Origin of the sequence: Prauserella cavernicola (assembly GCF_016595675.1) — a bacterium.
Lineage (GTDB): Bacteria > Actinomycetota > Actinomycetes > Mycobacteriales > Pseudonocardiaceae > Prauserella_A > Prauserella_A cavernicola.
On sequence record NZ_JAENJH010000013.1, the window covers coordinates 1 to 56037 of the forward strand.

The 56037-nt window shown below is 71.7% G+C and carries 54 protein-coding genes (1 of these 54 only partly in view); 33 read left to right on the forward strand and 21 right to left on the reverse strand.

Annotated features, from left to right (window positions below; all coding sequences use genetic code 11):
- Window positions 1-6 precede the first annotated feature (6 nt).
- From JHE00_RS32240 to JHE00_RS32310, 15 genes are all read left to right on the forward strand, one after another.
- Window positions 7-129 carry an FCD domain-containing protein gene (locus JHE00_RS32240; protein ID WP_307831840.1) on the forward strand — a complete coding sequence of 41 codons (123 nt, stop codon included), beginning with the start codon at window positions 7-9 and terminating at the stop codon, window positions 127-129.
- Between the two features lie 186 nt (window positions 130-315).
- Window positions 316-1653 (forward strand): MFS transporter, encoded by a 1338-nt coding sequence (locus JHE00_RS32245; RefSeq protein WP_200325554.1) that lies wholly within the window; start codon window positions 316-318, stop codon window positions 1651-1653.
- Between the two features lie 46 nt (window positions 1654-1699).
- Window positions 1700-2941 (forward strand): CaiB/BaiF CoA transferase family protein, encoded by a 1242-nt coding sequence (locus JHE00_RS32250; RefSeq protein ID WP_200325556.1) that lies wholly within the window; start codon window positions 1700-1702, stop codon window positions 2939-2941.
- Complete coding sequence (locus JHE00_RS32255; RefSeq protein ID WP_307832209.1) at window positions 2934-3719, forward strand: enoyl-CoA hydratase/isomerase family protein; 786 nt, start codon at window positions 2934-2936, stop codon at window positions 3717-3719. The genes JHE00_RS32250 and JHE00_RS32255 overlap by 8 nt, the downstream gene beginning before the upstream one ends.
- A complete protein-coding gene (locus JHE00_RS32260) occupies window positions 3716-4939 on the forward strand; it encodes an acyl-CoA dehydrogenase family protein (protein WP_200325558.1) in 1224 nt (407 codons plus the stop codon). Before JHE00_RS32255 ends, JHE00_RS32260 begins: the two co-directional genes overlap by 4 nt.
- Window positions 4936-5688: an SDR family NAD(P)-dependent oxidoreductase gene (locus JHE00_RS32265; protein WP_200325560.1), complete on the forward strand. Its 753-nt coding sequence runs from the start codon at window positions 4936-4938 to the stop codon at window positions 5686-5688. Before JHE00_RS32260 ends, JHE00_RS32265 begins: the two co-directional genes overlap by 4 nt.
- Before the next feature lie 50 nt (window positions 5689-5738).
- Window positions 5739-6617 (forward strand): 3-hydroxyacyl-CoA dehydrogenase family protein, encoded by an 879-nt coding sequence (locus JHE00_RS32270; RefSeq protein ID WP_200325562.1) that lies wholly within the window; start codon window positions 5739-5741, stop codon window positions 6615-6617.
- Window positions 6618-6626: 9 nt separating this feature from the next.
- Window positions 6627-7493, forward strand: coding sequence for a 3-hydroxyacyl-CoA dehydrogenase family protein (locus tag JHE00_RS32275; RefSeq protein ID WP_200325564.1), 867 nt, complete (start codon window positions 6627-6629; stop codon window positions 7491-7493).
- The gene (locus JHE00_RS32280) at window positions 7490-8269 is read left to right on the forward strand and encodes an enoyl-CoA hydratase-related protein (RefSeq protein WP_200325566.1); all 780 of its coding nucleotides are present in this window, start codon (window positions 7490-7492) and stop codon (window positions 8267-8269) included. The genes JHE00_RS32275 and JHE00_RS32280 overlap by 4 nt, the downstream gene beginning before the upstream one ends.
- A complete protein-coding gene (locus tag JHE00_RS32285) occupies window positions 8266-9231 on the forward strand; it encodes an acyl-CoA dehydrogenase family protein (RefSeq protein WP_200325568.1) in 966 nt (321 codons plus the stop codon). The genes JHE00_RS32280 and JHE00_RS32285 overlap by 4 nt, the downstream gene beginning before the upstream one ends.
- Window positions 9228-10883, forward strand: a complete 1656-nt coding sequence (locus JHE00_RS32290; protein ID WP_200325570.1) for an AMP-binding protein — start codon at window positions 9228-9230, stop codon at window positions 10881-10883. The genes JHE00_RS32285 and JHE00_RS32290 overlap by 4 nt, the downstream gene beginning before the upstream one ends.
- Before the next feature lie 10 nt (window positions 10884-10893).
- Window positions 10894-12036 carry a CaiB/BaiF CoA transferase family protein gene (locus JHE00_RS32295; protein ID WP_200325572.1) on the forward strand — a complete coding sequence of 381 codons (1143 nt, stop codon included), beginning with the start codon at window positions 10894-10896 and terminating at the stop codon, window positions 12034-12036.
- A 13-nt stretch (window positions 12037-12049) separates the two neighbouring features.
- A complete protein-coding gene (locus tag JHE00_RS35995) occupies window positions 12050-13033 on the forward strand; it encodes an NADPH:quinone oxidoreductase family protein (RefSeq protein WP_200325574.1) in 984 nt (327 codons plus the stop codon).
- Window positions 13030-13473, forward strand: a complete 444-nt coding sequence (locus JHE00_RS32305) for a MaoC/PaaZ C-terminal domain-containing protein (protein ID WP_200325576.1) — start codon at window positions 13030-13032, stop codon at window positions 13471-13473. Before JHE00_RS35995 ends, JHE00_RS32305 begins: the two co-directional genes overlap by 4 nt.
- Before the next feature lie 98 nt (window positions 13474-13571).
- Entirely contained in the window at window positions 13572-14594 is a 1023-nt protein-coding gene (locus JHE00_RS32310; protein ID WP_200325578.1) for an SDR family NAD(P)-dependent oxidoreductase, read from the forward strand.
- 7 nt (window positions 14595-14601) lie between these two features.
- Here the strand turns inward: JHE00_RS32310 and JHE00_RS32315 are convergent, their stop codons facing one another.
- Genes JHE00_RS32315 through JHE00_RS32325 form a run of 3 tightly spaced genes read right to left on the reverse strand, consistent with a single transcriptional unit; the run spans window position 14602 to window position 18581 of the window.
- Window positions 14602-15150 (reverse strand): TetR/AcrR family transcriptional regulator, encoded by a 549-nt coding sequence (locus JHE00_RS32315; protein WP_200325580.1) that lies wholly within the window; start codon window positions 15148-15150, stop codon window positions 14602-14604.
- 43 nt (window positions 15151-15193) lie between these two features.
- Window positions 15194-16792 (reverse strand): NHL repeat-containing protein, encoded by a 1599-nt coding sequence (locus JHE00_RS32320; RefSeq protein WP_230425411.1) that lies wholly within the window; start codon window positions 16790-16792, stop codon window positions 15194-15196.
- Window positions 16782-18581 (reverse strand): flavin-containing monooxygenase, encoded by a 1800-nt coding sequence (locus JHE00_RS32325; RefSeq protein ID WP_200325582.1) that lies wholly within the window; start codon window positions 18579-18581, stop codon window positions 16782-16784. The genes JHE00_RS32320 and JHE00_RS32325 overlap by 11 nt, the downstream gene beginning before the upstream one ends.
- Before the next feature lie 201 nt (window positions 18582-18782).
- On the opposite strand from JHE00_RS32325, the gene JHE00_RS32330 reads away from it, so the two are divergent.
- On the forward strand, window positions 18783-19256 hold the full coding sequence (locus JHE00_RS32330) for a carboxymuconolactone decarboxylase family protein (protein WP_200325584.1): 474 nt from the start codon (window positions 18783-18785) through the stop codon (window positions 19254-19256).
- On the opposite strand, the gene JHE00_RS32335 is transcribed toward JHE00_RS32330, so the two are convergent.
- Together JHE00_RS32335 and JHE00_RS32340 are read right to left on the reverse strand one after the other, a co-directional pair.
- On the reverse strand, window positions 19253-22156 hold the full coding sequence (locus JHE00_RS32335) for a glycosyl hydrolase (RefSeq protein ID WP_200325586.1): 2904 nt from the start codon (window positions 22154-22156) through the stop codon (window positions 19253-19255). The genes JHE00_RS32330 and JHE00_RS32335 overlap by 4 nt on opposite strands.
- A gap of 270 nt (window positions 22157-22426) precedes the next feature.
- Entirely contained in the window at window positions 22427-23161 is a 735-nt protein-coding gene (locus JHE00_RS32340) for a TioE family transcriptional regulator (RefSeq protein WP_200325588.1), read from the reverse strand.
- Between the two features lie 82 nt (window positions 23162-23243).
- Between JHE00_RS32340 and JHE00_RS32345 the strand changes: the two genes are divergently transcribed.
- Together JHE00_RS32345 and JHE00_RS32350 are read left to right on the forward strand one after the other, a co-directional pair.
- The gene (locus JHE00_RS32345) at window positions 23244-24410 is read left to right on the forward strand and encodes an erythromycin esterase family protein (RefSeq protein ID WP_200325590.1); all 1167 of its coding nucleotides are present in this window, start codon (window positions 23244-23246) and stop codon (window positions 24408-24410) included.
- 8 nt (window positions 24411-24418) lie between these two features.
- Window positions 24419-25111: a class I SAM-dependent methyltransferase gene (locus tag JHE00_RS32350; protein ID WP_230425412.1), complete on the forward strand. Its 693-nt coding sequence runs from the start codon at window positions 24419-24421 to the stop codon at window positions 25109-25111.
- Here the strand turns inward: JHE00_RS32350 and JHE00_RS32355 are convergent.
- Window positions 25053-26291: an alpha/beta hydrolase gene (locus JHE00_RS32355; protein ID WP_200325592.1), complete on the reverse strand. Its 1239-nt coding sequence runs from the start codon at window positions 26289-26291 to the stop codon at window positions 25053-25055. The two genes, JHE00_RS32350 and JHE00_RS32355, sit on opposite strands and share 59 nt — an antisense overlap.
- A 184-nt stretch (window positions 26292-26475) precedes the next feature.
- Here JHE00_RS32355 and JHE00_RS32360 point away from each other — a divergent pair, with 184 nt between their 5' ends.
- The 3 genes from JHE00_RS32360 to JHE00_RS32370 are packed head-to-tail and all read left to right on the forward strand — an operon-like array spanning window position 26476 to window position 30355.
- Window positions 26476-27864: an NAD(P)/FAD-dependent oxidoreductase gene (locus JHE00_RS32360; RefSeq protein ID WP_200325594.1), complete on the forward strand. Its 1389-nt coding sequence runs from the start codon at window positions 26476-26478 to the stop codon at window positions 27862-27864.
- Complete coding sequence (locus JHE00_RS32365) at window positions 27861-28610, forward strand: SDR family oxidoreductase (RefSeq protein ID WP_200325596.1); 750 nt, start codon at window positions 27861-27863, stop codon at window positions 28608-28610. Before JHE00_RS32360 ends, JHE00_RS32365 begins: the two co-directional genes overlap by 4 nt.
- Before the next feature lie 14 nt (window positions 28611-28624).
- Window positions 28625-30355 (forward strand): L-aspartate oxidase, encoded by a 1731-nt coding sequence (locus JHE00_RS32370; protein ID WP_200325598.1) that lies wholly within the window; start codon window positions 28625-28627, stop codon window positions 30353-30355.
- A 49-nt stretch (window positions 30356-30404) separates the two neighbouring features.
- Here the strand turns inward: JHE00_RS32370 and JHE00_RS32375 are convergent, their stop codons facing one another.
- The 8 genes from JHE00_RS32375 to paaK form a co-directional block, all read right to left on the reverse strand.
- The gene (locus tag JHE00_RS32375; protein WP_200325746.1) at window positions 30405-31577 is read right to left on the reverse strand and encodes a cytochrome P450; all 1173 of its coding nucleotides are present in this window, start codon (window positions 31575-31577) and stop codon (window positions 30405-30407) included.
- A 78-nt stretch (window positions 31578-31655) separates the two neighbouring features.
- Window positions 31656-31853, reverse strand: a complete 198-nt coding sequence (locus tag JHE00_RS32380; RefSeq protein WP_200325600.1) for a ferredoxin — start codon at window positions 31851-31853, stop codon at window positions 31656-31658.
- Between the two features lie 35 nt (window positions 31854-31888).
- Window positions 31889-32539 carry a TetR/AcrR family transcriptional regulator gene (locus JHE00_RS32385; protein ID WP_200325602.1) on the reverse strand — a complete coding sequence of 217 codons (651 nt, stop codon included), beginning with the start codon at window positions 32537-32539 and terminating at the stop codon, window positions 31889-31891.
- 228 nt (window positions 32540-32767) lie between these two features.
- Window positions 32768-34885: a PQQ-dependent sugar dehydrogenase gene (locus JHE00_RS32390; protein ID WP_230425414.1), complete on the reverse strand. Its 2118-nt coding sequence runs from the start codon at window positions 34883-34885 to the stop codon at window positions 32768-32770.
- Between the two features lie 497 nt (window positions 34886-35382).
- Window positions 35383-36399: a methyltransferase gene (locus JHE00_RS32395; RefSeq protein WP_307832210.1), complete on the reverse strand. Its 1017-nt coding sequence runs from the start codon at window positions 36397-36399 to the stop codon at window positions 35383-35385.
- An 89-nt stretch (window positions 36400-36488) separates the two neighbouring features.
- The gene (locus tag JHE00_RS35390; protein ID WP_230425415.1) at window positions 36489-36785 is read right to left on the reverse strand and encodes a hypothetical protein; all 297 of its coding nucleotides are present in this window, start codon (window positions 36783-36785) and stop codon (window positions 36489-36491) included.
- A gap of 95 nt (window positions 36786-36880) precedes the next feature.
- Entirely contained in the window at window positions 36881-37498 is a 618-nt protein-coding gene (locus JHE00_RS32405) for a TetR/AcrR family transcriptional regulator (protein ID WP_200325610.1), read from the reverse strand.
- Window positions 37499-37520: 22 nt separating this feature from the next.
- Window positions 37521-38867 (reverse strand): phenylacetate--CoA ligase PaaK, encoded by a 1347-nt coding sequence (gene paaK / locus JHE00_RS32410; RefSeq protein WP_200325612.1) that lies wholly within the window; start codon window positions 38865-38867, stop codon window positions 37521-37523.
- Window positions 38868-39042: 175 nt separating this feature from the next.
- Here paaK and paaZ point away from each other — a divergent pair, with 175 nt between their 5' ends.
- From paaZ to paaE, 6 genes are read left to right on the forward strand one after another with little or no spacing between them, the layout of a single operon-like run.
- Complete coding sequence (gene paaZ, locus JHE00_RS32415; protein WP_200325614.1) at window positions 39043-41088, forward strand: phenylacetic acid degradation bifunctional protein PaaZ; 2046 nt, start codon at window positions 39043-39045, stop codon at window positions 41086-41088.
- Window positions 41085-42020, forward strand: coding sequence for a 1,2-phenylacetyl-CoA epoxidase subunit PaaA (gene paaA / locus JHE00_RS32420; protein ID WP_200325616.1), 936 nt, complete (start codon window positions 41085-41087; stop codon window positions 42018-42020). Before paaZ ends, paaA begins: the two co-directional genes overlap by 4 nt.
- Window positions 42017-42301: a 1,2-phenylacetyl-CoA epoxidase subunit PaaB gene (gene paaB / locus JHE00_RS32425; RefSeq protein WP_200325618.1), complete on the forward strand. Its 285-nt coding sequence runs from the start codon at window positions 42017-42019 to the stop codon at window positions 42299-42301. The genes paaA and paaB overlap by 4 nt, the downstream gene beginning before the upstream one ends.
- A 9-nt stretch (window positions 42302-42310) precedes the next feature.
- A complete protein-coding gene (paaC, locus tag JHE00_RS32430) occupies window positions 42311-43192 on the forward strand; it encodes a 1,2-phenylacetyl-CoA epoxidase subunit PaaC (RefSeq protein WP_200325620.1) in 882 nt (293 codons plus the stop codon).
- A 5-nt stretch (window positions 43193-43197) separates the two neighbouring features.
- Window positions 43198-43698: a 1,2-phenylacetyl-CoA epoxidase subunit PaaD gene (gene paaD / locus JHE00_RS32435; protein WP_307832211.1), complete on the forward strand. Its 501-nt coding sequence runs from the start codon at window positions 43198-43200 to the stop codon at window positions 43696-43698.
- A 1-nt stretch (window position 43699) separates the two neighbouring features.
- Window positions 43700-44782, forward strand: coding sequence for a 1,2-phenylacetyl-CoA epoxidase subunit PaaE (gene paaE, locus JHE00_RS32440; protein WP_200325624.1), 1083 nt, complete (start codon window positions 43700-43702; stop codon window positions 44780-44782).
- Window positions 44783-44806: 24 nt separating this feature from the next.
- Here the strand turns inward: paaE and JHE00_RS32445 are convergent, their stop codons facing one another.
- Complete coding sequence (locus JHE00_RS32445; RefSeq protein WP_200325748.1) at window positions 44807-45247, reverse strand: Lrp/AsnC family transcriptional regulator; 441 nt, start codon at window positions 45245-45247, stop codon at window positions 44807-44809.
- Between the two features lie 155 nt (window positions 45248-45402).
- Here JHE00_RS32445 and JHE00_RS32450 point away from each other — a divergent pair, with 155 nt between their 5' ends.
- The 4 genes from JHE00_RS32450 (at window position 45403) to JHE00_RS32465 (ending at window position 49765) form a co-directional block, all read left to right on the forward strand.
- Window positions 45403-46470 (forward strand): thiamine pyrophosphate-dependent dehydrogenase E1 component subunit alpha, encoded by a 1068-nt coding sequence (locus JHE00_RS32450; protein ID WP_200325626.1) that lies wholly within the window; start codon window positions 45403-45405, stop codon window positions 46468-46470.
- Window positions 46467-47453 carry an alpha-ketoacid dehydrogenase subunit beta gene (locus JHE00_RS36260; RefSeq protein ID WP_200325628.1) on the forward strand — a complete coding sequence of 329 codons (987 nt, stop codon included), beginning with the start codon at window positions 46467-46469 and terminating at the stop codon, window positions 47451-47453. Before JHE00_RS32450 ends, JHE00_RS36260 begins: the two co-directional genes overlap by 4 nt.
- Window positions 47450-48700 carry a dihydrolipoamide acetyltransferase family protein gene (locus tag JHE00_RS32460; protein ID WP_200325630.1) on the forward strand — a complete coding sequence of 417 codons (1251 nt, stop codon included), beginning with the start codon at window positions 47450-47452 and terminating at the stop codon, window positions 48698-48700. The genes JHE00_RS36260 and JHE00_RS32460 overlap by 4 nt, the downstream gene beginning before the upstream one ends.
- A 120-nt stretch (window positions 48701-48820) precedes the next feature.
- Window positions 48821-49765, forward strand: a complete 945-nt coding sequence (locus JHE00_RS32465) for an anti-sigma factor RsbA family regulatory protein (RefSeq protein WP_200325632.1) — start codon at window positions 48821-48823, stop codon at window positions 49763-49765.
- 19 nt (window positions 49766-49784) lie between these two features.
- On the opposite strand, the gene JHE00_RS32470 is transcribed toward JHE00_RS32465, so the two are convergent.
- Window positions 49785-49925 carry a hypothetical protein gene (locus JHE00_RS32470; RefSeq protein ID WP_200325634.1) on the reverse strand — a complete coding sequence of 47 codons (141 nt, stop codon included), beginning with the start codon at window positions 49923-49925 and terminating at the stop codon, window positions 49785-49787.
- Between the two features lie 250 nt (window positions 49926-50175).
- On the opposite strand from JHE00_RS32470, the gene folP reads away from it, so the two are divergent.
- Window positions 50176-51012, forward strand: coding sequence for a dihydropteroate synthase (gene folP / locus JHE00_RS32475; protein WP_200325636.1), 837 nt, complete (start codon window positions 50176-50178; stop codon window positions 51010-51012).
- Window positions 51013-51200: 188 nt separating this feature from the next.
- Complete coding sequence (locus tag JHE00_RS32480; RefSeq protein ID WP_200325638.1) at window positions 51201-51623, forward strand: hypothetical protein; 423 nt, start codon at window positions 51201-51203, stop codon at window positions 51621-51623.
- On the opposite strand, the gene JHE00_RS32485 is transcribed toward JHE00_RS32480, so the two are convergent.
- From JHE00_RS32485 to JHE00_RS32505, 5 genes are all read right to left on the reverse strand, one after another.
- A complete protein-coding gene (locus JHE00_RS32485; RefSeq protein WP_200325640.1) occupies window positions 51620-52477 on the reverse strand; it encodes a glycoside hydrolase family 16 protein in 858 nt (285 codons plus the stop codon). The genes JHE00_RS32480 and JHE00_RS32485 overlap by 4 nt on opposite strands.
- 88 nt (window positions 52478-52565) lie before the next feature.
- Window positions 52566-53225 carry a winged helix-turn-helix domain-containing protein gene (locus tag JHE00_RS32490; RefSeq protein ID WP_200325642.1) on the reverse strand — a complete coding sequence of 220 codons (660 nt, stop codon included), beginning with the start codon at window positions 53223-53225 and terminating at the stop codon, window positions 52566-52568.
- A gap of 57 nt (window positions 53226-53282) precedes the next feature.
- The gene (locus JHE00_RS32495; protein ID WP_200325644.1) at window positions 53283-53960 is read right to left on the reverse strand and encodes a helix-turn-helix transcriptional regulator; all 678 of its coding nucleotides are present in this window, start codon (window positions 53958-53960) and stop codon (window positions 53283-53285) included.
- Window positions 53957-55000: a hypothetical protein gene (locus JHE00_RS32500; protein ID WP_200325646.1), complete on the reverse strand. Its 1044-nt coding sequence runs from the start codon at window positions 54998-55000 to the stop codon at window positions 53957-53959. Before JHE00_RS32500 ends, JHE00_RS32495 begins: the two co-directional genes overlap by 4 nt.
- Window positions 54997-56037, reverse strand: partial view of an AfsR/SARP family transcriptional regulator gene (locus JHE00_RS32505; protein WP_200325648.1) — the 3' portion only. It continues 585 nt past the right edge of the window; only the last 1041 of its 1626 coding nucleotides appear in the window; the start codon falls outside the window, past its right edge — the gene reads right to left on this strand; the stop codon is at window positions 54997-54999. Before JHE00_RS32505 ends, JHE00_RS32500 begins: the two co-directional genes overlap by 4 nt.

A 56037-nucleotide genomic window follows, 5' to 3' on the forward strand; every position in this document is an offset into this window, starting at 1 on the left:
GCGACGGTGCGTCAGCACAAGGCCATCGTGGATGCCATCGCCGAGCGTGATCCTGATGCCGCCGAGGACGCGATCGTCAAGCACCTGACCTATCTGCGCAAGCACCTCGCCGCACACAACCAACGCTGACCTGCGGTAACCCCAGCCCGTCGTGCCTCGCGCGGCGGGCTTCGAGTGCTGCGCGGAGCCGGTCAGGGGTCGGTGTGTCTTTTAAATGTTGGACCTTGAACAAGTGGACCTTCTGTCCTACGGTTGCCCCCATCGCAAAGACGCGTCGTCCCGGGCGCATGGGCGACCTGACCAGGAGTGAGCACCATGGCTAATCAGCCCCCGGCCCCTCCGGCGTCGATCCGGAAGATCGCATTCGCGAGCTTCATCGGCACCGTGATCGAGTTCTTCGACTTCTTCATCTTCGGTACCGCGGCGGCCCTGATCTTCAACAAGATCTTCTTCCCGGCGCTCGACCCGCTCGCCGGCACGCTCGCCTCGTTCGCCACCTTCGGCGTCGCCTTTGCCGCCCGCCCGCTCGGCGGCGTGCTGTTCGGCCACTTCGGCGACCGGCTGGGGCGCAAGACGATGCTCGTGCTGAGCCTGGTGCTCATGGGCGTGGGAACCGCGATGGTCGGCCTGCTCCCGACGTATGCGCAGATCGGCATCTGGGCGCCGCTGCTGCTGGTGCTCTCCCGGCTGCTGCAGGGTGTGGCGATCGGCGGTGAGTGGAGCGGCGCCGTGCTGATGGCCGTCGAGCACGCCCCGCCCGGCAAGCGCGCGTTCTACGGCAGCTGGCCGCAGTGCGGCGTTCCCGCGGGTCTGGTCCTCGCCACGGCGGCGTTCTTCCTGGTGGAGCAGCTGCCGGAGGAAGCGATGATGACCTGGGGCTGGCGCATCCCGTTCCTCGCCAGCGTGGTGCTCGTGCTGCTCGGCCTCTACATCCGCATGAAGATCTCGGAGTCCCCGGCGTTCAAGTCCGTGCAGGACAAGGGGGAGCAGTCGAAGTTCCCCGCCATCGAGGTGCTGCGCACGTCGTGGAAGGCCGTGCTCATCGCGGTGTTCTCCATGGCGGCGGCCAACATCCCCTTCTACATGGCCACGGTCTTCGCGCTGAGCTACGGCTCGCAGCACGACGGCGTCACCAGGGACACGGTGCTGCTGGCGGTCTGCATCGCCTCGTTCGTCCAGATCTTCACGATCCCCGCCACGGCGATGCTCGCCGACCACTACGGGCGCAGGCCGGTGCTGCTGGCCGGGTGCGTGGTGACGGCGCTCATGGGCTTTCCGTTCTTCTGGTTGCTGGACACGGGAAGTACGCTCGGCATCGTGGCCGCGATGGTGATCGCGCTGCCGATCGCGCACTCGCTGACGTACTCCACGCTCGCGAGCTTCCTGCCCGAATTGTTCGAGACCCGCCTGCGCTACAGCGGATCCGCGATCGGCTACCAGGTCGGCGGCATGCTCATGAGCGGTCCGGTGCCCTTCATCTCCGCCGCGTTGTTCTCGTGGGCCGGCAGCCCGTGGCCGCTGTCGCTCTACATCGTCCTCGGCGGGGTGCTGACGTTCGTCGCGGTCTACGTCGCGAAGGAGTCCTACCGGGACGACATCGACGACGCCAGCCGCGAGCCGGGCGCGTCCGAGCGGGAGTCCGCTTCCGCCTGAGCACCTTGACGCGAAGACTAATGTCCAACAATATGAGGACGTGGTAATGAACGACCAGGATGAGCAGGCGCCCGCCGGTGGGCCGCTCGCGGGACTGAAGGTCATCGACATGACGACCTCCTACGCAGGCCCGACGGCGTCGATGTACCTCGCCGACCTGGGCGCGGACGTGATCAAGGTCGAGCGGCCGGGCGCCGGTGACGACGCCCGGTCGTGGGGTCCGCCGTTCGTGCAGGACGCCTCCGCGTGGTTCGCCTCGGCGAACCGCAACAAGCGCTCGGTCGTGATCAACCTGCGGGACCCGAAGGGGCTCGAGACGCTGCGCAGACTCATCGGCTCGGCGGACGTGTTCATGGAGAACCTCAACCCCGGCAAGCTCGAGTCGCTCGGCATCGACCACCGCACGGTGCGGGCCGAGTTCCCGAGGCTCATCTACTGCGCGATGTCGGGCTTCGGCCTCGACGGGCCCGACCACGCGCTGCCCGGCTACGACCTCGCCGCGCAGGCCCGCTCGGGGATCATGTCCGTGACGGGCGCGAGGGGCGGCTCGCCGCAGCGCGTGTCGTCGGCGCTGTCCGACGTGGTCACGGGCATGTGCGCGGCGCTCGCGGTGAGCGCCGCCGTGGTGCGGCAGCGCGAGCACGGCGAGGGCGAGCTCATCGACGTGTCGCTGCTGGACTCCGATCTGGCCGTGATGGCGCCGCGCATCGCCTCGTACCTGGCAGGCGAGCGCGAGCCCGCACCCAGCGGCGGCACCGACTCGGTGCTCGCCGTGTACCAGTCGTTTCCCACCGCCGACCGGGATCTCGCGATCGCGATCGGCAACGACCCGATGTGGCGGCGGTTCTGCGACGTCATCGGACTGCCGGAGCTCGGCGCCGATCCCGACCTCGCCGACAACGCGGGCCGGCGCGAGCACCGGGAACGGCTCGTTACCGCGGTCACCGCCACACTGACCGAGCGCCCGGCCGCCGAGTGGCAGAAGATCTTCGGTGAGGCCGGAATCCCCTGCTCGCTCGTCCAGCGACTGTCCGAAGTGGTCGCCGACCCGCAGGTGGTGGCCAGGGGAGCGCTGCTTCCCGTGCCGGGAACGGAGGGCGCGATGCACAGCGTGCACAGCCCGTTCCGCTTCGCGTCCATGCCGGAGCCACGCAACGTGCGCTTTCCCGCACTGGGCGCGCACACGAGGGAGGTGCTGGGCGAGTGCGGACTCACCGGCACCGACATCGACGAGTTGCTGGCCGGTGGGGCCGTGCAAGATGGGACCGAGGTGAGTGTCGGTGAGTGACGACTTCGTGGTCGTGGAGCGCGACGGCGCGGTGGCGACCGTGCGTATCGACCGCCCCGCCGTGCACAACGCGCTCAACGCGCGGCTGGTGCGGCGGCTGGGCGCCGAGATCGGTGCGCTCGCCGCCGACGGCACCAGGGCGATCGTGCTGACGGGCACGGGGGAGAAGGCGTTCAGCGCGGGCGCCGACCTCGACGAGCTCGCCACGCTCGACGCCGAGACGGCACACACCGTGATGCGCGCCGGACAGGCCGTGTTCCGCGAGATCGAACGGAGCCCCGTCCCGGTCATCGCCGCGGTCAACGGACTCGCGCTCGGCGGCGGGTTCGAGCTGGTGCTCGCCTGCTCGTTCGCCGTGGTCTCGCACAAGGCCTCGCTCGGACTGCCCGAGGCGGGACTGGGGCTGATCCCCGGCTACGGCGGCACACAGCGGCTCGCCCGCGTCGCCGGTCCCGCGGTGGCCAGGCACGTGATGCTCACGGGCAGCCGGATCGACGCCGAACGCGCCTACCAGCTCGGCCTCGCCGTGCTGCCGCCCACCGAGCCGGCTGAGCTGCTGCCCACCGCGCTGGAGCTGGCCGGGACCATCGCGACCAAGGGCCCGCGGGCCTGCCGCGCGATCCTCGACGTCGTCGACCGCGGCCTGGACGTGCCGCTCGACGCGGGCCTGGCGCTGGAGACCGGGCTCGCCGCGCTCGCCATCGGCGGCGGCGAGTCGAGCGAGGGCGTCGCAGCGTTCAAGGACAAACGCGCACCGAGGTTCGGGGAGCGGGCATGAACACCGCACCACTCGACATCGACTCCGACCCGTTGGCCTACCTCGCCCACCACGAGAGCCTCGACGAGTCCGCCGCCGACGCGCTGCTCGACGAGCGCGAATTGCGCGTGCGGGCGCAGGTCCGTGACGTCGTGGCCCACGAGGTCGCGCCGCGAGCGGCCACAGTGGACCGGACGCACGAGTTCGTGCACGAGAGCTACCAGGCGCTCGCCTCGGCCGGGCTCGCCGGGCTCGTCTTTCCCGAGCGGCTCGGCGGCACCGGGGACACCAACGTCGCCTACGCAGCGGCGATGGAGGAGATCACCGCGGGCTGCGCGGCGACGAGCCTCGTCTACATGACCCAGATGCACGCCGCCTACCCGATCCTGATCGCCGGGTCGGAGGAGCTGGCCCAGCACTACATCCCCGGCCTGCTCGACGGGAGCTCCTACGGCGCGCTCGGCATCACCGAGCCGGGCGCCGGCAGTGACGTGGCCGGGCTGAGCTCGGTCGCCGCACCCGCCGATGACGGCTATGCGCTGCGCGGCTCGAAGACGTTCATCACCACGGGCGATCGCGCCGACGTCATCATCTGCTTCGCCAGCGTCGACCGGTCGCTGGGCCGCAAGGGCATCACGGCGTTCGTGCTCAACGGCGCCTGGGACGGTCTGGAGCGGGGCAGGCCGTTCGACAAGCTCGGCATGCATGGCTCCAGCACGGCGGAGCTGTTCTTCGACGGCGTGCGCATCCCTGCCGGCCACCGGCTCGGCGACGAGGGCGGCGGCTGGCAGGTCGTGATGAACTCCGTCATCAAGTCCCGCATCAGCGCGGCGGCCCAGGGCATCGGCCTGGCGCGCGCGGCGTACGGGCGCGCGCTGCGGGCGCTGACTCGCGTCCACGGCCCCACACTGCCCGCCGAGGCGGCGTTCGCGCTGGCCACACTGCGCGGCCGGATCCTGCAGGGCAGGCTGCTGCTGTTCGGTGTCGCCCGCGAGGTCGACCGCTCCAGCGCACCCGACGCCGGTCAGATCGGCATCATGAAGCAGACCTGCACCGACCTCGGCTTCGACGCCGCGCTCGAGGCGATGCGCATCCTCGGTCCGTACGGCGACCTCGCCGACCTCGGGGTCGAGCGCTGCCTGCGCGACGCGAAGGTCACCCAGATCTACGACGGCACCAACGAGGTGCAGCGGTTGCTGATCGCGCGCGACACCGCACGGAAGGTAGGAGAGCAGCAATGACCTCGTTGCAGGGCACAGTCGCCATCGTCACCGGAGCGGGCAGAGGGCTCGGCAGGGCGATGGCCGAGGCGCTGGCCGAGGCCGGCGCGAAGGTGGCCGTCGCGGCCCGCACGGCGGAGCAGCTGGACGAGTTCGTCGCCGAGCAACAGCGGGCGGGACGCGAGGCGCTGGCGTGCCCCACCGACATCACCGACCCCGAGGCCGTGGAGCGCATGGTCGCGGCGACCGTGGAGCGCTTCGGCCGCGTCGACATCCTGGTGAACAACTCGGGCATCGTCGCCACCACGGCGCTGCTCGACCAGGAGCCGGACGAGTGGGACCGCGTGATCGCCACCAACCTGCGCGGCGTGTATCTCGCGACGCGCGCGGTGGGCAGGCACCTGGTGGCCCAGAAGTCCGGCAAGGTCGTCAACATCGCGTCCAACTTCGCGCTGCAGGGCGTGTCCCACCACGCGGCCTACTCGGCGTCCAAGGCCGGGGTGATCGCCTTCACCAGGTCGATGGCGATCGAATGGGCCCGCCACGGTGTGCAGGTCAACGCCATCGCGCCCGGCTACTTCGCCACCGACCTCAACTCAGGGCTGCGCGCCGACGGCGACGCGACCGACAAGGTGCTGCGCGCGATCCCCGCGCGGCGCATGGGAGAACCCGCCGAGATCAAGCCCTGGCTGCTGTTGCTCGCGGGCCCGGAGTCCGACTTCATGACCGGCGAGCACATCGTGCTCGACGGCGGCCAGACCGTCCGATAAGGACACCGCGGAGACTGCGGACACCGCGGACAGAGAACGGAGACAACGACGTGACTTCGCACGACCGCACCGTCGCGGTGCTCGGCGCCGGGACCATGGGATCCGGCATCGCCACCGTGGCCGTCAGGGCCGGTTACCGGACCCTCATCCACGACCTCGACGACGAGCGCGTCGCTCGCGGCGTGCAGACCGTGCGCGGCTTCCTCGCCAAGAGCGCCAAGCTCGGCAAGCTCACCGAGGACGAGGCGGCCGCCGCCTCGGCGCGCATCGAGGGCACCACCGCGCTGACCGATCTCGCGGGCGCGGGCGTGGTGATCGAGGCGATCTTCGAGAACCTGGACGCCAAGCGGGAGCTCTTCCGTGAGCTCGACGGGATCGTCGGCAAGGACACCCTCTTCCACACCAACACCTCCACGCTGTCGGTCACCGGCATCGCGGCGGGCTCGTCGCTGCCCGAGCGGGTCGTGGGCACCCACTACTGCAACCCCGCGCCGCTGATGAAGCTCGTCGAGGTGGCCGGCGGCAGGCACACCGCGAGCTGGGCCCACCGGGCGACGCTCGAGTTCCTCGCCTCGGTCGGCAAGACCACGGTGGTCACCAAGGACCGGCCCGGCTTCATCGTCAACCGCTTCCTCATCCCGTGGGAGAACAGCTGCATCCAGGCGCTGGAGAACGGGCTGGGCACCAAGGAGTCGATCGACGCCGCCGTCACCGGCGCACTCGGCCACCCCATGGGCCCGTTCAAGCTCCTCGACGTGGTCGGCATGGACATCCACCAGCAGGTGGCCACACGGCTCTACGAGCAGCTGCGCGACCCGAAGTTCTTCCCGCCGCCGATGGTCGACCGCATGGTCTCGGCGGGCGATCTCGGCCGCAAGACCGGGCGCGGCTTCTACACCTACGACGACAACCGCCTGTTCGGTTCCTAAGGAGTGCTCATGTCCGACATCCACAACGTCGCGGTACTGGGCTTCGGCACGATGGGCGCCGGGATCGTGCAGGTCGTGGCCGCCTCCGGCCGCCCGGTCACCGTGCTGGATACCGACCAGGACCGCGCCGACGCCGGCCTGGCCCGGCTGCGTGCGTTCCTCGACGGCGGCGTGCGGCGCGGCAAGCTCACCGAGGCCGGCCGCGACGAGCTGCTCGACCGCGTCCGCCCGGTCACCGACCTCGCCGCGCTCGCGAGCTGTGACCTGGTGATCGAGGCCGTCACCGAACGCGCCGACGTCAAGCGGGACCTGCTCGCCAGGGTCGCCGCCGTCGTCGCCGGCGACGCGCTGATCGTCACCAACACCTCCGCACTGTCGGTGACCGACCTCGCGGGCTCGGTGCCGAACCCCGGCCGCGTCGCCGGGCTGCACTTCTTCAATCCCGCGCCGCTGATGAAGGTGGTCGAGGTCGTCCGCGCGCTGCAGAGCGAGCCGGGCGTGGCGGAGCGGCTCAGCGCGTTCGTCGAGGACCTCGGCAAGGACCCCGTGGTGGTCAAGGACCGCCCCGGTTTCCTCGTCAACCACCTGCTCCTGCCGTATCTCAACGACGTGATCGCCGAGTACGACGCGGAGCTGGCCAGCGCCGAGGACATCGACACGGCGATGCGGCTCGGCCTCGGCTACAAGCTCGGCCCGCTGGAGCTGCTCGACCTGATCGGGCTCGACGTCCACGAGCACGCCACGCGCAGCGCCTACGACGCGACGCTCGACCCGCGCTTCGCGCCGCCGCCGCTGCTGCGGCAGATGGTGGCCGCGGGCTACCACGGCGACAAGAACGGCCAGGGATTCCGCACAGAGAAGGGGAACGCTCAGTGACGAGCTACACCGACATCACCGTCGAGCGTGACGGCCCGGTGGCCACGATCGCGATCAACCGGCCGGAGGCCGGCAACAAGTTCCGCCACGAGACGTGCCTGGAGCTCTCCGACGCGCTGCAGCGGTTCCGGCTCGACCCGGCGCTGCGGGCCGCCGTGCTCACCGGCACCGGCGACAAGTTCTTCTGCATCGGCGGCGAGCACGACGAGACCACCTCGCTCGACCAGTCGCAGGTCCTGCCGATCATCGACGTGTACCAGGCGATCGACACCATCCCGAAGCCCATCGTGGCCGCGGTGAACGGGTTCGCCGTCGGCGGCGGCAACGTGCTGCACACGGTCTGCGACCTCACGATCGCCGCCGAGAACGCCGTCTTCCGGCAGGTCGGCCCGATGGTCGGCAGCTTCGACGCCGGTTACGGCAGCTGGTACCTCGAGGACACGATCGGCCGCAAGCGCGCCAAGGAGATGTGGTATCTCAACCGCAAGTACTCCGCCACGGAGGCGCTCGGCATGGGACTGGTCAACGAGGTCGTGCCCGCCGAGGAGCTGCGGACGCGCGCCGCTGAGGTCGCGCGCACCCTGACCACCCGCAGCCCGCTGGCGCTCGGCGGGCTCAAGGCCGCGTTCTCCGGCAAGCACAACGGGGTCTCCGGCCAGGCCAGGATGGCGCATGACCAGTTGCTCAGCGTCTACCTCACCACGCAGGAGGCGCACGAGGTGAGCGCGTCGTTCGGTGAGCGTCGCGAGCCCGATCCCGACAGGTTCTGGAAGTGAGCCGCAACGCGCCCGACTTCGCCGGGGAGCAGGCCGACCTGGTGGCCATGCTCGACGGCGTGCTGTCCGATGTGGACTCCGCGCGCGACGACGAGCGGCCCGCCGAGGTGGCGGCGCTGCGTTCCCAGCTCGCCGGGCTGGGAGTGTGGACGCTCGGCGTCGCCGAGCGGCTCGGCGGCGGGGGAGCGGACGTGGCGCTCGCGGCCACGGTGTTCGCCCGGCTCGGCCGCGCGCACGCCGCGCTCGGCTGGGCGGCCGTGCAGGCCCACGCCGCGGCGGAGCTGCTGGGCGAGCATCCGGAGGTGCGCGAGCGCGTGCACGCCGGGGACGTCGCCGTGGCGGTGACCGAGAACGGGCGCGTCGACGCCGCGGGTGAGACGCCGCACGTCATCGTGCTCTCCGACGACGGTGCCGTGCTGTACTCGCCCGAGTCACTGAGCTACCGGCCGCTGCGCCGCACCGGGCTCGACGGCGCGCTGACCAGGTTCGCCGAACCGGCGGGCGAGGGCGTGGCACTGAGCGGGGACGTTGCCGCGGCCAGGGTGCGATTGCGGCTCGGCGCCGCGGCCGTGGCCGCCGGGATCGCCGACGCCGCGGCCGAGGCGGCACTGGACTACAGCGCCGGGCGCACGCAGTTCGGCGGAGCGCTCACCGCGTTGCCCACGGTCAGGGAGTCGCTGTTCGCCTCGGCGAGCACGGCCGCCGGACTGCTGCGCCAGCTCCAGCAGGACGCCCCCGCCACGCCGTGGCAGGCCGCCGCCGTGCTCGACACGGCCTGCGAGTCGGCGATCGACGCCGCCGCGCGGGCGCTGCAGTCCCACGGTGGCTACGGCTACCTCACCGAGTACCCGGTCGAGCGCCTGCTGCGCGACGCGGTGTCGCTGCGCGCGGCGTGCGACGTCGCCGCCGCGCGCCGCTCGGGCGCACTCGACCTCGCGAGTTCCGCGAAAGGATCAGCATGAGTTCCTCCCTCGCCGAGCTGCTCGGCCACCAGCACACCCCGCTCACCGACGCCGACGCCGACGCGTTTCGCGCGACGGGGATGTGGCAGAACCGCACCGTCCGCTCCGTGCTGTCCGAGGTCGCCGCCGAGCACCCCGACCGCACCGCGCTGGTCGGGTACCGCACGAACGGTCCCGTGGTGCGCCAGACCTACCGGGAGTTCGACGCGGCCGCCCACCACGCGGCGTCGGCGCTCGCGAGCCTCGGTGTCGGCAAGGGCGACGCGGTGGTGCTGATGCTGCCGAACTGGATCGAGTACGCCGCGCTGGTGTACGGCATCAACGAGCTCGGCGCGATCTACGCGGGTGTTCCCGTGGCCTACGGCGAGCGCCAGGCCGCGGCGATCCTGCGCCGGAGCAAGGCGAAGGTGCTGGTGATCCCGCGCTCGTGGCGCAGCACCGGCCACCTGGAGCTCTCGCGGACCCTGCGCGCGGAGCTGCCCGAGCTGGAGACCGTGGTCGTGCTCGACGACGACCCCGAGGGGCTGCGCGAGGGTGAGGTGCTGTGGTCGTCGCTGGCCGATGTGCCCGTGCGCGAGTTCCCGCGGCCGGATCCCGGTGAGCTCTGCTACCTGGGCTTCACGTCGGGTACGACGGGCGAGCCGAAGGGCGCGATGCACACGCACGACACGCTGCTCTACGGGGCGATGGCGATCGCCGAGCACCTGGGGCCGAAAGCCTACGGTGACCCGATGGTGCAGCTCGTCGCCTCGCCCGCCGGGCACCACACGGGCTTCATGTGGGGTGTGCTGTTCACCGTGCACCTCGCGGGCACCGGCGTGCACGTCGATCGCTGGGACCCGGTCTGGGGTGTCGACGTGATCCGCCAGGAGCGGATCACCGCGTTCTTCGGCGCACCGACGTTCCTGCAGGACATGATGCGCACGGACCTGGTCGACGATCCCGACTGTCCGCTGGAGTGCCTGGTGATCGCGGGCTCGTCGGTGCCGAGGACGCTGCCCGCCAGGGCGGGCACGGCGTTCGGCGCCTACATCGCCTCGGCATGGGGTCTCACCGAGTGCGGCATCATGAGCTCGGCCACGCCGAAGGAGTCCGACGACGTCCAGCTCACCGACGGCTCGATCTTCGCGGGCTCGGCGGTGCGGGTGGTGGACGCCGAGGGCAACGACGTCCCGGCCGGCGTCACGGGTGATCTGCTGATGAAGGGGCCGGGCGTGGTGCTCGGCTACTACGACCGTCCTGATGCGACGGACGAAGCGTTCCTGCCGGGGCTGTGGTTCAAGACCGGCGACACGGCGAGCGTCGACGAGCACGGCTGGCTGTCGTTGCGCGGGCGGAGCAAGGACATCATCATCCGCGGCGGTGAGAACATCCCGGTGACCGACGTGGAGACCGTGCTGTTCGACCACCCCGACGTGCTCAACGCGGCGGTGGTGGCCTACCCGGACGAGCGTCTCGGCGAGCGCGCGTGCGCCGTGCTGGCGCTGCGGCCCGGCGCGACGCTGAACCTGGAGTCGCTGTGCGAGTACCTGCTCGCCCAGGGCCTGTCGAAGCACTACCTGCCGGAACGGCTCGTGCTGCTCGACGAGCTGCCGGTGACCCAGAGCGGCAAGATCCAGAAGTTCAAGCTGCGCCAGCTGGTCGCGCGCTGAAAGGCAGGACATGACCTCCACCGTTGACCAGCGGCCGCTCGCGGGCGTGCGCGTACTCGACCTCTCGACGCTGCTGCCGGGGCCGCTCGGCACCCTGATGCTGGCCGAAGCCGGCGCCGACGTGATCAAGATCGAACGTCCCGGTGCGGGCGACGAGATGCGCTCGTACCAGCCGAGGCTGGGCGACACGAGCGCCAACTACGCCGTGCTCAACCGCGGCAAACGGGCCTACGCCGCGAACCTCAAGGACCCGGCCGACCGCGACCGCGTGCTGGCGCTGGCCGCCGAGGCCGACATCGTGATGGAGCAGTTCCGGCCGGGCGTGGCCGACCGGCTCGGGCTCGGCTACGAGCAGGTCCGCGCGGTGAACCCCGGTGTCGTGTACTGCTCGATCACCGGCTACGGCCAGCACGGGCCCCAGGCGGCGAAGGCGGGTCACGACCTGAACTACCTGGCGGAGACCGGGCTGCTCGGCGTGGTCACCGACCGCGAGGGCTCGCCGCAGCTGCCGGTGACGGTGCTCGCCGACATCGCGGGCGGCACCTACCCGGCGGTGGTCAACATCCTGCTCGCGCTGCGCCGGCGCGACATCACGGGCGAGGGCTGCCTGCTCGACGTCTCGATGGCGCACAACCTCCAGGTGCTCGCCTACGGCTACATCGCGGCCCACCAGGGCAGCGGCCGGTGGCCGAGGCCGAGCGCCGAGCAGCTCACCGGAGGCAGTCCGCGCTACCACATCTACTCCACATCGGACGGACGTCATGTCGCGGTGGCCGCGCTGGAGCAGAAGTTCTGGGAACGGCTCGCGCGGCTGATCGAACTGCCCGAGACCTACATCGCCGACGAGGGCAGGGAAGCCGACGTGATCGCGGCGGTCGCCGAGCGCATCGGCGCCCACTCCGCCGAGCACTGGAGCACCGTGCTCGACGGCGAGGACGTCTGCACCGTCGTGGTGGCGACGTTCGACGAGGCCGTCGAGGCCGGGCTGCTGGAGCCCGACCGGCCCGAGCGGATCACCGGGCCGGGCGTCGATGTCGGCACCCTGCGCAGTCCCGTCGACCCGGCGCTGCGCGGTGAGCCCGGCGGCGTCGCCTACCCCGGACTGGAGCCGCTGCCCGCCGACACCGGGCGTCTCTGGTCCACCCCGGCCTAGAAAGGAACCATTCGTGCGCGCAGTCCAGGTCCAGGAGTTCGGCCCGCCCAGCGGTCTCGTCGTCGCCGAGGTGCCCGACCCGGAGCCCGGTCCCGGCGAGGTCGTGATCGCGGTCGCGGCGGCCGGCGTCAACTTCCCCGACATCCTCGTGGTGGAGGGCACCTACCAGAACCTGCCGGAGCGGCCGTTCAGCCCGGGCAAAGAGGCGGCGGGCACCGTGCTCGCCGTCGGCGAGGGCGTCGAGCGGCTGGCCGTGGGGCAGCGGGTGCTCACCCTCGTCGAGCACGGCGCCTTCACCGAGCAGCTCCTCGTGCCTGAGGAACTGGTGGTGGCGCTGCCGGACGAGATCACGTTCGAACAGGCCGCCGCGTTCGGTCTGGTCTACAGCACCGCCTACTTCGGACTCGTGCGCAGGGCGCGGCTGAGCGAGGGGGAGTGGGTGCTCGTGACCGGCGCGGGCGGCGGTGTCGGCTCGGCGGGCGTGCAACTCGCGAAAGCGCTGGGCGCCACCGTGATCGCGCTCGCCCGCGACGAGGAACGCGCTCGGCTGGCGCGCGAGCAGGGCGCCGACGTGGCACTGACCTCCGACGCCTCGACACTGCGCGACGACCTGCTGCGCGTCACCGGCGGCCACGGCGTGGACGTGACGCTGGAGATGGTGGGCGGTGACGTGCTCACCCAGGTCGTGCGCGCCACGGCCTGGGAGGGCCGCGTGGTGATCGTCGGCTTCGCCTCCGGAGGGCAGAACCCGATCAAGCCCGGTCACCTGCTGGTCAAGAACATCTCCGTGGTCGGCCTGCAGAGCAGCGACTACCGCGACCGCACCCCGGAACTGATGCGCTCGACGATGGAGGAGATGCTCCAGCTCTTCGTCGAGGGCAGGATCACGATCCCGGTGGACAGCACGTTCCCGCTCGGCAAGACCGGCGACGCGCTGCAGGCCGTGAAGGACGGCGGCATCAAGGGCAAGGTCGTGATCGTGCCGGAGCGCGCATGAGCCTGACCTACGACGACCTGCGCGTCGGGCTTACGTTCGACAGCCCCTCGCGGACGATCACGGAGTCCGACGTGGTGTCGTTCGCGGGCCTGACCGGCGACTTCTTCCCGCTGCACACCAGCGAGGAGTACGCGAAGGGCACCGAGTACGGCACCCGTGTCGCCCACGGCCTGCTCGGGCTGAGCTACGCCCACGGCCTGATGTGGGCGCGCACGGGCGCCCTCGACGACTGCATCGTGGCGTTCCTCGGCATCGGCGACTGGCGGTTCACCGGCGCGATCCATCTCGGCGACACCATCCATGTGCGGTACTCGGTGGCGGAACTGCGGCCGAGCCGCTCGCGGCGGGACCGCGCGGTCGTGGTGTTCGCGGTGGAGGTGCTCAACCAGCGCGACGAGGTGGTGCAGCAGGGCACGAAGTCGCTGCTGCTGTCGCGCTGAGCGGTCCACTGCCCGGACGCCGGGCCTCGCGGCCAGGAGAGGCAGTGCGCGAGATCGAGTAAACTAAGTTTACTTTTCGATCTCCAGGAGGGCACTCCATGACCGACACCCCGAGGCCGCTCACCGCGGCGAGCACCGTCGGCGACTGGCTGGCGCGTCCCGAGGGCGCCGCCGCGTTGCGTGAGCTGCTCGCCGCCAGCGGGTTCGACGAGACCGTGCTCGCTCCCGTGAGCAACCTGCCCCTGCAACAGCTGGTGGACCTGAGCCAGGGCCGCCTGCCGCAGAGCGTCGTCGACGACCTCGTGGCCTCCGTCAACGGCGGGGTCGTCCCCGCCGACGACGCCGAACGGGCCGAGGGCTGGCGCGAGCGCGTGGTGGCGGGCCGGTTCGAGGGCAGGACGATCGTGGTGACCGGCGCCGCGTCCGGCATCGGCAGGGCCGTCGCCTCGCGAGTGGTGCGCGAGGGCGGCCGGGTGATCGCCGCCGACCTGGCCGAGGACCGGCTGACGGAGCTGGTCGCCGGGCTGGGCGAGGACTCCGTGGTGCCCATCGCCGCCGACATCGTGCGCGCCGAGGACGTCGAGCGCATCGTCGCGGCGGCGGGCCCGCGCATCGACGGACTGGCCAACGTCGCCGGGATCGTCGACGACTTCTCGCCGCTGCACGAGACCTCCGACGAGGTCTGGCGGCGCGTGTTCGCCGTCAACGTCGACGGGACGTTCCGGCTCACCCGCGCCGTGCTGCCCGTGATGCTCGCCGGTGGCGGCGGTTCGATCGTCAACGTCGCGTCGGAGGCCGCCCTGCGGGGCAACGCCGCGGGTGTGGCCTACACCGCCTCGAAGCACGCCGTCGTCGGCATCACGCGCAACACCGCGTTCATGTACGGCCCGCGGGGCATCCGTGTCAATGCCGTCGCTCCCGGCGGCGTGGCCACCGGACTGGGCGCCGACGCCAGGACCTCGGAGTTCGGCAGGGACCGCACCGGCGACTTCCTGCGCCTGATCCCGGCGATCGCCACCGCCGAGCAGATCGCCGCCTCGATCACGTTCCTGCTCAGCGACGACGGCGTGAACATCTCCGGCGCCGTGCTGCCCTCCGACGGCGGCTGGTCGGTGCAGTGAGCCCGGCTCAGCCGTGCGGGGTCAGGATCTCCTGCAACAGGGCGCCGTAGCGCACCACCAGTTCGCGGTGGTCGGCGGCCAGGTGCGTGTCGCCGACCACCCACAGCGCGTAGAGCAGCCCGCCGACCACCGCCGCCGCCAGTCGCGCTCGCAGATCGGCGTCGGGGCCGGACAGGCGGGCGCGCACCGGCGCGACGAACGCGGTGTGGTGCACCTCGTCCAGCCTGGCGGCGATGTTCGGTTCGTTGCTGCCGCGCACCAGTGCGAGGTAGACGCCCTTGATGTCGTCCTCCGTGGACAGCAGCACCTCGACGAACCGTTCGCCGAAGGACTCCAGCGGCACGTCCAGCAGTGGTTCGTCGTCGAGGCTCAGGTGCATCGTCTCGAGGAACAGCAGTTCCTTGGTGCCGAAGTGGCGGATGACCAGTGCCGGGTTGGTCTCGGCCAGCGCGGCGATGTCGCGCACCGAGGTCCGCGCGAACCCGCGCTCCCGGAACAGCTGCGAGGCGGCCCAGTGGATCTCGTCTCGCGTCGATCTCCCGGACGGCCTGACCATGCCGCCATCCTAGGCCGCCACCGCAGGTCGAGGCGCGAGGCGCTCAGTCCGGATCGACGCGCAGCACACTGCCCTCGCCGGTGGCGGAGACGTAGAGCGCGCCCTCCGGGCCCACCGCGACCCCCGCGAACTGCCGTGGCACGCCCGGCAGGCCGTGACTGAACAACGCGGGCGGCTCTCGGGTGGCCCCCGCCGGAAGTCCCAGCGCGAGGTCGTCCACCGCGATCCCGCGCTCGCCGGTGTCCGGGTCGATCGCCAGCACCCGCCGCCGTCCGCTCTCCACCACCAGCAGCTCGCCGTCGCGGATCGTGAGGCCCTGCGGTGCGTCCAGTCCGTCCACGACGGACACCGGGGTGCCGTCGTCGATCCGCAGCACGGCCCCGAGGTCCTCGTCGCTGACGTACCAGCGCTGCCGGGTGTCTACTGCGACATCGACCGGGCGGCTGAGCCCGTTGGCGACCACTCGCACGTCCTCGGCGGTGCCGCCGCCGAGCGCCACGACGCGCCCTGCTCCGGACTCGGCCACCAGCAGCGTGCCGTCGGGGCGCACCGCGAGACCGCACGGCGCGGCCAGCCCACGCGCCCGGACCGTGACCTCGCCGCTGCGCGGGTCGTAGGTCGACACGTCGCCGTACTGGGACGTGACGTGCACCAGCTCCCCGTCGGCCACGACACCGTGGCTGAACAGGAACAGCTCCCGCGTGCTCACCGCGTCGCCGTCGACACTGGCGAGGCGGTAGTGGTCGGCGGTGAACACGGTGCCGGCGCGGTCGACGGCGACGCCGTAGGGCCCGCCGAGCCCCTGCGGCACGACCTGGCGGGTGCGGCCGTCCTCGTGCAGCTCGGCGATCCCGCCGCTGGCGAAGCTGGACACGAACATGCGGTTGTCGTCGTCGAACGCGGCGTTGTCGAGGCCCACCACGCCGCTTTCCACCACCGAGCGCCGTCCGCTGTCGAGCTCGATGCGCGTCACGAACCCGGCGGCGCCCCGCGACAGCACGAGCAGCACGCCGCCCCTGTCGAACCGCACCGCGACCGGTTCGTGCACCTCGCCGGCCACCAGTTCGGGCTCGCCGCCGTCGGGCGAGACCCGGAAGACCTGTCCCGTCAGCATGTGCGGGTAGTAGAGGAACCCGTCAGGGCCCAGCTGCATCGCGTTGCCCATCGCGAGCCCGTCCGCGAGCACCACGGGCTTGGCGTCCTGGTCCCGCGGGAACAGTTCCAGCACGCGGCCGTCCATGCGCATCTCGTTGACGAACAGCCGCTCGCCCGCGCACGCGATGCCGTTGGGCAGCGCCACATCGCCGGAGACGAGCGTGTACTCGCCGCCGGGATCGCGCCGCCACACCCGGCCGGGCACGAGGTCGGTGATGTACATCGACCCGTCGGGGCCGAACGCCAGGTCGTCTGGCGAGGCGACCGGCCCGTCGGCGGGCACCACGACCTCGACGTCGCCCGAGGCCACGTCCACGGCGCTGATCTGCCCGGCCAGGAACTGCGCCACGTAGAGCCTGCCGTCGGGGCCGAACGCCACGCCGTTGGAGCCCCACAGGCGGCTCGGCGGGGTCAGCCGGGTCACGCCGTCGCCGCCGCGCGGCCGGACGGGACCGAACCGGCTGGGCCGGACGGGATCAGTCGGCATCGGCGAACACCTCGTCCATGCCGCCGTCCTCGCGCCACCGGCGCAGCAGTTCGTGGAACACCACGGGCCCGTCACCGAACGACTGCCGACGACGTCTCGGCCCGCCCTCGTTGTTGTAGTAGCCCGGCGTGCACTCGTCGAGGAACGTCTCCAGGTCGGGCGACTTCTGTTCGATCGTGCGGACCCAGGCCGCCTCGGCCTCGACGCTCGGCTCGACCCGCGTGGCCCCGCGCTTGCGGGCCTCGGTGACCACACCGGCGACGTGGATCGCCTGCTCGTCGAGGATGTGCACGAAGTTGACGGAGCTGGCGTTCTGCAGCGGGCCGAGGTGGAACAGGTTCGGGAAACCGTTGCTGTAGAAGCCGTGCAGGGTCTTCGGGCCCTCGCGCCACGACGCCAGCAGCGGCAGCCCGTCGCGTCCGCGCACCGGCACGCGCCCGGTGAGCACGTCGGACTTCCCGACATCGAAACCGGTGGCGAAGATGATGCAGTCCACGGGGTACTCCTGCTCGCCGACCACCACCGACGTCTCGGTGACGCGCTCGATGCCGCCGTGGTCGGCGGTGTCGACCAGCGTGACGCCGGGCCGGTTGAACGCCTGCAGGTACGAGTCGCTGAACGTCGGCCGCTTGCACGGGTAGCGGTACCAGGGCTTGAGCAGCTCCGCCGTCTCCGGGTCGTCCACGACGTCGTCCACGCGGGTGCGCAGCGCGTTCATCTTGTGGAAGTCCGCGATCTCCTCGAGACGTTCCCGTTCCTCGGCTGGCACGTCGTCGTAGGCGTTGGTCGGCACGAGGCTGTGCAGCAGCCGCGCGCTGCCCGTCCAGGCGTCGGACACGAGGTCGGTGTCCACCTCGCTGCCCGTGAGCACCGCGAGGAAGTTCTCCCTGCGCCGCCACTGCCAGCCCGGCTCCAGGGACGCGGCCCACTCCGGGTCGGTGCGCCGGTTGTCCCGGACATCCACAGTGGACGGTGTGCGCTGGAAGACGTAGAGCTGCTCGGCGGCCTCGGCCAGGTGCGGCACCACCTGGATCGCGGTGGCGCCCGTGCCCACGAGCGCCACGCGCTTGCCGGCCAGCCCGGTGAGTCCGCCCTCCGCGGATCCGCCCGTGTAGTCGTAGTCCCAGCGGCTGGTGTGGAACGTGTGCCCGGCGAAGGTCTCGATGCCGGGGATGCCCGGTAGCTTGGGCCGGTCGAGTGTGCCGCTGGAGACCACCACGTAGCGCGCGCGGATGCGGTCGCCGCGGTCGGTGTGCACGACCCATTCCCGCTCGTCCCACGTCAGTTCGGTGACGCCGGTCTGGAAGCACGCGTCGCGGTAGAGGTCGTAGTGCCTGCCGATCGCGCGGGCGTGCTCGCGGATCTCCTCGCCGGGCGAGTACCGCCACTCGGGCACGTAGCCGACCTCTTCGAGCAGGGGCAGGTAGACGTAGGACTCGATGTCGCAGTGGATGCCGGGGTAGCGGTTCCAGTACCAGGTGCCGCCGAAGTCGCCGCCCTTCTCGATCACCCGGATGCTCTCGACGCCTGCCTCGCGCAGGCGCGCGCCGGTGAGCAGCCCGCCGAACCCGCCGCCCACGACCACCACCTCGACGCGGTCGCTCAGCGGCTCCCTGTCGAACTCCGGGTCGGCGTGCGGATCGTCGGCGTAGTAACCGAAAGCGCCCTCGGGAGCCCGGTACTGCGCGGCGCCCTCGGGCCGGACGCGACGGTCGCGTTCCGCGCGGTACCGCGCGCGCAGTGCGTCGGGGTCGAAGTCGGGGACGGGCGGAGGTTCCGGTGTCGACATGGGCACCCTTCTACGCTCACTTAAATCAACTGATTGATTTAACCGTAGCAGTGCGCGGTGAGAGGATCACCAACAGAGTCCGACAGATGTCGGCTTAAGGCCGTGACCACGGTCACATCCAACGCTGTCGCATTCGCGGCGGCTGCTCCGTCAGGGCTGTGTAGACCACGTAGACCGTGCACGACGACGGAGGAGATCGACATGGAAGCCCGGTTGAACCTGTTCGGCAACAAGATCGCGGGCAAGTACCTGCGCCACCTCAACGCCGCGAACGCGGCGGTGTCGGAGTCGGGGCTGCCCGTAGCGACACAGGAACTGGTCAAGGTGCGCGCCAGCCAGATCAACGGCTGCGGTTTCTGCACCGACATGCACACCAAGGAGGCCGTGCACGCCGGTGAGACCCCGCAGCGGCTGTACCTGGTCGCCGCCTGGCGCGAGGCCACGGTCTTCACCGAGGCCGAGCGCGCCGCGCTCGAGCTGACCGAGCAGGGCACCCGCATCGCCGACGCCGCCGGTGGCGTCAGCGACGAGGCCTGGGAACTGGCCGCCAAGCACTACGACGAGGACCAGCTCGCCGCGCTCGTGGCCCTGATCGCCTCGATCAACGCCTACAACCGGCTGAACGTGCTGATCCAGCAGCCCGCGGGCGACTACCGGGTCGGCCAGTTCGGCTAGCGGCCCCGGGACTCGACGAGCCGCACCGGGCCGAGCAGACCCGACGGCATCGGCTCCCACTGCTCGGGCGGGGTGGTGCGCCAGCGCAGGTAGTAGTTCGCCTGCAGCTCACCCCGCCGGGCGAGGTCCCGCACGCGGTTGGCCGCGAGGTTGGTGACGTCGAGCTCGAGGACGTTGCGGCCCGCCCGCAACAGGTCTCCCACCGGCAGCCGGAACGGCAGCGCCCATGCCGTGCCGAGGTCGTGGCCGTTGAGCCGCACCCGGGCGCACTCCCTGACATCGCCCAGGTCGAGCTCCCAGGTGCGGTGAGCGTCCGCAGTGGACAGTTCGAACGACGTGCCGTAGCTTCCGGTGCCGGAGAAGTTCGTCTCGGCCTCGCCCAGGTCGGTCCACGACACCAGCTCGGTCAGCGTGCGCTCGGCGGGCAGCGCGGGTCCGCCCTCGCGGAACCGCAGGGTCCACGGCCCCTCGATCGCCCGCTGCCTGCCGCTGGGCGCGAACACGGGGCTCACCGGGTCGGCGAGCCTGCGCCGCGCGAACGTCCGCAGGATCAGCGACTCGCCGGGATCCAGTGCGACCCGCACGTGCAGGCGGCCTCGCGACCATCGCGTCCTGGCTCGACCGTGGGTGTCGCGCAGCGCGTCGAGCGCGCCGACCGACACCGCGGGCGTGCCGAGCGGGAACCAATCGTCGACGCGCTCGGCCGTGGCGTTGACGAGGAAGTAGTGCCTGCCCTCGTCGTGGGTCCGGCGCAGCACGCGCAGTCCGGAGTCCGCGATCGGCTCGCGGCGCGCGTCTGTGGTGTTCAGCGCGTCGTCGACCGAGACGCCCGCCTCGGTCACCACGATCCGGCCGCGGCCGACGCGGTAGGAGCCCCGCCCGGACGGCCTGCGCCGCAGCGCGTCGGTCAGCTCGGTGAGCCGCGCGCGCCGCGCGTCCAGGTCGGCCAGGCCGGGAACGTCGGACGGAAGTTCTCCGGCGAACACCACCGTGGCCCCGTCGGCGGCGAGGTCGTGCAGCCGCTCCAGGGTCTCCACCGGCATCAGCCGCGTGCCGGGCACCAGCACCACGGCGTAGTGGCCGTGGTCGTTGCGCACCCCCGAGCGCGAGCCGCGGAAACCGGCGAGCTGGCGGTCGGACACCCAGTCGAACTGCCAGCCGCGGCGCTCCAGTTCCCGCGCCACGGCACCGGCGCCGCTCGGGTGGTCGTACATCCACTCGGTGCCCTGCCACGTGAAGTCCGGGGTCAGCTCGGGGTCCTCGGCCCCGTCGCCGAGTCCGCCGTCGGTCTCGGCCCACAGATCGTGCTGCGAGAAGTAGACGAGCACGTCGTTGTCGTGCTCGCCGCTCTGCAGCACGGACTGGCAGCGGGTGAGGTAGCCGGTGAGCTCGGGAAGATCGCCCCACAACGGGTTGGCGGGCTGCAGTTCCGTGGCCGCGTAGAAGGCCAGGCCCGGCCACGGCGCGTCCTCGGGGGAGTAGGCGGTGCCGTGGAAGACGACGTGGTTGATGCCCGCTGTGAAGAGCAGGTCCAGCGTCGGCTTGGCCTGCGACAGCGAGACGTGGAAGTGCTCGTCGCGCCACGTGAGGCTCTCGGCGCCGACGAGCCGTTTGCCCAGTACGTGCGCGGGCGACGACGCGCACCGCCACACCAGCGACACCGGCGGCTCGGCCGGGCCCGCGCCCTCGCGCAGGCCGGGAATCGGCAGGATCTGACCACCGAGGAACTCGGTCTCGGGGATGTCGGCGGCGCCGTAGACGTCGAGCAGGTGCGCGGGGGAGCCGTGCGCCTGGTTGCGGGTCTGCCAGCCTCGTGCCTCGCTCCACTCGGTCCAGGGCTGGGCGAAGCGTTCCAGGAACAGGTCCGAGAACGTCTCGCGGACGTCGGAGAGCACCCGCGAGCGGGTGTCCTCGGTGCCCGCGTCGCCGAAGACCTCGGGCAGGTGCGGCACCAGGTCGTAGCCGCGCAGCCGCGCGAACTCGGCGACCGCGTCGCGCGTCCAGTCGGTGCGTTCCAGCTCGAACGAGTCGTGGAACAGCGCGCGGATGCCGCGCGGGCCCTCGCCGAGCGCGGTGCCGAAGTTCTCCAGGTGGTGCTGGATCGACTCGGCGTCGAAGTAGTTGGCCATGAGCCCCTTGCCGCCGGGGCCTGCCCGCTCGACGCGTTTGAGCACGAGGCCGCTGAACACCGCGGTCAGCTGCCAGTGCCCGGCCGGGGCCGTCCAGTCGAGCGTGCCGTCCGCGCCGACGCGCGCGGTGAGGTCGACAGTGTCGCCGCCGGTCTTCTCCGTCGCGACGAGTGCCACGAGCGGGGGTTCGGGCAGCGGGTCCATCGGCGGTCGCAGGTCGGGCCGCGACAGCAGTTCCTCGTCGAGCAGGTCCGGGTGCGGTGGCTGCGTGGTCCGGACCGGAGCCGGAAGTCGTTGCCCCTCACCGAGTTCCCAGAACTCCGTGAGCGCGCGGCCGGCGCTGAGTTCCGGCGAGATCCACGGCCCGCCGAACGTCCAGCCGGAGCCGGTGGTCAGGTCCACGCCCAGTCCGTGCTCGCCGGCGTGGCGGGTGGTGGCGTCGAGCGCGGCGAGCCAGTCGTCGCCGAGGTAGGTGAGCACGCGGTCCTCGTAGCCCTGTGCCTCGTAGATCGGCTGGATCTCGACGCCACCGAAGCCGACATCGGCGAACTGCCGCAGGTGCCGCGCGAGCCCGTCCTCGGTGACCGCGCTGCCCAGCCACCACCAGCGGGTCCACGGCCGCGTCTCGGCGGTGAACGGCGACCAGCCAAGCGCGCCCCGGGGCGCCGTCGCGGCGACCGGCCGGGTGGCGGCGGTTCCCGTGCCCACCCTGGCCACGGCGACGGACACCGCCAGCGCGGCCGAACCACGGAGCACATCACGTCGGCGCATCTGCACACTCCTCATCGAGTCCGAGATCGAACGTCCGAGCGCGACGAGGTTCCACTGTGGCCGCTCTCGGACAGAGATAATCCTTGGGGCGCGGGGCTAGTCGACGGTGGAGAGACGTCGATCCGGAAAGGACACGGGTGAGGCCACTGCGCCTGTCCCTTCGTCGCCGTCGACCGTGAAGCGACTTTTTGAATCGTTTCACTCAGGTTGGCAACCATGTTTGCCCGAGCGCGAGTGCGCTGTCAAGCCTGGAGTGCGCGCGCCACCGGGTCAGCGCAACGCCGGACCGCGCCGCGGCAGAGGGTGGCCGAGCAGGGCCAGGTACTCGCCGACGCGGGTGGCGGCGTGCAACATCGCCAGGCCCTGTGCGGTCAGTTTCGCTTGCCAGCTCCCCAAAGCGTCCGCCAGCGCCTCGGTGCCGCCCGCGGTGCGGATCTGCTCGACGACGCCGGCGATGTGCTCCAGCAGGTACCCGCCGCGGCGCAGCAGGTGCGCGAGCTCGGCGTCGCGGACGTCGACCGCGTGATAGCGGCGGTAGCCTGCCTGGTCGCGCTCGGGAGTGAGCACGCCGTGGCTCTCCCAGTTGCGCAGTGTCGCCGGGGTGACGCGCAGCCTGCGGGCGAGCTCGCCGACGCTCAACGGCCCTCCCGCCGGTTCCGCCGCGGTGCGGGGCTGTTCGGTCAGGTGGCCGACGGCCAGACGGACCGCGTCGAGCGTCTCGCGGTCGCGCAGCAGCTGGCTGTGCCCGCGGTCGATGACCGTGAGCACCTCGTCGAGCGCGCCACCGTTGAGCGCGGTCATGATCTCGCCGCCCACCGCGTAGCCGTAGGCGGGCAGCAGCGCGAGGTAGGCGCGCAGCGCGGCCACGTGCACCTCGGTGTACATCCGGTAGCCGCTCGCGGTGCGCTCGGCCGCGGGCAGGAACCCGTCGCGCTCGTAGTTGCGCACCGCCTGGGTCGAGATGCCGTGCTCGCGGGCGAGGTCGGTCGGTCGCAAGGTCTTCACCGGTTTGAGACTTTACCGCACGTCTACTGACGTGTTCTCGGAGCAAGTTTCAACGTGGATGTCAACGATACGATCGAGCCACATGAGTCAGGACCTGCGACACCTCTCGGCCACCCCGGGCGACCTGCTCGCCTTCGGGGAACCCGCCCACGCGGAACCCGCCTTCGGCTGGATCCGCAACGAGCTCTTCCTCGGACTCGCCGGGTGCGGCTTCCGTTCGATCGTGCTGGAGACCGATCGCGTCGCCGCATTCATGGTGGACGACTACGTCCGCCACGGCCAGGGTGATCTGGACACGGTGCTGCGCCACGGTTTCTCCCACGGCTTCGGACAGGCGGAGAGCAACCGGCAGCTCGTCTGCCGGATGCGCGAGTACAACCGGTGCCGCCCGGCCGGGCGGCGGCTGGCCTTCCACGGCTTCGATGCCCCGACGGACCTGGCGAGCGCGCCCAGCCCGCTGCGCTACCTCGAGCACGCCCGCGCCTACCTCGGCGAGGAGCTGGACCTCGCTGCCCTCGCCGGCGACGACGAGCGGTGGAGCCGCCAGGAGGCGGTGCCGAACGCGGCGGACTCGGTCGGCGCCACACCCGAGGCGTCGAGGTTGCGCGTGCTCGCCGACGACCTGCTCACCGCGCTGCACACCCGCGCGCCGGAGCTGATCGCGGCGACCTCCCGCGCCGACTGGTTGCGGGCCAGGACCCACCTGAACGCCGGGATCGGGTTGCTGCGCTACCACCGGACCTCGGCCGAGCCGGGGGAGCAGGGCGCGCGGCTGTCGCGCCAGTCGGCCGTTCGGGACGCGCTCATGGCCCGGAACCTGCTCGAGCTCGCCGAGTTCGAGGCGCGCCGGGGGCCGGCACTGGTGTTCGCGCACAACCTGCACCTGCAGCGCAACCGCAGCTCCTGGCGGCTCGGGGATCTCGACGTCTCCTGGAACGGCGCGGGTTCGATCGTCGCGCCACTGCTGGGGCAGCGCTACACGTTCGTCGCGGGCAGCCTCGGCCGCAGCGACGCGCTGGGCCTCGGCGAGCCGGCCGCCGACACCTACGAGGGCAGGCTCCAGCACCGCGACGGCGGCTGGAACCTCGTGGCGGAGACCGCCGTCGGCCCCGCGCGCACCCGCACCGACCTCGACCCCGGCCAGGGCTATGTCCCGCTCGACGACGCGACCGTCGCCGGAGCCGACGCGCTGCTGCACGTGCCCGACGGAGCCGCCGTCGCGGCGCGCGAGCGTGTCACGATGAGGTGAGGGAGGCGATGACGATGACGCACCCGGCCGGAGAACCGTTCGCGGCCCGCCCGCCGACCAGTCACGAGCGGATGACGGGCCTGCACTGGGACGCCTCGTATCGCGATGGCCCCGCGCCGTGGGACATCGGCGCTCCGCAGCCCGCCTTCGTGCGTCTCGCGCCCGGGCTCACGGGTCCGGTGCTCGACGCGGGGTGCGGCACCGGAGAGAACGCGCTGCTCGTCGCCTCGCGGGGACTGACCGTGCTGGGCGTCGACGTCGCCGAGACGGCGCTGGCGATGGCCCGGGAGAAGGCGCGAGCCCGCGGCGTCGACGCCGAGTTCGCCGTCGCGGACGCGCTGCGCCTGGACCTCCTGGGCCGCCGGTTCGCGACGGTGCTGGACTGCGGGCTGCTGCACACTTTCGACGGCGTCGAGCGGCCCCGCTACGCGGCGAGCCTGGCGTCGGTGACCGGCCCCGGTGCGACGGTGTACGTGCTGTGCTTCAGCGACGCGGGCCCGGGCACCGGCCCGCACCCCGTGCGCGAGGACGACGTGCGGGCCGCGTTCGGCACCGGGGACTGGCACGTCGCCGCCGTCGAACGCGAGCGGATCCGCACCCGGTTCCACGACGAGGACGGCGCCCCGGCCTGGCTCGCGACGATCACCCGGACCCAGGCGGGGTTCTGGGCAGCACGCGGTCGAGGACCAGCCGGGCGCTGATCAGCGGGTCGAGCATCCGCTGCCTGCCGTGCCGGGACATCGTGGAGATGCGGCCGGCGAGCTCCGGCAGCCGGGTGTGGGACCCGTGCCGGATCGCGTCCGCCGCGAGCAGGGTCGCGAGCGGGTGGCCGTCCAGCGCGCTGTGCCCGAGGTCGTCGATCGGCAGCAGCACCGCGTCCGGGACGAGCTCCACCACCTGCTCGGCCACACTGCGCGGCGTGCGCAGGTCCCGTTCGCCCGAGACGGCCACGGTCGGCCAGGTGAAGTGGGGCAGTGCGGCGGGCAGGTCGACGGCGTCGCCCTCGTAGAGCGGGAAGTCGCCCTGCCGCGCGGCCCGCGACCGGCTCAGGTCCAGGGGCCCGCCGTCGGAGGCGGTGCCGTGACCCAGTTCGCGGTAGGCGATGGCGCCCACGAGATCGAACTCCATCACGTAGGGCACGGGCGTGGTCAGTTCGGACTCGCCGCTCTGGGCGATCCAGCGCCAGGTGCGCCCGCCCCGGCCGTCGCGCACCGCGCCGAGCAGCCGGTCCAGTAGCGCGAGCCCGCCGAACTCGTAGGTCACCTGGACGACCCGCGCCGCCTCGCCGGCTGGCACCAGCCCGTTCTCGACCAGGAACCGCACCGTGCGCGCGGACTCCCGGGTGCGCTCGTCGTCGCCGTCCCAGAACAGCCTGCGGATGGTGGCCGTGGCCACGGCTTCCGTGCTCGCTCCCAGCGTCGGTGAGTCGAGCACCATCCCGGCCACGTGCTCGGGATGCCGGGCACCGAAGGCGGCCGCCAGGTACGAGCCGTACGAACTGCCGTGGACGATCGCCTGGCGCACGCCGCAGTCGTCCAGCACGGCGGCCATGTCGTCGAGGACGGCGTCGACGGACAGCTCGGCCCACGGAAGGTCCACACCGGACACGTCGCGCCGGGAGAAGCCCACGCCGCGGTGCTCCATCATCAGCACGTCCAGCCCGCGGGCGGTGGCGAGGTCGCGGAACTGCTCGTAGGGCAGCACCGACGCGAGGCCGGGGCCACCGGGCAGCACGAACACCGGTGGTCCGTCGCCGCTGCCGGTGCGCACGTAGGTCAGGTCGAACGCGCCGTGGCCGAGTGGCCTCCGGATGCGGTGCAGGTCGCCCCGCGCGGCCCGCTTCTGCGCGGCGAGGTGAAACCCCGCGTACTGATCCCCCACAGGTTCCTCGCTCCCGTCGACGGCCGCACCGCGACGGTACCACGGGCGAGCGTCGTCCATTGTGGACTAATGGGGCCGCTGGCCCCTGCCCGCTCGACGTGTGACCCAGAAGACTGCACGAGCTGTCACATTCCTGGTCGCCGCGTAGTCCTCACAGTGTGGGCACCAGAACGGGAGAGACGCCATGAAGCGGATCCTGATCGTCGGCGGTGGGTACGCGGGGTTCTACGCCGCGTGGAAACTGGAGCGGCGGCTCCGGCCGGGTGAGGCCGAGCTGACCGTCGTCGACCCCCGCCCCTACCTGACCTACCAGCCCTTTCTGCCAGAGGTTGTCGCGGGCTCCGTCGAGGCCAGGCACGCCGCGGTGTCGCATCGCAGGCACCTGCGCCGCACCCGGCTCGTCTCCGGCTGGGTGACGGTGATCGACCACGAGCACCGCAGGGTCACGGTGCAACCGGCCGAGGGCACCGAGTTCGAGCTCGGCTACGACGTCATCGTGGTCACCGCGGGCGCGGTGACCCGCAAGTTCCCGGTGCCCGGCATCGCCGAGGAGGCGATCGGCCTCAAACACGTCGAGGAGGCCGTGGCGATCCGCGACCGGTTGCTGACCGCGTTCGACCGGGCGGCCGTGCTGCCACCAGGGCCGATGCGGCAGCGGCTGCTCACCGTCACGGTCGTCGGCGGCGGGTTCTCGGGCGTCGAGGGCTTCGGCGAGGCACTCTCGCTCGCCCACGCCCTGGTGCGCCGCTACCCCGAGATCCGGCGAGACGAGGTGCGCTTCCACCTCGTGGAGGCGGGCGAGCGGATCCTGCCCGAGGTCACCGACCGGCCGGGCCGCTGGGTGGTCGAGTCGCTGCGGTGCCGCGGCGCCCGCGTGCACCTGCGCACCACGGTCACCTCCGCCGTCGACGGGCACGTCGTGCTCTCGACCGGCGAGGAGTTCGACTCGGAGCTCATCGTGTGGACCGCGGGCAACGCGGCCAACCCCGTCGTCGACAAGCACACGGACCTGCCCGTCGACGAGCACGGCCACATCGTGGTGCGCCCCGACCTGCGCGTGGGCACCGAGGCCGAGCCCGTCGCCGACGCCTGGGCCGCGGGCGACGACGCCGCCGTGCCCGACCTCGTCGCGCCCGCGGCCGGCACCCGGACGGTGCCCAACGCGCAGCACGCGTTCCGCCAGGGCAAGCTGCTCGCTCGCAACATCGTGGCCAGCCTGCGCGGGCGCGAACCCGAGCCGTACGTACACCGCAGCCTCGGCGCCATCGCCACGCTCGGCATCGGGCACGGAATCTTCCAGTACCGGCGGATCGTGATCACGGGGGTGCTCGCGTGGCTGATGCACCGCGGCTATCACGTGCTCGCCGTGCCGACCTGGGAACGCAAGGTCCGCGTGCTCGTCGTCTGGCTCACCGCCGGGCTCTTCGGCCGCGACGTCGTGTCGCTGGCCTCGGTGGAGCACCCGCGCGACGCGTTCGTCTCCGGTGGCGCCCCGCGACCGGCCGCACCACCCGTTCCACCCATCCCACCCGCTCCAACCAGCAGACCCAGTACGGAAGGGGACCAGCCATGAGGATCGTCGTCATCGGTGGCACCGGCCTGATCGGCTCGCAGGTCGTCACGTGGCTGCGCGAGCACGGCCACGACGTGGTGCCCGCCTCACCGGGAACCGGCGTGAACACCGTCACCGGTGACGGCGTGCGGGAGGCCCTGCGCGGTACACAGGTGGTGGTGGACGTGTCGAACTCGCCGTCCTTCGCCGCGGACGAGGTCATGGCGTTCTTCCGCACCTCCACCACCACGCTGATCGAGGCCGCGAAGGAGGCCGGTGTGGGCCACTACGTCGCGTTGTCGGTGGTGGGCACCGACCGCCTGCCCGAGTCCGGCTACTTCCGCGCGAAGGTGGCGCAGGAACGACTGATCACCGACTCCGGCCTGCCCTACTCTCTGGTGCACGCCACCCAGTTCTTCGAGTTCGCGGGCGGCATCGCCGATACGTCCACACAGGACAGCGCCGTGCGGCTGCCCGGTGCCGGGGTGCGGCCGGTCGCCTCCGCCGAGGTCGCCGCGACCGTCGCCCGCGTCGCGGCCGGGCCGCCGCTCGACGGCACGCTCGAGGTGGCCGGGCCCGAGGAGCTCGGGCTCGACGAGTGGATCCGCACCGTGCTCGCCGCGCGCTCCGACCCGCGCGAGGTCGTCACCGATCCGGCCGCCGGGTACTTCGGCGCGCCCGTGCGACGGGACAGCCTGCTGCCCGCACCCGGCGCCGAGATCGCGAGCACCCGCCTCGCCGACTGGCTTGCACTCGACGTACGTTGACCGAAGGAGTACCGATGACCCATCCCGAGAAGCAGCTCGCCACCTCCGTGCTCGTGATCGGCACGGGCGGAGCCGGGTTGCGGGCCGCCATCGAGCTGGCCGAACGCGGCGTGGACACGCTCGTGCTCGGCAAGCGGCCCCGTTCCGACGCCCACACCACGCTCGCCGCGGGCGGCATCAACGCGGCACTGTCCACGATGGACGTCGAGGACAGCTGGCAGCAGCACGCCGCCGACACCATCAAGGAGAGCTATCTGCTCGCCCATCCCGACATCGTGCGGACCGTGGCCGAGCAGGGCGCGCGCGGCATCGGCGACCTCGAGCGCTGGGGGATGCCCTTCGCGCGGGAGGACGACGGCCGCATCTCGCAGCGCTTCTTCGGTGCGCACACCTACCGGCGCACCGCGTTCGCGGGCGACTACACCGGGCTGGAGATCCAGCGGACGCTGGTGAACAGGGCCGCGCAGCTCAAGGTCCCTGTGCTCGACACGTGTTACGTCACCAGGATCCTCGTGCGCGACAACGTGGTCTTCGGCGCCTATGGCTTCGACCTCGAGACCGGGCAGCGCTACGTGATCCACGCCGACGCGGTGGTGCTGGCCGCGGGCGGGCACACCCGCATCTGGCGGCGCACGTCGTCGCGGCGAGACGAGAACACCGGCGACTCGTTCCGGCTCGCCGTGCTCGCGGGCGGGCGCATCCGCGACCCCGAGCTGGTGCAGTTCCACCCGTCGGGCCTGATCGAGCCCGAGAACGCGGCGGGCACGCTCGTGTCCGAGGCCGCCAGGGGAGAGGGCGGAATCCTGCGCAACGCCGACGGGGAGCGGTTCATGGCCCGCTACGACCCCGAACGGCTCGAACTGTCCACCCGAGACCGTGTCGCGCTCGCCGCCTTCACCGAGATCAAGGAGGGCAGGGGAACCCCGCGCGGCGGCGTCTGGCTCGACGTGTCGCACCTGCCGCGCGAGACGATCATGAGCAGGCTGCCGCGGGTCTACCAGACGCTGCTGGAACTGCAGATGCTCGACATCACCCGCGAGCCGATCGAGATCGCGCCCACCGCGCACTACTCGATGGGCGGCGTGTGGGTGCGGCCCGAGGACCACGGCACCGGTGTCGACGGCCTCTACGCCATCGGCGAGGCCTCCAGCGGGCTGCACGGCGCCAACCGCCTCGGCGGCAACTCGCTGATCGAGCTGCTGGTGTACGGCAGGATCGTCGGCGAGGACGCGGCGCGCTACTCGGCGGAGCTGCCCGCCCAGCGCCGGTCGCGGGAGGCGCTGGCCGAGGCCCGTGCGGAGGTGGACGAGCTGCTCGCCGCCGATGGCCCGGAGAACGTGCGCGCCCTGCAACGGGCCGTGCGCGACACGATGACCGAGCACGCGGGCGTGGTGCGCGACGAGACCGGACTGCGCAAGGGGCTGGCCGAGCTCGACGAGCTCGAGGAACGCATCACCCAGGTCGGCGTGCACCCCGACCTGGCGGGCTACGGCGACCTGGCACACGCCTTCGACCTCAAGGCCTCCGCGCTCGCGGCCCGCGCCACGCTCGAGGCGGCGCTGGCGCGCACGGAGACCCGGGGCTGCCACAACCGCGCCGACTTCCCGGAACTCGACCCGGCACAGCGCGTGAACCTCGTGTGGGCGGGCCCCGGCCGGATCGAACGGGAGGAGCTGCCCCCGGTGCCCGACGAGATCACCGCGCTCATGCGGGAGGTCTCGTCGGAGGGCAAGCTCGTCGAGTAGCAGGGCGGGCCCGGTGCGCCTCGGCATGGAGGCGCACCGGGCGCTCAGCTCACCACGTCACCGGCAGTTCGTACACGCCGTAGACCGCGCCGTCGTGCTTGAACGGGATCTCATCCAGCTCCGTCGCCGCGCGCAGGGTCGGGATCCGGCGGTAGAGCGTGCTGTAGACGACCTGCAGCTCCAGCCGGGCCAGTGACTGGCCGAGGCACTGGTGCACGCCGAAGCCGAACGCGATGTGCCGCCTGGCGTCGCGGCCGACGTCGAGCCGGTCCGGGTCGGCGAAGACCTCCGGGTCCCGGTTGCCGATGTCGTTGGCCAGGATGATGCCCTCGCCCGCCTTGATCGTCTCGCCCGCGATCTCGATGTCCTCGGTGGCGACGCGGCGGCGGCCGTTGTGGGTGATGTTGAGGTAGCGCAGCAGCTCCTCGACCGCCGTGCTCACCAGCTTCTCGTCGTCGGTGTCGCGCAGGCGGGCCAGCTGCTCGGGGTGCTCCAGCAGTGCGAGGGTGCCGAGCGCGATCATGTTCGCCGTGGTCTCGTGCCCGGCGACGAGCAGCAGCACGCCCATCTGTGCCGCCTCCGCCCGGGTCAGCTCGCCCGCCTCGACGCGGGAGGCCAGCCCGGAGAGCAGGTCGTCGCCCGGCTCGGTGAGCTTGGCTCCCACCAGCTCGTCCAGGTAGGCGGCGAGCGCGCCGATCGCGGCCTGGCGCTGTTCGACAGCGGTGGTCTGCCGGATCATGACCTTGCTGTTGTCCTGGAAGAAGTCGTGGTCGGAGTAGGGGACCCCGAGCAGCTCGCAGATCACCAGCGACGGCACCGGCAGCGCGAACGCCTCCACGAGGTCCACCGGCTTCGGCCCGGCGAGCATCTCGTCGATGAGGTCGTCGACGATCTTCTGGATGGCGGGCCGCATCGCGGCGACCCGCCGGACCGCGAACGGCGCGGTGACCATGCGCCGCAGCCGGGCGTGCTCCGGATCGTCCATCAGGATGAAGCTGATCTTCGAGCCCTCGCCGGTGACCGGCGCCGGGCTGGGGTAGCCGGGCCTGCGGATGTCCGAGCTCACCCGGGGATCGGCCATCAGCGCCCGTTGTTCGGCGTAGCGGGTCACCAGCCACGGTGTCCTGCCGTCCCATAGCCGGACCCGGGCCAGCGGACCCTCCTCCTGCTTGGCCTTGGCCTCGGGTGGTGGGTCGAACGGGCAGCGCGCCGCCCTGGGCATGGGGAACTCGGGTGCGTCGGCCTCGGCGCTGTGCGTGGTGGTCACGGTCGGCTCCAATCGGGACGGTCTACAACGGACTCAGGCGTCGCCGAGCGTGATCGCGCCGGCGGGGCAGAGGTCGGCCGCCTCCCGCACCGTCGCCCGCAGTCCGTCCGTCGGCTCCGCGTCCAGCAGGACGACGATGCCGTCGTCCTCGCGCTGGTCGAAGACCTCGGGCGCCACCATTGCGCAGGACCCCGCGCCGCAGCACCTGTCCTCGTCGACAACGACCTTCATCCTCGGTTCTCCTTCGTTCGTGGTGGGTCCGCGCGTCAGTCGCGGGAGACGACGGGGGCGTGCCAGAGCCCCACGATCGCGTCGATGAGGCCGTCGGCGGCCTCGTGCCAGCTCGCCCGGGGGGTGGGCGTGCCGTCGGCGATGGCACGTTCGCGCTCGGCGACGAGGTGCACCATCAGCTGCCTGGCCATGTCGCCGCGCTCCATGCGCACCTCGACCGGCAGTTCGGGAAGGCAGCGGTTGAGCCCGTCCAGTGTTCGCACCAGGGGCGGGGAGGTCAGCGACTCGGCCGCCATGGTCTCGCGCAGCGTCGGGTCGGTCATCACCTGCGCGCCGAAGCGGGCGAACCACGTGGGCGGGCCCAGGTCGGCGAGGTGCTCGGTGGAGGGACGCACGAGACAGGCCACCCAGTCGCGGGTGTCCGTGGAGTCGCCGCTCTCGTCGACCAGTCGTGCACGGATACGTTCGATCTCGTCGCTGTGCCTGCGCACGATGGCGCGCACCAGGTCGGCCTTGGTGCCGAAGTGGTAGTTCACCGCGGCGTTGTTGCCCTGACCCGCGGCCTCGCTGATCTGGCGGTTGGACACGGCGAACACCCCGTGCTCGGCGAACAGCCGCTCCGCCGCGGTGAGGATCGCCTCGCGGGTGGCGCTGACCCGGTCGGCGCGCGCCGTTCCGCCCGGCACGCTCACCACCTCGCCGGGACCGTGCGTGGTCCGTCCGGCACGGCGAACGGACTGCTCGGCACCGTCGCGGTGCGGGTCTCGCTCACCGTGGGTCCTCCTCCGGATCGGCCTCGACTCGGTGGTCAGTTAACCGACGATCCGGGGAGTAAGTCAAGTGATTGATTTAAATTGTGCCGGGTCGTGCGCCCGTGGCGTCCCGGGACCGGCCCGGGACGCCACGGGTCGCTGTTAGTGCGTCGGTTGCAGTACGACCTGGGCCGATCCGGTGAGCGGCGGTGCTCCGTCGCCGCCCGGGTCGGTGTAGGTCGCGTTGAACACGCCGGTCAGGTTGTCGGTCTCGGGATCGTGGCCCTCCGGCACAGTTGTGACGAACGACCCGGTGCAGCCGGTCGCCGTCGTGATCGGGTGGCCGTGGTCGTCGTGCCCGAGGATGTAGGTCACCTGCACCCGCGAGCAGTCGACGGCCTGGTCGTCGGTCACCGCGACCTCGTACCGCACGACGTCACCGAACGAGAAGGGCTGGCCCTGCACGGGACTGACGAACGTGACGACGGGTTCTTCGTTGCCCACCACGATGTCCACCTCGGCCGAGGCGCTGCGGCCACGGTGCTTGCCGCCGATGTCGGTCACCTTCAGCGTCGCGGTGTAGACGCCGTTCTCCCGGTAGGTGTGGCGCGGGTTCTGTTGCCGGGAGTCGATGTCGCCGTCGGAGTCGAAGTCCCATTCGTAGCGCAGCCGGTCACTGTCGGGGTCCTGTGTTCCCGCGCTGGAGAAGTTGACGGTGAGCGGTGACTGTCCATTGTCGACGTCGGCCGTCACGACGGGAACGGGCGTGTGGTTGCCGTTCCTGCCGATGTGGTCGATGCGCGCCAGCTGCGCCTCGGGGTTCTCGGCGAAGTAGCCCTTGCCGTACTCCAGCACGTAGAGCGCGCCGTCGGGGCCGAACTCCATGTCGATCGGACCGGACACCGGGATCGAGGGAATTACGTCCTCGATGGAGGTCAGCTCACGGCCACGGTCGAGACGGAATCCCTTGATGTAGTCGCGGGTCCACTCGTAGAACAGCGGCATGCCTTCGTAGTACTTCGGCCAGGCCACCGGTGCGCGGCCCCGTTCGGTGCGCGGGTCGTGGTCGTAGGAGGGCCCGGCCATCGGGCCGATGCCGCCCGTGGAGCCGAGCTCCGGGAACTGCTCCGACTCGGTGTAGGTGTAGAACACGTCGGGCTGCTCGACCGGTGGGAGCTCGGTGAGGCCCGTGTTGTGCGGTGACTCGTTCACCGGCTCCGCGCAGTCGAACGGCTCGCCCGACTGCTCGGTGGCGAAGTCGTAGTCGACATAGGGCAGGTCCGGTGTGACGCAGTAGGGCCAGCCGTAGTTGCCGGCTTCCCTGGTCGCGAACCAGCGGCCCTGACCTTCGGGTCCCCGCTCGGGGTCGGCCACGTTGGCGTCCGGTGAGTAGTCGGCGACGTAGAGCTCGCCGGAGTCGCTGACCTCGATCCGGAACGGGTTGCGCAGCCCCATCAGATAGATCTCCGGCCGGGTCGACACCGTGCCGGGCTTGAAGAGGTTGCCGGCGGGGATGGTGTAGGACCCGTCCTTCTGCACACGGATCCGCAGCACCTTGCCGCGCAGGTCGTTGGTGTTGGCCGACGTGCGCTGGGCGTCGAAAGCGGGGTTGCGGTCACCCCGTTCGTCGATCGGCGTGTAGCCGTCGGACTCGAACGGGTTGGTGTCGTCGCCCGTCGAGAGATAGAGATTTCCCTTGCCGTCGAAGACGATGTCACCGCCCACGTGGCAGCAGATCCCGCGGTCCTCGTCGACCTCCAGGATCTCCTGCTCCGTGGACAGGTCGAGTTCGTTGCCCTTGAGCTGGAACCGCGACAGGCGCTGGATTCCCTCGAACGGCGCGAAATCCTCCGGGGTTCCCGTGAACGGTGCGTCGCCCTCGTTGACGTCAGGGGTGGCCGGGTCGTCCACCGGCGTGTCCATCGGTGGCGCGTAGTACAGATAGATCCAGCGGTTGCTCTTGCCGTTGAAGCCGGGGTCCACCGCGACGCTCTGGAGCCCTTCCTCGTCGTGGGTGTAGACGTCCAGTTCCGCCGCGAGCGTGTTCAGCCTGGTGTCGGGGTCGTGCAGCCAGAGTTCGCCGGCGCGCGTGGTGTGCAGGACCCGGCCGTCCGGCAGTACCGCCAGGTCGACCGGTTCGCCGGGGGAGTCGTTGAGGGTCACCTTCTGGAAGGCGGAATCGGGCGGTGGCGCGGGTTTCCGCGCCGACGCCGATGTCGCCGTGGATGTCGCGGGGGTGAGGGCGAGGACAACTCCCGCCGCGGCAACCAGTGCCACCATGCGTGGTATTCGCATGGTCACCTACCTCTCGTCACTGTGTCGGTGGAGATGGGGAGGATTCGATCCAGGAGACGAGACCTGGGCACCGGCCCAGGTCTCGATGCGCGAAGACCGGGGTCGGCCACCTCGGGATCCGGACACAGGCAGGTGGGAAGAGCGTGCTGAAGAAGGTTCCGCGCTGGGGAAATCGGTCGCGCCGGCGCGGACCTGAGCGGATGCTCACGCGGTGACCCCTACCTTCTTCGACTCGGTAGTGCTCAAAGCGGGGTCGCCGCGAGCGCCCCACGCCGGGTGTCTTCGCAGTGTCGAACAGTAAGGGCACTTGTGATCGCAGTCAACAAAAAGATGTCCGTGTTGAACACAAGATCGTTTGTGTCACACGGATTCGAGGACGTGCGCGAGGCCGGGGGCGCGACGGAGAGACGTCGGCGTGGCCCCCGGGCCGCGTGGTGCGCGAACGACGTCGCGCACCACGCGGAGCAAGGCCGCTGGGCCGATCAGACGGCGACGGCTTCGACGGCGAAGTAGGGCTCGGCGAGCGCGGTCGTGGTCGAACGGCGCAGACCCGCCGCGGCGAAGATCCGGTCCAGATCGGCGAGTTCGCGTTCGTGGCCCTCGGTCATGCTCAGCATGTTCAGGTCCATCAGCGCCGCGGAACCGGGCGTGGCCGGGGGCCCGATCACCATGTCGACGATGACGATGCGGCCGGAGGGCTTCATCGCGGCGCGGCAGCGTTCGAGCACCGTGACGCAGGCGTCGTCGTCCCAGTCGTGCAGGATGAACTTCAACAGGTACAGATCCCCTTCGGGCACCGAGGTGAAGAAGTCGCCGGACTCGGCGCTGCACCGCTGCGCGAGTCCGCGGTCCGCGATCGTCTGCTTCGCGGCGTCCATGACGTGGGGGAGGTCGAAGACGACTCCGGTGGTGCCCTGGTGCCGCTCGAGCATCTCCAGTACGAACGTGCCGGTGGCGCCGCCGACGTCGACGACGACATCGCCGGGGGTGGTGGGGATCGAGGAGATGGCCTCGCGGACCACCGGCGCGGTGAGCTCGGCGGCGCCCTGGGAGAAGAGGTCGGCCTCCCCGGGGTTCTCGGCGAAATACTCCCAGATCGGCTTGCCGTGAGCGGCTTTCGACTGCTCGTGCCCGGCGCGCACGGCGTCGGGCAGGCGCTCCCACTGCTTCCAGTGGCCGGGGCTGTTCCAGGCGATCGCGAGGCTGCGCAGTGAGTCCGGCGCGTCGGCGCGGAGCCGGTCGAGCAGTGGTGTCGACGAGAAGTTCTCGGTGTCGTCGGAAAAGGCGGCGAGACCCGTGTAGACAGCGCACCGCATGAGCCGCCTGGTCGCCTCAGGATGGGTGCCCGCCGCGTCGGCGATCTCCTTCGCTGATCGTGGTTGGTCGTGCAGGAGATCAGGAATGCGCAGCTCCGCCAGTGTTCGTGCCATCTGACTGACGAAGTGCCCGCTGATCACCGACACCATTGCTTGCTGGTCATGAGTCGTATATCCGCTCATGATCAGAAACCTAATCAGGGTCGGAGAGGTCCCGCAAAGTGTGCCGTCGGCGGCACGGTGGGGAAATTCTCAGTACTGGTCAGTGTTCGTCAGTGCTCGTCGTAGTGGTCGCCGTGCGTGGCGTGACGGTGACCGTCGTGCACGTAGTCGACGTGGTCGCCGTGCGGCACCGCCACGTGCCCGCAGCCGTCACCGTGTGCGTGGTCGTGCCCGTCGTGGCTGTGGTGCCCGGACGGCTCGCACTCGTCGAAGTGCCCGTCGTGCGCACGGTGCATATGGCCATTGTGGACATAATCGACGTGGTCGCCGTGCGGGACGGTGACGTGGCCGCACCCGTCGCCGTGCAGGTGGTCGTGGCCCGCGTGCTCGGTGTGCGCGGTGGTCATCGTGCTCTCCTGTCGGTCGAGAAGGGCTGACAGTCGAGACATTAGGCGTTGCGCATGGACCCCGCATCGCCGTCACCCGATGCGGGCTGTCGGTGTCACTGCTGGTCGCGCACCCGCAGGCCGTCGAACGCGACGGTGGCGACCATGTCGGCCAGCTCGGGCCCGCGGAGTCCGCCGCGCGGGCGGTACCACTCGATCAGTGAGTTGACCATGCCGAACAGCAGACGGGCCGCGGTGGCCGGATCGACGTCGGTGCGCAGGTCGCCGTCGGCGATCGCCTTGCCCACCAGGTCGGTGACGATGTGGTCGAACTCGCGCCTGCGGGCCAGCGCGTCGCGCTCGACCTTGGTGTTGCCGCGCACACGCAGCAGCAGCGTGACGAACGGCAGCCGGTCGACCAGCACGAGCACACTGCCGCGCACGAGGTGCTCCAGCCGGTCGATCGCCCTGCCCTCGACGTTCTCGAGCTTGCCGACCTCGGCGAACAGGCCGTCGAGCGCCCGGTTCACGGCCAGCCGCAGCAGCTCCTGCTTGCTGGGCACGTGGTGGTAGATCGCGGACTTGGTGATGCCGAGCTTGCGGGAGAGGTCCTCCATGCTCGTGCCGTCGTAGCCCCGGTCGTTGAACAGCTTGACCGCCACCGTCAGCAAGGACTCCAGGTCGTAGCCAGGTCTGCCGCGCCGGGCGGGTCTGGCTCGCGGTGTGTCGGTCATGGTCCGATTGTCCCAGCTCTGCTCAGTCGGACGGGCGCTGGTCGATCACCCGGCGCAGCTTGCCGACCGAGCGCTCCAGCGTCTCGGGGTCCACCACGTCCACGCCCACGGTGACGCCGACCCCGTCCTTGATCCTCGCGGCGATCTCGGTCGCGGCGCCCGCCCGCCGGTCCGCCGCGGTGTCCGCCTGCGCCTCCACCACGACCGTCAGCTCGTCCCTGCGGTCCCGGCGCGTGAGCCGCAGCTGGAAGTGCGGCGAGAGTCCGGCCGTGCCCACCACGATCTCCTCGATCTGCGTGGGGAACACGTTGACCCCGCGCAGGATGATCAGGTCGTCGCTGCGGCCCGTCACCTTGTCCATGCGGCGGAACGCGGGCCGCGCGGTGCCGGGCCGCAGTGTGGTGAGGTCGCGCGTGCGGTAGCGGATGATCGGCAGCGCCTGCTTGGTGAGCGAGGTGAACAGCAGCTCGCCGTACTCGCCGTCGGGCAGCGCCGAGCCGTCGAGCGGATCGACGACCTCGGGGTAGAAGTGGTCCTCCCACACGTGCAGCCCGTCCTTGGTCTCCGCGCACTCCTGTGCCACGCCGGGACCCATCACTTCGGACAGCCCGTAGATGTCCACGGCGTCGAGGTTCGCGCGCTGCTCGATCTCGGTGCGCAGCTGCTCGGTCCACGGCTCGGCGCCGAAGATACCGACGCGCAGTGAGCTGGTGCGCGGGTCGATGCCCTGGCGCTCGAACTCGTCGAGCAGCGTGAGCATGTACGACGGCGTCACCATGATGACCTCGGGACGGAAGTCGGTGATGAGCTGCACCTGCCGCGCGGTCATGCCGCCGGAGGCGGGAATCACCGTGCAGCCGAGCTTCTCGACGCCGTAGTGCGCGCCGAGCCCGCCCGTGAACAGCCCGTAGCCGTAGGCGACGTGCACCTTGTGTCCCGGTCGCCCGCCCGCGGCGAAGATCGAGCGCGCCATCACCGTGGCCCAGGTGTCGATGTCGTCCTCGGTGTAGCCGACCACGGTGGGCTTGCCGGTGGTGCCGCTGGACGCGTGGATGCGCCGCACCCGTTCCTGCGGGACGGCGAACATCCCGAACGGGTAGTTCTGGCGCAGGTCGTCCTTGGTGGTGGCGGGGAACTTCGCGAGGTCGGACAGTTCCCGGCAGTCGTCGGGGTGGACGCCGGCCGCGTCGAACTTCGCGCGGTAGCTCGGCACGTTCTCGTAGGCGTGGCGCAGCGTCCATCGCAGCCGCTCGAGCTGGAGCGCGCGCAGTTCGTCGGTGCTGAGCCGCTCGGCCGCGGAGAGCTCGTCGGTCGCCGGGGCGCCCGCGCGCCGTCCGGCCCCCGGGGCGTCGCCGTACGTGGTCGTCATGCTGGGACTCCTCCGCGCCGCTGCGGTGCTTACTGACCGAATGGACGGTTATTCGGGCGAACTTAGTAAATCCAGCACCCGGCACAGTGTCAAGAGTGCACGGCCGCTTTCGCTCGCGCTGTGAGCACGCTACCATGATTTCCTGAACGTTCGGTTGGTAAATCGAGGAGGCTCGATGGGTGGGAACGCGACGGCGCTGTTGCGCAGCTACGTGAGCGGCGGCTGGCACACGCCGTCAGGGGACGGGGCGCCGCTGCACGACGCGGTCACGGGCGAGGTCGTCGCCAGGGTCTCCTCGGAGGGCATCGACAAGGCGGCCGCGCTGGAGCACGGCCGCACCGTCGGAGGTCCCGCACTGCGCGAGCTGACGTTCCACCAGCGCGCCGCGCTGCTCAAAGCCCTCGGCGGGCATCTGCGCGAGCACCGCGACGAGCTGTACGCGCTGTCCGCACGCACGGGTGCCACGCTCGGCGACTCGAAGTTCGACGTCGACGGCGGCATCGGTGTGCTGCTGACCTATGCGAGCAAGGGTCGCCGCGAACTGCCCAACGACACGGTCTACGTCGACGGCCCCGTTGAACCCCTCGGCAGGGGCGGCACGTTCGTCGGCCGGCACATCGCCACCCCGCTGCGCGGCGTGGCGGTGCAGATCAACGCCTTCAACTTCCCGGTCTGGGGACCGCTGGAGAAGTTCGCTCCCGCGTTCCTGGCCGGCGTGCCGAGCCTGGTCAAGCCCGCGAGCCAGACCGCCTACCTCACCGAGAAGCTCGTCGAGCTGATGCTCGGCTCAGGGCTGCTGCCCGAGGGCACGCTGCAGCTGCTGTGCGGCGGCGCGGGCGACCTGCTCGACCACGTGGGCGGGCAGGACCTGGTGTCGTTCACCGGCTCGGCCTCCACCGCGCAGCGACTGCGCGCCCACCCGGCGATCGTGCGCAACTCCGTGCGCTTCAACGCCGAGGCCGACTCGCTGAACTGCTCGATCCTCGGCCCCGACGCGACGCCGGGGACGGCGGAGTTCGACCTCTACGTCAAGCAGCTGGTCACCGAGATGACCGTCAAGGCGGGCCAGAAGTGCACCGCGATCCGGCGCGCTTTCGTGCCCGCCGAGCTGCTGGACGACGTCACCGAGGCGGTCAGCGCCCGCCTGGCGAAGACCACCGTCGGCAACCCCGCGAGCGAGGGCGTGCGCATGGGCGCGCTCGCGAGCCTGGAGCAGCGTGAGGAGGTCCGCCGCTCGCTCAAGGCGCTGAACGAGGCGGGCCGGATCGTTTTCGGCGACCCCGAGCGCGTGGACGTCGTCGACGCCGACGCCGAACGGGGCGCGTTCCTGTCGCCGATCCTGTTGCGTGCCGACGATCCCGACCGCGCCGAGCCGCACGAGGTGGAGGCGTTCGGGCCCGTGTCGACGCTGCTGCCCTACACCTCGGCCGAGCAGGTCGTGGCGCTCGCCGCGCGCGGTCAGGGCAGCCTCGCCGGCTCGGTCGTCACCGGCGACCCGGAGTTCGCGCGCGAGGTCGTGCTCGGCGCCGCGCCGTGGCACGGCAGGCTCCTGGTACTCGACGCCGACAACGCCAAGGAGTCCACCGGGCACGGCTCGCCGCTGCCCGCGCTGGTGCACGGCGGCCCCGGTCGCGCGGGCGGCGGCGAGGAGCTGGGCGGCATCCGCAGCGTGCTGCACCACCTGCAGCGCACCGCGGTGCAGGCGAGCCCGACGGTGCTCAGCGCCGTCACCGGGCAGTTCGTTCCCGGCGCGCCACGGCGCGAGGGCACGCACCCGTTCCGCAAGCCGCTGGCCGAGCTGCGCGTCGGCGACACCGTGGTGGCGGGCCCGCGCACGGTCACGCCCGAGGACATCGCCCACTTCGCCGAGTTCACCGGCGACACGTTCTACGCCCACACCGACGAGCAGGCGGCCGCGGCCAACCCGCTCTTCGGCGGCATCGTGGCCCACGGCTACCTGGTCGTGTCGTTCGCGGCCGGCCTGTTCGTCTCGCCCGAGCCCGGGCCGGTGCTCGCCAACTACGGCCTGGAGAACCTGCGGTTCCTCACGCCGGTCAAGCCCGGCGACGCGCTGAGCGTGACCCTGACGTGCAAGCAGATCACCCCGCGCGAGAACGCCGACTACGGCGAGGTGCGCTGGGACACCGACGTCACCAACGCCGACGGCGACTCGGTGGCGCGCTACGACGTGCTCACCCTGGTGTCCAAGGAGGCGAAGTGAGTCTGGAACTGCAGTTCGAGGAGACGATCGCGCACGACCAGCGCCTCGAGCCGAGGGACTGGGTGCCCGACGCCTACCGCTCCACGATGGTGCGGATGATCGCGCAGCACGCGCACTCCGAGATCATCGGGATGCAGCCGGAGGGCAACTGGATCACGCGCGCGCCGTCGTTGCGGCGCAAGGCGATCCTGCTCGCCAAGGTGCAGGACGAGGCGGGGCACGGGCTGTACCTGTACTCGGCGGCCGAGACGCTGGGCGCCGACCGGGCTGAGCTCACCGAGAAGCTTGTCACCGGGCGGCAGAAGTACTCGTCGATCTTCAACTACCCGACGCTGACCTTCGCCGACGTCGGAGTGATCGGCTGGCTCGTCGACGGCGCCGCGATCTGCAACCAGGTGCCGTTGTGCCGCAGCTCCTACGGTCCCTACGCGCGGGCGATGATCCGCATCTGCAAGGAGGAGTCCTTCCACCAGCGGCAGGGCTACGAACTGCTGATGACGATGATGCGCGGCACCGAGCAGCAGCGCGCGATGGTGCAGGAATCCGTGGACCGCTGGTGGTGGCCGTCGCTGATGATGTTCGGCCCGCCCGACGCCGACTCGTCGCACACCGCGCAGTCGATGGAGTGGAAGATCAAGCGCCACACCAATGACGAGCTGCGGCAGCGCTTCGTGGACATGAGCGTGCCACAGGCCGACGCGCTGGGCGTGACCCTGCCCGACCCGGACCTGCGGTGGAACGCCGAACGTGAGCACCACGACTTCGGCGAGATCGACTGGGCCGAGTTCAAACAGGTGGTGTCCGGCAACGGGCCGTGCAACGCCCAGCGCGTCGCGCACCGCAAGGCCGCCCACGACGAGGGCGCCTGGGTGCGGGAGGCCGCCGCGGCGCACGCGCGCAAGAACGACGAGAGGCGGGGGAGCGCGGCATGAGAAGCGAGTGGCCGCTCTACGAGGTGTTCGTGCGGGGCAAGCGCGGACTCAATCACGTGCACGTCGGGTCGCTGCACGCGGCCGACGACGAGATGGCGCTGCACCACGCACGTGATCTCTACACGCGGCGCAACGAGGGCGTGAGCATCTGGGTGGTCAGGGCCGCCGACATCACCGCGTCGAGCCCGGACGAGAAGGACCCGTTCTTCGCGCCGAGTGGAGACAAGGTGTATCGCCACCCCACGTTCTACGACATCCCCGACGACGTTCCGCACATCTAAGGACCGCCCGTGTCTTTCGACAACGCCTACGAGGCGATCACCGAGGAGAACGACTCCCGCTGGGCCTTCGGCACCGGCTTCACCGATCCGCTCGAGGGAGTCGACACCACCGTTCCGTCCGGTGTGGACGGTGCCGATCTGGCCGCGTACTGCCTCATGCTCGGCGACGACGCGCTGATCCTGTCGCACCGGTTGCAGGAGTGGTGCACCCATGCCCCCGAGCTGGAGGACGAGGTCGCGATCGCCAACATCGGCCTCGACCTGCTGGGGCAGGCGCGGCTGCTGCTCGCCCGCGCGGGCAGGGCCGAGGACGCGGGCCGCGACGAGGACGCGCTGGCGTTCCTCCGCGCCGAGCACGAGTTCCGCAACGTGCGGCTGGCCGAGCTGCCCCGTGGCGACTTCGGCGAGCTGATCGCGCGGCTGCTGGTGTGCTCCACGTGGCGCCTCGCGCTGGTCCAGCGGCTCACCGGCTCGCGAGACCCGGTGCTCGCGGCCATCGCGGCCAAGGGCGTCAAGGAGCTGACCTACCACCGCGACTACGCCGCCCAGTGGGCCGTGCGCCTCGGCGACGGCACGGAGTTCTCCCGCGAGCGGATGACGGCCGGCCTGGCCGCGGTGTGGCCCTACGTGGCCGAGTTGTTCACCCCGCACGCCGTGGAGCTGCGGCTCGCCGAGGCCGGAGTCGCCGTGGACCCGTCGGTGCTGCGCGCGGAGTTCGACGACGTGCTCGGCCAGGTGCTGCGTGCCGCGACCCTCGACGCGCCCGAGGTGCCCGGGATTCCCGGCGTGGCGGGCAGGGCCGGTCGCGACGGCGTGCACACCGAGTCGATGGGATTCCTGCTGGCCGAGCTGCAGAGCGTGGCCAGGGCGAACCCGGGGGCGACGTGGTGAGCGCCGTGGCGAGCGACGAGGTGAGCGCGCACGCCGTCGCCGCCACCGTGACCGACCCGGAGCTGCCGATGCTCACCCTCGCCGACCTCGGAGTGCTGCGCGAGGTGTCCGAACAGGACGGACGCGTGGTCGTGGCGATCACGCCGACCTACTCGGGCTGCCCCGCGATGGACACCATGCGCGACGACCTCGTGCACGCACTCTCGGGCGCCGGATACGCCGAGGTGGAGGTGCGCACCGTCCTGCGGCCCGCGTGGTCGAGTGACTGGATCACCGACGACGGGCGCCGCAAGCTCGCCGAGGCCGGGATCTCCCCGCCCGGCGCTGCGCCGCGGCACACCGGGCCCGTGCCGCTGACGCTGGGCCCGCCCGCGCGGAGCGTGCGCTGCCCGCGTTGCGGCACGGGCGACACGGAGCTGCTCTCGGAGTTCGGCTCCACCGCGTGCAAGGCGCTGCACCGCTGCCGCTCGTGCCACGAACCGTTCGACCACGTCAAGGAGATCTGAGTTGACCGCGAGCACGACGTCCCGGCTGCGCGGGGAGTTCCACGCGCTCACCGTCGCCGAGGTGACCCCGCTGTGCGACGACGCCGTGGCCATCACCTTCGACGTCCCGCCGGAGCTGGCCGAGCGCTACGCCTTCCGCGCGGGCCAGTCGCTGACCCTGCGACGGCGCGAGGGCGAGCGGGAGGAACGCCGCTCGTACTCGATCTGCGCGGCCGAGGGCACGGCGCCGAGGATCGGCGTGCGGGAGGTGCCCGGCGGTCTGTTCTCCAGCTGGCTGGTCCGCGACGTCCGGCCGGGCGAGAGCATCGAGGTGGGCACCCCGGCCGGCACCTTCACGCCGGAACCCGCGGTGCCGGCCCATCACGTGCTGATCGCGGCGGGCTCCGGGATCACGCCGGTGCTCTCGATCGTCGCGACGGTGCTGCGCGAGCCCGGCGCGACCGTGACCCTGCTCTACGGCAACCGGCGTACGGACACCGTGATGTTCGCCGACGAGCTCGCGGACCTCAAGGACCGCTATCCGTCCCGGCTCGAGCTGGTGCACGTGCTCTCGCGCGAGCCGAGGGAGGCGGAGCTGTTCTCCGGGCGGCTCGACGCCGAGAAGCTGACGGCGCTGCGGCCGCTGCTCGGCGACCTCGACCGCGTGGATCACTGGTGGCTGTGCGGCCCGTTCGACCTGGTCACCACGGCGCGGGAGGAACTGAGCCGGGCCGGGGTGGCGGCCGAGCGGATCCACCAGGAGCTGTTCTTCGTCGACGCCACGCCACCCGCACCGGTGCGCCACGAGGACGCGCCCGTCACCGGCCCGACCAGCGAGGTGACGATCGTGCTGGACGGCAGGTCCACCACCGTCGCGCTGGAGCAGGACCGTTCCGTGCTCGACGGCGCGCAGCGGGCCAGGCCCGACCTGCCGTTCGCGTGCAAGGGCGGCGTGTGCGGCACGTGCCGCGCCAAGGTGACCGACGGCAAGGTGGACATGCGCCGCAACTACGCGCTCGAGAAGTCCGAAGTGGACGCCGGTTTCGTGTTGACGTGCCAGTCTCTTCCCGTGTCCGAGAGCCTCACCGTCGACTACGACGTCTGAGCGAGACGACATCGGCGGCGGTGCTCAGCCGCCGTTGCCGATGTCGTCGAAGATCAGCAGCGTCCGCGTGGCGAGCACGCCCGGGATGCTCTGCAACTGTTCGAGCACCACGCGCCGCAGGTGCTCGTTGTCGGTGGTGCGCACCAGCAGCATCACGTCGAACTCGCCGCCCACCAGTGCCATGTGCCTGACCTCGGGAATGCTGCGCAGGTGCTCGGTGAGGTCGCGCCACGAGTTCTGGCGCACGTTGAGCGTGACGTAGGCAGACGTCGACAGGCCCGCGCGCGCCGGGTCGATCACGGCCGTGAATCCCGTGATGACACCGGTCTTCTTCAGTCGCTCCAGCCGGTTGTAGGCGTTGGCCCTCGAGATGTTGAGCCGCTCGGCCAGCGCCCGCACGGCGATCCGCCCGTCCTGGGTGAGCTCCCGCAGGATCGCTGTGTCCACAGTGTCCAGTGCGGCCATCCGTCCAGTCTCGGGGGCCGCAGCGTCGATCGGGTTGGACATCTGGCGTTCCTTCGCTCGAAACTCGGCTGTCCGTCTCGGATTCAGTGCTGATGCTATGCAGAAGTTACCAGCATCGCGACGATTGTGGCGTTCTGTCTTCTGCGGAGGTGTCCATGAGTGAGCTGCGGTTGGTGCGGTTGATCGAACCCGACGGCAGCGCGTCCGGCGACGACCGGTACGCGCTGCCCGCGCCCGGTGAGCTGCTGGAGCACTACCGCGCGCTGGTCCGGGGCCGCAGGTTCAACGAGCAGGCGAGTGCGCTGGTGCGGCAGGGACGGCTCGCGGTCTACCCGTCCTCACACGGGCAGGAGGCCTGCCAGGTGGCGGCCGCGGCGGTGCTGCGCGACGGCGACTGGCTCTTCCCGACCTACCGCGACTCGGTGGCCGCGGTGGAGCGCGGCGTCGATCCCGTCGAGGTGATGCTGCTGCTGAGCGGCGACTGGCACTGCGGGTACGACCCGATGCGCCACCACGTCGCTCCGCAGGCGACGCCGCTGGCCACCCAGCTCCCGCACGCCGTCGGCGTGGCGCACGCCGCGCGGCTCAAGGGCGAGGACACCGTCGTGCTGGCGCTGTGCGGCGACGGCGCCACGAGCGAGGGTGACTTCCACGAGGCGCTGAACTTCGCGGCCGTGTTCCGCGCGCCCGTGGTGTTTCTGGTGCAGAACAACAAGTACGCGATCTCGGTGCCGTTGGCCCGGCAGTCGGTGGCGAGCTCGCTCGCGGCCAAGGGCGAGGGCTACGGCATGCCCTCGGCGCTGGTCGACGGCAACGATGTCGCCGCGCTGACGGCCGTGCTCGGCGAGGCCGTGCGCCGCGCCGCGGGCGGCGACGGGCCGACGCTGATGGAGGCCGACACCTACCGCATGGACGCCCACACCAACGCCGACGACGCGAGCCGCTACCGCGACGACGCCGAGGTCACCGAGTGGGCGCGGCGCGACCCGCTGGTGCGGCTGCGCGCCCACCTTCGGGCGGCGGGCGTGCTCGACGACGAGGAGGAACGCGCGATCGCCGAGTCCGCCGAACAGACCGCCGCCTACCTGCGCACGGGACTGTCCGCCGATTCCGAGCCCGACCCCGCCGAGCTGTTCGCCCACGTCTACGCGGGCCCGGCGCCGCACCTGGCCGCGCAGGCCGAGCTGCTGGCCGCCGAACTCACCGCCGAGGTGCACTCATGACCGCGACCAAACTGACCATGGCGCAGGCGCTCAACACCGCGCTGCGCGACGCGATGACCGCCGACGAGTCGGTGGTGGTCTTCGGCGAGGACGTCGGCCCGCTGGGTGGCGTCTTCCGCGTCACCGACGGGCTCACCGAGACCTTCGGCGAGCAGCGCTGCTTCGACACCCCGCTGGCCGAGTCGGGCATCGCGGGACTGGCCATCGGCATGGCGATGAACGGCTTCCGGCCCGTGATCGAGATGCAGTTCGACGCGTTCGCCTACCCGGCGTTCGAGCAGATCACCAGCCACCTGGCGAAGATGGCCAACCGCACGCGCGGCAGGGTGCGGCTGCCCGTCGTGGTGCGCGTGCCCTACGCCGGCGGCATCGGCGGCGTCGAGCACCACTGCGACTCCTCGGAGGCCTACTACGCGCACACCCCCGGCCTGACCGTGGTGGCGCCCGCGACCAACGCCGACGCCTACGGCCTGCTGCGCGCCGCGATCGAGCACCCGGACCCGGTGATCTTCCTCGAGCCCAAGCGGCACTACTTCACGCGCGAGGAGGTGGACACGGCCACGCCGGTGCCGCCGATCGGCCAGGCGGTGGTGCGGCGCGAGGGCCGCGACGCCACGCTCGTCGCCTACGGGCCCTCGGTGCCCGTCGCGCTCGCCGCCGCGGAGCTGGCCGCCACCGAGGGCAGGGACCTCGGGGTGGTCGACCTCCGCTCGATCGTGCCGTTCGACGAGGAGACCGTGCTCGCGCAGGTGCGCCGCACGGGCCGCGCGGTGGTGGTGGCCGAGGCGCAGGGCTTCGCGTCGGTGGCCTCGGAGATCGCCGCGCGCATCGGCGAGCGCTGTTTCCACCACCTGGAGGCGCCCGTGCGCCGGGTCACCGGCTTCGACATCCCGTACCCGCCGCCGAAGCTGGAACGCCACCACCTGCCCTCACCGGACCGGATCCTCGACGCCGTCGACGCACTGCAGTGGGACGAGACATGAGCGAGCTGACCTTCACCCTGCCCGACCTCGGCGAGGGGCTCACCGAGGCCCAGCTCGTGCGCTGGCTGGTGGCCGAGGGCGAGCTGATCGCCATCGACGCGCCGGTCGCCGAGGTGGAGACCGCCAAGGCCATGGTCGAGGTGCCCTCGCCCTACGCGGGCACGGTCGCGACGCTGCACGGCAGCGAGGGCGCGACGATCCTCGTCGGGCAGCCGCTGATCACCGTGGGCACCGGAGCCACCGAACCGGCCGCGGCCACCTACGTCGAGGAGGAGCGCGCGGGCTCGGGCAACGTGCTGATCGGCTACGGCACGAGCGAGCCGGGCCGCACCCGCAGGCGCCGCGCGCGTGGCAGGACGCCCGCGCGCGACCGCGCCGTGAGCGGGACCGCCGAGCGGCCGCGCGCGAAGTCGCCGCTGGTGCGCAAGCTCGCCAAGGAGCGGGGCGTCGACCTCGCTCTGCTCACCGGCACCGGCCAGGACGGGCTGATCACCAGGGCCGACGTCGAGCGCGCGGCGGCTCCCGTGGCGCCGGGGAGCGACACCGCCGACACCGACGCACGCACGGGCCTGCCGATCGCGCGGCGCGTGGCACTGACGGGCATCCGGGCGGCGATCGCGAGCACACTCTCGCGCAGCCGCAGGGAGATCCCGGAGGCGACCACGTGGGTCGACGTCGACGCCACCGCACTGCTCGCCGCGCGCGAGTCGCTCGGCACGGGCCTGCTGTCGCTGCTGGCGCGGTTCACCGTGGCAGGGCTGCGGCGCTATCCCGTGCTGAACTCCCGTGTCGACACCGACCACGGCGAGATCCAGGTGCTCGACGGCGTCAACCTCGGCGTCGCCACGCAGGCGGAGCGGGGTCTCGTCGTGCCCGTCGTCCGCGACGCCCACCGGCTCACCGCCCGCGAGCTCGACACCGAGCTCCGCCGGACCGTCGCCGCCGCGCGGGACGGGTCGGCGGGCGCCGCCGAGCTGACCGGGGGCTCGTTCACCCTCAACAACTACGGCTCGTTCGGCGTCGACGGCAGCGCGGCGATCATCAACCACCCCGAGGTCGCGATCCTCGGTGTGGGCCGGATCCTGCCGCGTCCGTGGATCGTCGGGGACGAGGTGGTCGCCAGGCAGATCACGCAGCTGTCGCTGGTGTTCGACCACCGCGTGTGCGACGGCGGCACGGCGGCCGGGTTCCTGCGGTTCGTCGCCGACGCGATCGAGGCGCCCTCCTCGGCGCTGGCGGATCTGTAGCGGAGAGGCCAGCACTGGCGAGCCTGCGCTCGTCCTCCCGGCTATCGTGGGCACCGAATGTGGCGGTGCGACTCCGCCGGACCGGCGACCGCACGGTCTTCAGCAGCCTGGGAGGCCCGGATGACCGCCGTGTCGGACCCGGTTCCGCGGCCAGGCCACGTCCACCAGGGCGGGTTCTACAGCTCGGACGAGCAGTTCCGCGCGCTGGTCATGCCCTTCCTCGAACGGGGACTCATCCGGGGCGAGCCGGTGGTCATCGCCTACGACCCGCGCCGGGCCGGACTGCTGCGGGACTGGCTGGGCGAGCCGCCCGGCGCCCTCTACGTGGACGATCTCTACCGATGCCCGGCCGCGGCGATCGCGACGTACCGGAAACTGTTCGCGCGGCTGGTGGGCGAGGGCGCGGCGCGCATCAGGATCGCGGGCGACGTGCCGCACGCGCACGACCGGGCCCGCTATCCGGGCTGGGACCGCTACGAGTCGGCCGTGAACGTGGTGTGGGACGAGTTCCCCGTCCTCGGTCGCTGTCTGTACGACGCCACCGCGACGGCGCCGGAGGTCGCCGACGTTGTCGAGCGGACCCACCCGTACCTGGTGACCGGCGGCGACGATCTCACCGCGAACCCGCGCTACGAGGAGCCGGGCACCTTCGAGGGCCTGGCTCCGGTGCCCGACCCGCTGGAGGCGCGTGAGCCGCTGGTGGAGCTCGCCGATCCGAGCGCCGCGAGCGCCCGCGCCGCGGTGCGCGAGATCGCCGCCGCGCACGTGGCCGAGCGCATCGTCAACGACCTCGTGCTCGCCGTCTCGGAAGCCACCAGCAATGCGTTGTTGCACGGTGAACCACCGCTGCTGGTCCGGATCTGGGCGCGACCGGACCGCGTCGTGGTGCACGTGCGGGACAGGGGCCCCGGCCCGGAGAACCGGCTCGCCGGACTCGTACCGGCGATCGGCACGATCACCGGCTCCGGACTGGGGCTGTGGTTGGCCCACCAGCTCGACCTCGATGTCGCGCTGCTGCGAGGGACGGACGGGTTCACCGTGCGAGTGTGCGGCGGCTCCCGTTAGTCCACTGTAGACTTTCGCGTCAGTCGTCCTCTGCGCCGGCGAACGACGAGACGCGATCGTGGATGACACTGACGGCCCAGCGGCTTTCGCTGGAGAGCCAGGGCTCGGTGTCGTACGGTTCGTCTACGTCGTTCTCCGCGCGCGGCAGGTCGAGGGACACAGGGCCTCCTTCAGTGGGGTGATGAGGGGATACCCGCGTCGAGAGACCGCTCAAACTGGGGCATTCGTGTGATCTTCGCCGGTCGGAGGGGTCCAGACCGGGCAACTCGCTGGTCCGGGCGGGGGACTCGCGGGCCGGAGTGGGGGACTCGCGGGCGGGGCCGCGATACTCGGTGACGTCGTTCGCAACAGTGCTAGGAAGTGGTATGGAAGGCGTCACGCCGCGTGAGATCCGGTTCCGGGGCCGCCCGATGAGGCGGGACCGCCCGCTGATCATGGCGATCGTCAACCGCACGCCCGACTCGTTCTACGACCGCGGGGCCACCTACGGCACCGGGGAGGCACTGGCCGCGGTGGAGCGGGCCGTCGAGGGCGGCGCCGACATCATCGACATCGGCGGGGTCAAGGCGGGTCCCGGCAACGACGTCGACGTGGCCGAGGAGACCCGGCGTGTGGTGCCCTTCGTCGCGGAGGTGCGGGCCCGGTTCCCCGAGCTGGCCATCAGCGTCGACACCTGGCGCCACGAGATCGGCAGACTCTCGTGCCAGGAGGGCGCCGACCTGATCAACGACACGTGGGAGGGCACCGATCCCCGGCTCGCCGAGGTGGCGGCCGAGTTCGGCGCGGGCTACGTCTGCTCCCACACCGGCGGCGCGACGCCCCGTACCCGGCCGCACCGGGTGCGCTACCCCGACATCGTCGCCGACGTGATCGACGAGGTGACCGCACGCGCCCGCGAGCTGGTGGCGCTCGGTGTGCCCGCCGAGGGCGTGCTCGTGGACCCGACCCACGACTTCGGCAAGAACACCTGGCACTCGCTCGCCCTCACCCGCGAGATCGGCAGGCTGGTGGACACCGGCTGGCCGGTGCTGGTGGCGCTGTCGAACAAGGACTTCGTCGGCGAGTCGCTCGGCGCCGCCGTGGGGGATCGCCTCTACGGGACGCTCGCGGCCACGGCGGTGTGCGCGTGGGAGGGCGTGGCCGTGTTCCGCGCCCACAACGTCGCCGAGACGCGCCAGACGCTGGACATGGTGTCGGTGATCCAGGGGTCGAAACCTCCGGCCAGGGTGGTCAGGGGCCTGCGCTGAGTCAGCTCCGCCGGCGACCTGGAGCACGTCGCACCGCAGCAAAAGCGGGCAAAAAGGACGGAATCCCGCCGGGTGCGGGCCGAGTGTGACCGGCGTCGCACAACGCGTGTTTCAGTGTCAGCCGGATGGGGTACGTCCCCGTTTCCAACGTTGAGACCACAGCGGATGGTGATGGAGAAGTGACAGACATGGCACGTCCGCGGACTTACGAGTCGAAACGGACGCTGACCAGTGCGGGGGAACTGTCGTCTCTGCGACGGGACCTCCGGACCCTGCTGGCCGGATGTCACGAGCACGTGGTGACCGATGCCGAGCTGGTGGTGAACGAACTCGCCACGCTCGCGCTGTCGGTGTCGGCCGAGCCCGTGCGGATCGGGCTGACCCTGACACCGGGCCAGTGCGTCCGGATCGAACTGGACGGCGTGCCCGCGGAGCTCGTGCCGGAGGATTCCGGGCAGCGCACGGGAGTCGAGCTCGTGACCTCGCTCGCCGCCGCGAGCGACCTTGACGGCACCGATGGCGCCACCCGCTGGGTCGAGCTGGACCTGACGGCCCCGTCGCGCGAACAGCGCTCGCACGACGAGGAGCCGTCGGTCCGCGTGATCCGCTAGTTCGCCGAAGGCGGGTACACCCGCGTCCAGTCCACTTCGTACAGCGCGGGCTGCATGTCCTCACCGTCGAAGTTGTCGAGCTGGATGGTCTGGTGCATCGACGGCGCGCACTGGATGCACTCACGCACGTCGTTGGCGCCGCCCGAGAAGCTGAACCACTCCTCGCCGTCGATGAAGCCCTTGATGTGGTCGGCCGTCCACTCCACGGCGACGTTGTGCCACTGCGTCAGGTCCACGCCGCACTGCTGCGCGAACTCCTGCTGCACCTCGACGTCCGGGTTGTGCGGGTAGTGGATGAACGCCTCGGCGCAGTCCTCGCCGGGCGCCATGTTCTCGAGGTAGTCGTACTCGCCGTCCTGCGGCCAGCGGTCGGAGTCGGGCCAGAGGATCAGCAGCGGGTGGTACTGCCTGCCGTTGTTCTCTCCGGTCGGCTCCGAGCGCACGCGCGCCTCCCACCGGCCGTACTGCTGGCCGAAGGTCGAGCCGATCCAGCCCGAGTCGCCGTTCGCCTCGCCGGTCATCTGGAGCACGCCACCGACGACCCTCGAGTTCTTGTCACAGCGCTGCCCGTTGCCGTCGTGGCCCGGCCAGCACTCGCCTTCGCCGCCCGCGAGGTTCCACTTCGCCTGGTCGGGCACGGCCGGTTCCTCGGGGGAGCCGTAGTTGAACTCGTCCGTGCCCTCCTCGATCGGAGCGCCCCATCCGTAGCGTTCGGCCGCGCTGTCGGCCTGTCGCGGCGCCTGTGCGGCACCCTCGCCGGTCTGGTCCGGCGCCTGCGCGGCGCCGGTGGTGGTGATCAGGAACAGTGCCGCGGCGCCGCAGGCGGCCAGCGCCCTGAGCGATCGAGCCCGCATGTGAATTCCTCCCCGGATTCAGGTGTGGTCCGGCAGGAAGCGTCGATCAGTCGCCGGTGCCGCGGCAACCGCACTGTCCGGTTGCTGCCTACCGGTCCTCGAGCACGTAGCCGACGCCGCGCACCGTGTGCAGCACCGGTGGCGCACCGAGTTTGCGGCGCAGCTGCGCGATGAGCACATCGAGCACATTGGACGCGGGGGCCACCAGCTCGTCCCACGCCGCGCCGATCAGCTCCGCGCGCGAGACCGGCTCGCCGTCCGCGCTCAGCAGTCGCTCCAGCACCAGGAACTCTTTGGTGGTCAGGGAAAGCCGCTCGCCACCGCGGCTCGCCTCGTGGCGCCCGCTGTCGAGCTCGATGTCCGCGACGCGCAGCACCGGCGCGGGCAGTGTGGTGCCCCGGCGGCACAGGCTGCGCACGCGCGCGACCAGCTCGGCCACGGCGAAGGGCTTCACGAGGTAGTCGTCGCCCCACGTCAGTCCCGCGATGCGGTCGGCGACGGCGTCGCGCGCGGTGAGGAACAGGACCGGGACGCCCCAGCCGCCCTGGCGCCGCCGCTCCACGTAGTGCAGCGCGTCGCCCGCGGGCAACATCCGGTCGAACACGGCGCAGTCGTAGGCGTTGACGCTCAGCGCCTCGTCGGCCGCGGGGAGATCGGTGGCGGCGTCGACCGCGAACCCCGCACCACGCAGTGACGCCTCGACGGCCACCCTGAGGTTCTCGTCGTCCTCGGTGACCAGCACGCGCACCCCTGCACGGTAGCGGTCCGTGCCCGGCCGGGCACGCTCAGGCCCGCCCGGTGTGGCTCAGCTCGCGTGCAGCTCCAGCCAGCCCCGGTCGGCGGCCTTCACCCCGGCCTGGAACCGGCTGCGCGCACCGAGCTTGCTCATGATCGTGGAGACCATGCGCCGCACCGTGCGCACCGAGATGCCCAGCCTGGCCGCCGCGGACTCGTCGGTGCAGCCCGCCGAGAGCAGCGACAGCAGCTCGCGCTCGCGCTCGCCCAGCTCCCCGTCCGCGGGCACCTCGCCCGCCGCGAGCGGCACGGCCGAGGGCCACACGCGCTCGAACAGCTCCACCGACGTGTTGACCACGCTGGGCAGCTGGAACAGTGCGACCCCGCTCTCGCCCTTGCCGCTGGGCAGTACGGCGAGCTCGCCGTCGATCACCAGTGCCGCCATCGGCACCTCGGGCATCGTGCGCACCTCGGCGCCCGCCAGCGCGAGCGCACCGAGCCGGGCCGCGAGCACCGGCGCGGTGCGTGCGCGGTCCGGCAGCAGCACGCGGTAGCGCACTCCGCGGCGCAGGTTGTGGTGGTCCAGTCCGCGCACCATGGCGATGGGATCACCCGTGCCGAGCGCGCACGGGGCGCTGATGATCACCTCGTGGTCGGCGGCGGCCAGGTGGGCGTCGATCCCGGCGTGGGTCGGCACGCGCTCCGGTGCGCGCAGCACCGAGACCCGGGACAGGGTGTGGGTGGTCATGCTGAGCTCCCTCCGATCGGCAGTGTGGCGGCGAGTGCGGGCGCGTGCCGCCCGTCGAGACGTTCGAGCGCGACGCCGAGCGCGGGCGCCATGCGGGCCAGCTGGTCCACGGCGGCGTCCACCGCGTGCTCGGTGGTGGCGGCCAGGCGCAGCACCGCGGGCGCGCCGGGCGCGCAGTCCAGCGCCGCGGTGCAGGCCACGGCGGGCACCGACGCGACGAGGCTCTCCAGTACGGGAAGCCCCTCCCGGCCGGGGCGCGCGGCCAGCCCGGTCACGCGGATTCCGGCCTGCGTCACCGGACCCGCCCGCCAGAAGCGCCGGTTCTCGCGCAGCGCCTCGCGGCCGGGGCCGGTGTGGCTGAGAGCGGTGATCGTGGCGAGCAGTTCCTGTTCGGTCAGCGGGGCGACGGTCAGGCGCAGCGCGCGCAGCCTGCGCGACACGCGCCGCACGGTGTTGCCCAGCGCCACGCCGAGGTCCTCGTCGCCGGGAAACGCGGGCTCGCGCTCCGCGCGTACGGCGAGCCACACCTTGGGCTCCTGCTGGCGGGGACCGCGGTGCAGCACGAGCCGCAGCCGCAGCGCGGGTCCTGGCGCGGCGGGTTCGGGCAGCAGCGAGCCCGTGAGCGCGGTCCTGGCCAGCTCGGCCGGGTTGGCGCCCGCGGGGCCGAGCACCGTCAGCAGCTCCTCAGGTCGGCTCAGTACCGCCGCCTCGGTGCCCGCCAGCTCGGCGGTGCGGACCCGCGAGCCCGGGGCGAGCGACTCCAGCAGGGCGAGCGCGCCGGACTGCGCCGGCAGGTCGCGCGCCCTGCGGCGCACCGAGAGCCGCACCAGCCGTGCGGCCACTGTGGACAGCCACTCGCCGCGGAACCGGGCGGCGCTCGCGGCGAGCAGCACCACACCGGCGGCCGCGACGGGCCACACCGTGCCGAGGCCGGTGACGACGAGCACCAGGCTGAGCTGCCAGCACACGATGCGCAGCACGGGCAGCTGCGCCTGCTCGGTCGATGGTGTGGCCGGGGTTGCCGTCGCTGTCGCCGTCATGCCGCCCTGCCTTCCGTGCTCCGGAGCAGCCCGGCCGGTGCGCACCTGCCGCAGCGGGCGAGATGGCGCAGCAGCGCGTGCTCACGGTGTCCCGCGGGTTCCGCGTCGAGCAGCCCCTCGTCGACGAGCTGCTCCCGTGCCGCGGTGCCCGTCTGGGAGAGGTCGCCCAGTCTGCGCAGCCGCTCCGGGCCGAGCTGCGCGGCGAGCGAGGTGAGCGTGCCGGCGAACACGCGGCACGGGTCGAACTCGGTCGCGAGCCGCTGCACAGTCCAGTGTGGACGCGAGTGCAGGAACGCCGCGGCGTCGCGCACGGCCGCCGACAGGCCGCCGCACTCGCGGGTGATCGCGATGAGGTCGGCGTGGCGCGCGGTGGGCGAGCCCGCGAGCGTACGGAACAGCTCCACCGCGCTCACGGCGCCCAGCGGGGCGAGCGCGACACGCACGGCGCCGTCGACGTGCCAGCTCCGGTCGCGCGTGGTCACGATCGTGCGGCAGCCGCCGCCCGCGGGCAGCAGCGGCTCCACCTGTGCGGCGCCGGCCGCGTCGTCGAGCACCAGCAGCACGCGCCGGGTGGCCGTGACGTCGCGCCAGCGCGCGGCCCGTTCGTCCACATCGGAGGGAACCGGCACGTCGAACGCGCGCAGCAGCCGGGCCAGCGCGTCGGCCGCGGTCACCGGCCGGGGACCGGAGCCGTGCAGGCCCACGAAGAGCTGCCCTCCGGGGTAGTGGCGGGCGATCCGGTGCGCGGCGTGCACGGCCAGCGCCGTCTTGCCCGTGCCCGGCATCCCGTCGACGAGCACCGGGCCCGAGGCCTCGCACACCGCGGCGAGCTCGCGTGTCCGCCCGGTGAAGGCGGGCACGTCGCGAGGCAGCTCCCGGCGTGGGGCGCCGCCGGCGCAGACGCGGGCGGCACGGGTGAGTTCGGGACCGGGCTCGGCGTCGAGTTCGGTGGCGAGCGCCTCGCTGGCCGCACGGTAGGCGGTCAGCGCCTCCGCGCGGCGGCCCTGCGCGTGCAGCGCCCGCACCAGCAACGCCCA

Excerpts from the sequence above, each read along its gene's own strand:
- JHE00_RS35390 (WP_230425415.1), bottom strand. The coding sequence starts at position 36,785 with ATGACCACCGCGCACACCGAGCACGCGGGCCACGACCACCTGCACGGC.
- JHE00_RS32445 (WP_200325748.1), bottom strand. The coding sequence starts at position 45,247 with ATGGCCGCACTGGACACTGTGGACACAGCGATCCTGCGGGAGCTCACC.
- JHE00_RS32395 (WP_307832210.1), bottom strand. The coding sequence starts at position 36,399 with ATGAGCGGATATACGACTCATGACCAGCAAGCAATGGTGTCGGTGATC.
- JHE00_RS36260 (WP_200325628.1), top strand. The coding sequence starts at position 46,467 with ATGACCGCGACCAAACTGACCATGGCGCAGGCGCTCAACACCGCGCTG.
- JHE00_RS32245 (WP_200325554.1), top strand. The coding sequence starts at position 316 with ATGGCTAATCAGCCCCCGGCCCCTCCGGCGTCGATCCGGAAGATCGCA.
- JHE00_RS32290 (WP_200325570.1), top strand. The coding sequence starts at position 9,228 with ATGAGTTCCTCCCTCGCCGAGCTGCTCGGCCACCAGCACACCCCGCTC.
- JHE00_RS32365 (WP_200325596.1), top strand. The coding sequence starts at position 27,861 with ATGAGGATCGTCGTCATCGGTGGCACCGGCCTGATCGGCTCGCAGGTC.
- JHE00_RS32325 (WP_200325582.1), bottom strand. The coding sequence starts at position 18,581 with ATGTCGACACCGGAACCTCCGCCCGTCCCCGACTTCGACCCCGACGCA.
- paaZ (WP_200325614.1), top strand. The coding sequence starts at position 39,043 with ATGGGTGGGAACGCGACGGCGCTGTTGCGCAGCTACGTGAGCGGCGGC.
- JHE00_RS32405 (WP_200325610.1), bottom strand. The coding sequence starts at position 37,498 with ATGACCGACACACCGCGAGCCAGACCCGCCCGGCGCGGCAGACCTGGC.
- JHE00_RS32335 (WP_200325586.1), bottom strand. The coding sequence starts at position 22,156 with ATGCGCCGACGTGATGTGCTCCGTGGTTCGGCCGCGCTGGCGGTGTCC.
- JHE00_RS32390 (WP_230425414.1), bottom strand. The coding sequence starts at position 34,885 with ATGGTGGCACTGGTTGCCGCGGCGGGAGTTGTCCTCGCCCTCACCCCC.
- JHE00_RS32380 (WP_200325600.1), bottom strand. The coding sequence starts at position 31,853 with ATGAAGGTCGTTGTCGACGAGGACAGGTGCTGCGGCGCGGGGTCCTGC.
- JHE00_RS32485 (WP_200325640.1), bottom strand. The coding sequence starts at position 52,477 with ATGCGGGCTCGATCGCTCAGGGCGCTGGCCGCCTGCGGCGCCGCGGCA.
- JHE00_RS32320 (WP_230425411.1), bottom strand. The coding sequence starts at position 16,792 with ATGCCGACTGATCCCGTCCGGCCCAGCCGGTTCGGTCCCGTCCGGCCG.
- JHE00_RS32370 (WP_200325598.1), top strand. The coding sequence starts at position 28,625 with ATGACCCATCCCGAGAAGCAGCTCGCCACCTCCGTGCTCGTGATCGGC.
- JHE00_RS32345 (WP_200325590.1), top strand. The coding sequence starts at position 23,244 with ATGAGTCAGGACCTGCGACACCTCTCGGCCACCCCGGGCGACCTGCTC.
- paaB (WP_200325618.1), top strand. The coding sequence starts at position 42,017 with ATGAGAAGCGAGTGGCCGCTCTACGAGGTGTTCGTGCGGGGCAAGCGC.
- JHE00_RS32330 (WP_200325584.1), top strand. The coding sequence starts at position 18,783 with ATGGAAGCCCGGTTGAACCTGTTCGGCAACAAGATCGCGGGCAAGTAC.
- JHE00_RS32460 (WP_200325630.1), top strand. The coding sequence starts at position 47,450 with ATGAGCGAGCTGACCTTCACCCTGCCCGACCTCGGCGAGGGGCTCACC.
- JHE00_RS32480 (WP_200325638.1), top strand. The coding sequence starts at position 51,201 with ATGGCACGTCCGCGGACTTACGAGTCGAAACGGACGCTGACCAGTGCG.
- JHE00_RS32305 (WP_200325576.1), top strand. The coding sequence starts at position 13,030 with ATGAGCCTGACCTACGACGACCTGCGCGTCGGGCTTACGTTCGACAGC.
- JHE00_RS32500 (WP_200325646.1), bottom strand. The coding sequence starts at position 55,000 with ATGACGGCGACAGCGACGGCAACCCCGGCCACACCATCGACCGAGCAG.
- paaK (WP_200325612.1), bottom strand. The coding sequence starts at position 38,867 with ATGACGACCACGTACGGCGACGCCCCGGGGGCCGGACGGCGCGCGGGC.
- JHE00_RS32495 (WP_200325644.1), bottom strand. The coding sequence starts at position 53,960 with ATGACCACCCACACCCTGTCCCGGGTCTCGGTGCTGCGCGCACCGGAG.
- JHE00_RS32350 (WP_230425412.1), top strand. The coding sequence starts at position 24,419 with ATGACGATGACGCACCCGGCCGGAGAACCGTTCGCGGCCCGCCCGCCG.
- JHE00_RS32250 (WP_200325556.1), top strand. The coding sequence starts at position 1,700 with ATGAACGACCAGGATGAGCAGGCGCCCGCCGGTGGGCCGCTCGCGGGA.
- folP (WP_200325636.1), top strand. The coding sequence starts at position 50,176 with ATGAGGCGGGACCGCCCGCTGATCATGGCGATCGTCAACCGCACGCCC.
- JHE00_RS32310 (WP_200325578.1), top strand. The coding sequence starts at position 13,572 with ATGACCGACACCCCGAGGCCGCTCACCGCGGCGAGCACCGTCGGCGAC.
- JHE00_RS32275 (WP_200325564.1), top strand. The coding sequence starts at position 6,627 with ATGTCCGACATCCACAACGTCGCGGTACTGGGCTTCGGCACGATGGGC.
- JHE00_RS32315 (WP_200325580.1), bottom strand. The coding sequence starts at position 15,150 with ATGGTCAGGCCGTCCGGGAGATCGACGCGAGACGAGATCCACTGGGCC.
- JHE00_RS32295 (WP_200325572.1), top strand. The coding sequence starts at position 10,894 with ATGACCTCCACCGTTGACCAGCGGCCGCTCGCGGGCGTGCGCGTACTC.
- JHE00_RS32260 (WP_200325558.1), top strand. The coding sequence starts at position 3,716 with ATGAACACCGCACCACTCGACATCGACTCCGACCCGTTGGCCTACCTC.
- JHE00_RS32360 (WP_200325594.1), top strand. The coding sequence starts at position 26,476 with ATGAAGCGGATCCTGATCGTCGGCGGTGGGTACGCGGGGTTCTACGCC.
- JHE00_RS32375 (WP_200325746.1), bottom strand. The coding sequence starts at position 31,577 with ATGCCCAGGGCGGCGCGCTGCCCGTTCGACCCACCACCCGAGGCCAAG.
- JHE00_RS32465 (WP_200325632.1), top strand. The coding sequence starts at position 48,821 with ATGACCGCCGTGTCGGACCCGGTTCCGCGGCCAGGCCACGTCCACCAG.
- JHE00_RS32450 (WP_200325626.1), top strand. The coding sequence starts at position 45,403 with ATGAGTGAGCTGCGGTTGGTGCGGTTGATCGAACCCGACGGCAGCGCG.
- JHE00_RS32265 (WP_200325560.1), top strand. The coding sequence starts at position 4,936 with ATGACCTCGTTGCAGGGCACAGTCGCCATCGTCACCGGAGCGGGCAGA.